Origin of the sequence: Plantactinospora sp. B6F1, assembly GCF_040120695.1 — a bacterium.
Lineage (GTDB): Bacteria > Actinomycetota > Actinomycetes > Mycobacteriales > Micromonosporaceae > Plantactinospora.
Genome location: NZ_JBEEAC010000004.1, coordinates 57,130 through 114,800 on the forward strand (window position 1 = coordinate 57,130; position 57,671 = coordinate 114,800).

Genomic DNA, 57,671 nt, shown 5'->3' on the forward strand with positions numbered 1-57,671 from the left:
GCCGAGCGCGGCGGTGTCGGCCGCGTGCCGGGGTACCCCGGTGTCCCTGCAGACCGCGAGCCCGAGCCGCCACCCGGCCACCTCGACCACGGCCGGCGCGTCGCCCGGGGCGAAGTGCTCCGGCTCCGCTCCGCCCAGCCACATCTTCCGGTACGCCACCCGGGCGCCGCCGCCGTCGACAGCCAGGACGCCGATGTGCGGTCGTCCGCTTCGGCCGGGCACCGGAGCGCCGACCAGCGCCAGCGAGCCGGTGTCGGCGCAGGCCGCCACGATCGGGCCGAGGCGTGGGTCGTCGGCGTCGACCGGGGCGGCGTCGAACTCGTACCCGGTCAGCGACATCTCGGGAAAGGCCACCACCCGGGCCCGGGCCGACCGGACCGCCTCGGCGTGGCCGTGGGCGTTCGCCAGCACGTCGTACGCCAGGCAGCGCGGCTGGGCGACGGCAACGGTCAGCGGCTCTGGCACGCGCCCGATCGTAATCGCGCCGCCCCGCGCCGCCCCGGCTCGTGATGTCACGTCGGGTCTGCGTCGTCCGGGCCGGCCGGGGGTGCAGGGCCGGTCCGGCCCGGACGACGGTGTCGATCAGACCCGGGTGGACCTCGGGGTTTCGGCGCCGACCGGGCTGGCCGGTGCGGGCCGTTCGAGGGCGACCCGGGGCAACCAGCGATCCAACCAGGACGGCAGCCACCAGGCGCGGGCGCCGAACAGCCGCATCACCGCGGGCAGGATCAGGCAGCGGATGACGAAGCCGTCCACGAAGATCGCGACCGCCAGGCCGAGCCCGAACTGCTGCAGCATCCGGCCCGGGTCGAAGAGGAAGGCACTGAAGACCACGATCATGATGGCGGCGGCGGCCGTCACCACCCGCCCGGTGGTGGCCAGGCCCTCCCGGATCGCGCCCGGCGCGTCGCGGTGCCGCTCCCAGTGCTCGTGCATCCGGGAGACCAGGAAGACCTCGTAGTCCATCGAGAGCCCGAAGACGATCGCGAAGATCAGGACGGGTACGAACGCCTCGACGGGACCGGGCTGGACGCCCAGGTTGCCGTACTGGAAGACGTAGGTGATCACGCCGAGCGCGGTGGCCACACTGAGCAGGTTGAGCACCGCCGCCTTGACCGGGATGAGCAGGGAACGGAAGACGAGCACCAGCAGCAGGGTCGACAGGCCCACCACCACGACCACGAAGAGCGGCAGCCGGTCGGAGATCGCGTCGGCGAAGTCGACCGCCGCCGCCGTACCGCCGCCGATCGAGACCGGTGCGCCGGTGTTCCGCTCCACCGGTGGCAACACCTCGGTACGGAGCCGTTCCACCAGGTCCATCGTGGCCGCGTCCTGCGGGGCGGAGGTGGGGAAGAGTAGCAGGGTGTGCAGTTGCCCGTCCGGTGCCGGGAACGGCGGCGTCACCGAGGCGACCCCGTCGGCGCCGGCCAGTGCGCTGCCCACCTCGGTCGCGGCCGGTTGGCCGCCCTCGACGACCACCACCAGTGGACCGTTCTGCCCCGGGCCGAACCCGGTCGAGATCAGGTCGTACGCCTGCCGACTGGTCGAGGTCGGCGCGTCGCTGCCGGCGTCGGCGAAGCCCAGCCGCATGTCCAGGGCCGGCACCGCGAGCAGCACCAGCAGCGCGGTCGGCAGCAGCAGGGCCAGCCAGGGACGCCGCTGCACGAACCCGGACCAGCGTCGCCACCCCGCGCCCTCGGGCCGCTTCGCCCGCTGGGCGCGGCGCCGGATGGCGCGCTCGACGCGGCCGCCGACGATGGCCAGCAGCGCCGGGAGCAGGGTCAGCGAGGCGAGCATCGTGACCAGTACCGTCAGCGCCACCGCCACGGCCACGCCCTGGAGCGAGCCGAGACCGAGGACGACGAGGCCGAGCAGGGCGATCACCACCGTGCAGGCGGCGAAGAAGACCGTACGGCCGGCGCTGTCCAGGGCGATCCGGGTGGCGGTGGCCCGATCGGCGCCGTGCAGCAGTTCCGACCGGAAGCGGGAGAAGACCAGCAGCGCGTAGTCGATGCCGACGCCGAGCCCGACCAGGGCCATCAGCGGGGCGGTGTAGTCGGCGACCGTCGCCACGTGCGAGGCGAGTGCGACCAGGCTGAGCGTGCTGCCCACCGCGAAGATCGCGATCCCGATCGGCAGCGCGGCGGCGAGCAGGGAACCGAAGAGGATCACCAGGATGACCAGGGCGGCCAGCAGGCCGGCGCCCTCCGCCGCGCCACCCTCGCTCTCCTGGGCGGCCCGGACCGGGTCACCGGCCAGTTCCACCCGTAGCCCGTCCCCGGCCGCCGCCCGGGCGGTCTCGATGACGGCCCGTACGTCCTCGGCCGGCACCTCCTCGCCGGGCCGGTCCAGGGTGACCGTCGCGTACCCGATGGTGCCGTCGGTGGAGACGGCGTGCGGGTCGTCGTACGGGCTGGTCAGCTCTGCCACCGAGGCCAGCTGACGCACCTGGCCGAGCATCGGCTCGACCTGTTGCCGAGCCTCGGCGGTGCCGATCCCGCCCGGGTGGTGCAGGACGATCTGGAGGCTGCCGGCGGTCTGCCGGGAGCCGTGCTCGCGCAGCGTGTCGGTGGCGGCCTGCGACTCGGTGCCGGGCAGGGAGTGGTCGTTGTGGTAGTCGGTCCCGACCGCCTGCGCGGCCACGGCGAGGCCCACCAGGACGACGACCCAGGTCAGCAGGGCGACCCAGCACCGCCGGTACGCCCAGCCGGCCAGCCGGGCGAAGAAGCCGCCCCTGGTCGACCCGGCCCGGCCTGTCCGGTCCGGCACCTCACCGTCGGGCCGCTCGGCAGGAGTTGGTTCGGTCGGCATTGTCAGCTCTCCTCGCGTTCTCGGGTCCGGCCGCTGGTCGCCGGGTGCCCCACTTCTCGATAGGTGCTGAATCTACATGTAGGCTACCTACATAAGCGGCGACGGCCCGACCCGAGGCGCCGAAGGGGTGGGAGATGGTGGTACACCCGTAGGGGTCATCCGGTGTGGACGACCAGGGCAGCAGCCGGCTGCGAGCGGGACTCCTCCGCCGGGGTGTTGGGTCAGTGGGAGGTCGTCGCCGCGCGCGCCGTGGCGAGGCAGCGCGCCCCGTTCACCGCCACCAGGAACATCGGCAGCATCAGGACGACGACCGCGATCGGCAACCGGGCCAGTGCCACCGGGCCGGTGACCGGGCTCACGAGCGCGAGCATCAGGCCGATCGTGCTGAAGGCCGCCGCCATGGTGAAGGCGAAGATCCCGGCCAGCCGGATGCGCCGGGGGTTGACGCCGAGTCGGCGTACCCCGGTGCCGAAGGCCCAGACGCCGAGCAGTGCGACGGCCACGGCCAGGGCTCCCAGCCAGCTCACCAGCAGGTCGAGGACGCCGGCCAGCCCGGGCAGCGGGTCCGGTTCGGCCGCCTGCCAGGCGACCAGGTGCCAGATCGGCGGCTGCGCGACGAGGCTGCCGAAGGCCAGCAGCGCCGTCCGCCGACCCTGGGCCAGCGCCAGCTCGGCCTGATACCCGGGGGCGATCTGCGAGACATCACCGAAGTCGTCGATCGCCTGCCGTGCGGCCGTCTCGGGCGGCAGACCGAGATCCGCGTACGCCTCGGTCGCGTCGACCAGGCTGTCCCGGGCCTCCCGGAGCAGACCGCTCTTGACCCGCCGTGGCCCTCGCAGGGCACGGTCGAGGTCGGCGAGGTATCCGTCTATCGCGGCGGCCACGGCTCACTTTCGCTAGGCATCGGTGCCCAGTATGCCGGGCCCGGCCCGTCGGGCGGAACGCACGCGACCCCGAGATTCCCCTGAACCGCGTCCTGAGGCCGGACGCCCGAAGGCCGGTGGACGCCGGACCGTGGAAACGCATGTAGGGATTTTGTGCGCAGTCTACGTAGGCTGCCTGAATCCTCGTCGTTCCCGGAGGTTCTGTTGCGGCAAGCCACCTTGAAAGCAGTGCTGTGCACCGCCCTGGTCGCGTTGCTGAGCCCGTTCCTGCCGGCCCCGTCGGCCAGGGGGGTGTCGGCCGCAGCGGGAGAAAAGTTCGGCATCGTGATGCTTGCCGACAGCCAGAACGCCGTCCGTCAGTTCAAGGGACTCCTCCCGAAGATGACCGGATGGGTGGCCGACAACGCGGTCGCCCGCAACATCCGGTACGTGCTGCACGTCGGCGATGTCGTAGACCGGCATGCCGACATGGGCGAATGGACCGAGGCCCAGACCGCGATGAACCTGCTCGACGGGGAAGTCCCGTATGCGATGGCGGTGGGGAACCACGATGTGGACGGGTTCGGGGTTGACGCGAACAACCGCACGGCGACGAACTTCAACCTGAGGTTCCCGCGTGCGAAGTTCGCCTGCATGCCGTCCTTCGGCGGCTCGCAGTCACCCAGCACCTACGACAACACCTACCATCTGTTCTCGGCCGGCGGCACGGACTGGATGGTCCTAACGCTGAAGTGGGCGCCCGTGGCGGCGGAATTGACATGGGCGGCGCAGCTCGTCGCCGCAAACCCGGGTCGCCAGGTCATCATCGTCACCCACGACTACCTTCTCGGCGACGGGACCCGCTCGGCGGTCGGCCAGCAGGTCTGGAACGCCGTCGCCGGCGTCTACCCGAACGTGGCGATGGTCCTGTCCGGGCACCGCAGCGTCGCCCGCAGATCGTCGGTGGGCCGGAACGGCAACACGGTTCACGAGATCATGGCCGACTACCAGAACCCGTCTCAGCGGAACCCGAACGGCTACCTGCGTGTGTTGGAGTTCGACCCGAGGGCCTCGACCCTCTCGGTGCGGACATACAACCCGGAGACCGGTACCTCATTGACCGACCCGGCGAATCAGTTCACCCTTTCCGGGATCAGCTTCCCGGCGGGCTCGGCGCCCTCAGAGCCGCTGGTGCGCCAGGCGCTGGTACGCGCCTCGGCAACCAGCGCCCACACCGAGAACGGGGCCGCACGCGCCCTCGACGGGGACTGCCGGACGATGTGGCACAACGAGTTCCAGCCGGCGACCCCCCTTCCGCAGTCGGTGACGCTGGACCTGCAACGGGTCCACGACGTACGCGGGCTCGTATACGCACCGCGTAACGATCACACTCAGAACGGGACGGTGACGGCGTACACGGTCGCGACCAGCCTTGACGGTACGTCGTTCCAGCCGGCGGCGACCGGGACGTGGCCGGACGACCGAACCCTCAAGCGCGCTACGTGGCCGGTTACCGAAGCCAGGTACGTGCGACTGACCGCGTCCGCCGGGCATGCCGGGTTCGCGGCCGCGGCTGAACTGCATGTGGTGTACCAACCAGAGTCGCTGGTAGCGCAGGCGCTGATGAAGGCGACGGCGACCAGTGCCAATGCCGAGTACCCCGCGTCGCTGGCAGTCGACGGCAGCCCGGACACGATCTGGCACACCGAGTGGGTACGGCCGGCGCCGCTGCCCCAGTCGATCACGCTGGACCTCGGGTCCAGCCAGCAGGTGCGCGGCCTGGTCTACCAGCCGCGGCTCTGGGCCGCCGACAACCTGAGCCCCAACGGCATCATCACCAGATTCCAGGTGCAGGTCAGCTCGGATGGCGTCACGTTTACGACGGTGGCCACCGGAAGCTGGGCCGATGATCGCACCACGAAAGGCGTCCGGTGGGCCACGTTGCCAGCCAGGTACGTCCGGCTCCAAGCGACGGCAGGCCGCGGCGGCTACGCATCGGCCGCAGAGCTGGACGTGGTGGCTGGCGTCGCCGGGTGAGGATCCTCTGTGCTGGTCAGAGCTTCCTTAGCAAGTGTGCCCCCGGCAGGATTCGAACCTGCGCTCCCGCCTCCGGAGGGCGGTGCTCTATCCCCTGAGCTACGGGGGCTCAGCGACCCAGGAAGAGTAGCAGGCATGGCCGCCCGGGCACGAATCGGTATCCGCCGTGTCGGGCCCGCCTGCCGTGCCAGGGAACGACCCCGCTACCGGCCGCAGCTCGGGAGCGGGTGCAGCACGATCCGGGGCGGGAGCCGGCGGGGCCACTCGGCCCGGGTCCAGGAGCCGTCGACCACGACGTGTACGGCGTCCCCGTCCGCCCCGCTGAGCCGGAGCAGGAAGTCCCGGGAGAGGGCCGGGTCGACGTTCGGGGTGGTGATGAGGAACCGCACCCGGCCGCGTACGGAGACCGCGGAGAGGACGTCGGCGGCGGGTACCACCCCGTGCAGCCGGGTCCGGCCGATCCAGCACAGCTCGGCCCGGTGCTCCTGGGCGGCGCGCACGATCGCCGGGTACTCCCGTTCCACCCACAGTGCCACCGCGTCCACGCAGAGCCCGCAGGCCCGGTCGGTGGGCTGGCGGGGGCCGAGGCCCCAGGCGCGCAGGTAGCCGCCGATCTCGCTGCTGTCGACGGGCAGGCCGTACCGGTCGTGTACGAGGCTGGCGACGCTCTGCCGGGTCCAGAGTTCGTCGTCCAGCCCGAGCTGGTCGGGATAGCACCCGCGCAGCGTCTCGATCAGTTCCAGCTCCTGGTCGCGGCTGAGCGTTCCCGCCTCGCCGGACCGCTGTCCTCGTCGGACGGCCGCGACCGCGCCGTCCCCGCCGATGGTGTGCCGACGGCACCAACTGGTGACCGACCGACGTCCGTCCCGGAGAGCAACCGTCATGTCTAGGACAACGACGGCAGATCCTGACTGGTCACGTTATGTATGGAGAAAACTCGTCAAACCGGGCAAGTGGTCGAAGTCAGGCAATGCGTACTCGAAGAAGAAACGGAACCGGCGGCCGTCCCCGAGGGGACGGCCGCCGGACCAGGCGATATGGGATGGACCGGTCAGGGGGTGCCGATCCTGCCCTGGAGGCTCCGGAGAAGCTCGATCTCCTTCTTCTGCCCGGCGACCATGGCCTCGGCCATCTCGGTCACCTGTTCGTCGTCGGAGAGGTCCAGGATGCCGTCGGCCATGTGGATGCCGCCGAGGTGGTGGTCGTACATCAGTTTCAGGAAGAGGGCGTCGAAGTCGCGGCCGGTGGCGGCCCGCAACTCGGCCCGCTGGGCGTCGGTCGCCATCCCGGGCATCAGCCCGTTCTTCAGCGCGCCCGAGCCCTCCGGCATCCAGGCCATCCGGGGCTGGCGACCGGTCGGGCTCAGCCCCCACTCCTTCAACCAGGTCTGCATTATCCCGATCTGGGCCTGCTGGGTCAGGGCGATGTCCGCGGCCAGGGTCCGGATGTCCGCGTCGCTGGTCTTCTCGTGGGCGAGGATCGCCATCTCGACCGCCTGGGCGTGGTGCGACGACATGTCCCGGGCGAACCCGGCCTCGGGCGAGTTGGTCCCGGGATGGAACAGTCCGGGGGCGAGCAGCCCGCCCGCGAACCCGAGCAGCATTCCCAGCAAGATGGCCAGGGCCAGCGCGGCGGTGCCGGCGTTCCGCCTGCCCGAGGGGCGGACCGTCGTCTCATCCTCCGGGGCGGCGGTCGCCACCGCCCCCGAATCGGTGGTCACGCCGATCAACCGCCCGCCGGAGGCATCGGCTGGTCGCCGGGGACGTTGTCCCGTGGCGTCGTACCGGTGGCGGTGATGCCGCCGGAGCAGGCGGCGCCCGGCTCCATGCTGGCGTTCTGCCGCAGCGCCTCGATGAAGTCGTCGATCCGGCCGTCCGTGGGGCTGTCGAGCTTGAGCTGGTAGCCCCAGGCCTGGAGCGAGATCGGCCGGTCGAGGTTCTCCACCGGGCTCATCATCATGAACTCGTTGCCCCGGACCTTGCTGGCCAGCTGCTCCACCTGGTCGGCGGGCAGGTCTGACTTGTAGGTGATCCAGATCGCGCCGTGCTCCAGGCTGTGCACCGCGTGCTCGTTGGCGATCGGGGCGTCGTAGACGTCGCCCATGCAGTTCTGCCAGGCGTTGTTGTGCGAACTGCCGACCGGCGGGTTGACCTTGTAGGTGAGTGGGCCGGCCACGTGGGACTCCTTGCCGGGCAGCGGGTTCACCGCCGACGGGTCGCTCTCCCGGAAGTTCACGATCCCGTCGATCGCGGCCGCCTTGTCCTCCCACTTCTTGCCGTTCTGGACCACCGCGTACGCGCCGTACCCGATGATGCCGGCCGCGACGACGCCGACCAGGACGAAGAGGCTGATGGACCCCCACGAGCGACCCTGGCTGACCTTGACCGGGGCGACCGGACGGCGCTGCTGCGGCTTCTTCCCGCCTCCGCCGTTGCGGCCGGCCGGCACCCGGGCGCCGGAGCCGGACCTGCCGCCGGACTTGGCGGCGGAGCCGGACTTCACAGCGGAGCCCGACTTGGCGGCCGTCCCCGCGGGCTTGGCCCCGGCCCCCTTCTCGCCCTCGGCGGGCTTACCACCGGCCGGCGCCTTCTTGCCGGTGCTGACCACGGACGGACGGCGCTGTTCGCCGCCCGAGGTGCTGATGCTCATGGTCCCTCGTCAGGTCGGTCGGTCAGGGGATGGCGGGCCACACACGCGCAGGGTCGCCACCGAGTGACCGAGTCTACCCCCGCTAGCATGGTTCGGTGACTCCCGCCAATCTCGCCGAGGCCGTTCTCGCCGCCGCCCATGCCGTCTTCGACCGGCGTGGGCTGGATCACTCGGTGCTGCCCGAGTCCGTGACGCTGGAGCGACCCCGGAATCCCGAGCACGGCGACTACGCATCCACCGTCGCGTTGCAGTTGAGCAAGCGGGTCGGGCTGCCGCCCCGGGAGCTGGCCGCCGCCCTCGCCGAGGAGCTGGTCCGGACCCCGGGAGTGAAGTCGGTCGACATCGCCGGGCCCGGCTTCCTCAATCTCCGGCTCGACCCGGCCGCCGCCGGACAGCTCGCCCGGGAGGTGGTCCAGGCCGGTCAGGCGTACGGGCGCAGCGACCGGCTCACCGGGCAGCGGGTCAATCTCGAGTTCGTCTCGGCCAACCCGACCGGCCCGATCCACCTCGGGCACACCCGGTGGGCGGCCGTCGGAGACTCGCTGCGCCGGATCCTCGCCGCCGCGGGCGCCGAGGTGACCAGCGAGCACTACGTCAACGACGCGGGCGCCCAGATCGACCGGTTCGGCCAGTCGCTGTACGCGGCGGCGACGGGCGGGCCGACCCCCGAGGAGGGCTACGCCGGCGAGTACGTCAACGAGATCGCCGAGCGGATCGTCGCCGAGCGCCCCGATCTGCTCGACCTGCCGGCCGAGCAGGCGGTGCCGGTCTTCCGGGACCGGGGCTACCAGCTCATGCTGGACGAGATGCGGGCCAGCCTGGAGCGGTTCGGCGTGCACTTCGACGTCTGGTTCTCCGAGCGCACGCTGCACGACAGCGGTGCCGTCGAGCACGCCCTGGGCCGGCTGCGCGAGCAGGGCCACGTCTACGACGCCGACGGCGCCATCTGGCTGCGCACCACCGACTTCGGGGATGACAAGGACCGGGTACTGATCCGGAGCAACGGCGAGCTGACCTACTTCGCCGCCGACTCGGCGTACTACATCAACAAGCGGGAGCGCGGCTTCGACAAGTGCGTCTACCTGCTCGGCGCCGACCACCACGGCTACGTCAACCGGCTCCGGGCGATCGCGGCCTGTGCCGGGGACGACCCCGACTTCAACATCGAGATCCTGATCGGCCAGCTGGTCAACCTGGTCCGCAACGGCGTGCCGGTCCGGCTCTCCAAGCGGGCCGGCAACATCATCACGCTGGACGAGGTCGTCGACGCGGTCGGCGTGGACGCGGCCCGCTACTCGCTGGCCCGGTCCTCCACCGACTCGCCGCTGACCCTCGACATCGAGGTGATCACCAAGCATTCGAACGACAACCCGGTGCACTACGTGCGGTACGCGCACGCCCGGATCGCGTCGATGCTGCGCCGCGCCGTCGGTCTCGGCATCAGCCGGGGCGAGGACTTCGACCCGGGCCTGCTCAGCCACGAGAAGGAGAACGACCTCCTCAAGTCGCTGGGCGAGTTCCCCGGGGTGGTGGCCACCGCGGCCGAACTGCGGGAACCGCACCGGATCGCCCGCTACCTTGAGGAGCTGGCCGGCTCGTACCACCGGTTCAACGACGCCTGCCAGGTGTTGCCGCTCGGCCGCCAGCCGGTGTCGGAGCAGCTCACCCAGGCCCGGCTCTGGCTGGTCGAGGCGACCCGGATCGTCCTGGCCAACGGGCTGGCGCTGCTCGGCGTCTCGGCGCCGGAACAGATGTGAGTCAGTCTCGGCTTCCGGCCCGACGGGCCGGCCGGTAACACGCGCGTAGCGGAGGGAAACGGAAATGCGCGCTCACGAAGCGGGGGCACTGCACGGCGACCTCGGGGTCCGGGGGCCGGCCTGGCTGCGTACCCCGGAGGACGTCAACGCGCTGGTGCCGCAACTGTGGCCGCGCAACGTCACGCGCGACGCCGACGGCGCCCTCGTGGTCGCCGGCCTCGGCGTCCGCGAACTGGCGGCGGAGTTCGGCAGCCCGGCCTACGTGCTCGACGAGGACGACCTGCGGTCCCGCTGCCGGGACTTCCGGGCCGCCTTCCCGGACCAGGACATCTATTACGCCGGCAAGGCTTTCATCTGTCGGGCCGTGGTGCGGGTGATCGCCGAGGAGGGCCTGTTCCTGGACATCTGCTCCGGCGGGGAGCTGGCGGTGGCACTGGCCGCCGGCATGCCGCCGGAGCGGATCGGGTTCCACGGCAACAACAAGTCCCCGGCCGAGCTGGCCCGGGCCGTCGACGCCGGGGTGGGCCGGATCGTCGTCGACTCGTTCCACGAGATCGACCGGCTGACCGCGCTGGCCCGGGACCGGGGCGTCCGCCCGGAGGTGCTGGTCCGGGTCACCGTCGGGGTCGAAGCGCACACCCACGAGTTCATCGCCACCTCTCACGAGGACCAGAAGTTCGGCTTCTCGCTGGCCGGTGGTGCGGCGGCGGCCGCCGCGTTCCGGATCCTCGACGACGACGTGCTCGAACTGCGCGGGCTGCACTCGCACATCGGCTCGCAGATCTTCGACACCAGCGGCTTCGAGGTGGCCGCCCGGCGGATCCTCGGCCTCCAGGCGCAGATCCGGGACGCGCGCGGGGTCGAGCTGCCGGAGCTGGACCTCGGCGGCGGGTTCGGCATCGCGTACACCACCCAGGACGACCCGTCGACGCCGCACGATCTGGCGAAGCGGATCAACAAGATCGTCGACGGGGAGTGCGAGGGGCTGCGGCTCGCGGTACCCCGGCTCTCGATCGAGCCCGGTCGGGCGATCATCGGTCCGGCCGTCCTCACCCTCTACGAGGTCGGCACGGTCAAGGACGTGGACGGGATCCGCACGTACGTCAGCGTCGACGGCGGGATGAGTGACAACATCCGTACCGCGCTGTACGGGGCCTCGTACTCGGCGACGGTCGCCTCCCGGCGGTCCACCGCCGAGCCGATTCTGGCCCGGGTGGTGGGAAAGCATTGCGAAGCCGGGGATGTGGTGGTGAAGGATGAATTCCTGCCCGCTGACGTGCAGCCAGGAGATCTTCTCGCCGTACCCGGAACGGGCGCGTACTGCCGGAGCATGGCCAGCAACTACAATCATGTTCCCCGGCCGCCCGTCGTGGCGGTCCGGGACGGTCGCGCGCGGCTGATCGTCCGGCGGGAGACCGAAGACGATCTGTTGGCACTGGATGTGGGTTGACGCGTCCAGCCGCATCCGACAGTTCCGGCCCACAGAGGAGTTCGACGCCATGCCGACAACCGGCGCCACGCCCGATCGCCCAGCCCTCCCGGTGGCGAAAGCCAGGGACATCGCGGGCGGTTCTTGATGACGAAGCCGGTCCGTCTGGCTCTGCTCGGTTGCGGCACCGTCGGCGCGGAGGTGGTGCGCCTCCTGCACGAACAGGCCGCAGATCTGACCGCGCGGGTCGGTGCGCCACTGGAGATCGCCGGGATCGCGGTTCGCCGGCTCGGCCGGGACCGGGGTGAGCTGCCGGTCGACCCGGCGCTGTTCAGCACCGACGCGCTCGGCCTGGTCAAGCGGGACGACATCGACCTGGTGATCGAGGTCGTCGGCGGGATCGAGCCGGCCCGGAGCTGGCTGACCGAGGCGCTGCGGGCCGGCAAGAGCGTGGTCACCGCCAACAAGGCGCTGCTGGCCGAGGACGGCGGGGTGCTGCACGACGCGGCCGCCGAGGGCGGGGCCGACCTCTACTACGAGGCGGCGGTGGCCGGGGCCATCCCGCTGCTCCGCTCGCTGCGCGAGTCGCTGCACGGTGACTCGATCACCCGGGTCACCGGCATCGTCAACGGCACCACCAACTTCATCCTCTCCGCGATGGACGCCACCGGCGCCGGTTTCACCGAGGCGCTGGACGAGGCGACCGAACTCGGCTACGCGGAGGCCGACCCGACCGCCGACGTGGAGGGCTTCGACGCGGCCGCCAAGGCGGCGATCCTGGCCTCGCTGGCCTTCCACACCCGGGTCACCGCCGCACACGTGTACCGGGAGGGCATCACCGAGGTCACCGCCGCCGACGTGGCCAGTGCCAAGGCGATGGGCTGCACCATCAAGCTGCTCTGCATCGCCTCCCGGGGCCCGGACTCGGCCGGCACCGACTCGGTCAGCGTCCGGGTGCACCCGGCGATGATCCCGGTCAGTCACCCGCTGGCCAGCGTCGGCGACGCCTTCAACGCGGTCTTCGTCGAGGCGGACGCCGCCGGTGAGCTGATGTTCTACGGGCGCGGCGCAGGGGGAGCACCGACCGCCAGCGCCGTACTCGGCGACATCGTCGCGGCGGCCCGCAACCACCTGGCCGGGGTACGCGCACCCAGCGAGTCGGCGTACGCGGCGCTGCCGATCCGGCCGATGGGGGAGGCGGTCACCCGCTACCACATCAGTCTCGACGTGGCCGACCGGCCGGGCGTACTGGCCGCGGTCGCCGGTGTCTTCGCCCGGCACGACGTGTCGATCGCCACCGTGCGGCAGGCTCCCGCCCCGGCCGGGTCGCCGGACGGCACGGCCGGACCGGTGGGCCGGGGCGGCGACGCGATCCTGGTGATCGTCACGCATGCCGCACCGGACGCCGCGCTCACCGCCACCGTCGAGGAGTTGCGCCGGCTCGACATCGTCCGGTCCATCGCCAGCGTGCTCCGCGTGGAGGGCGGCGATCGGTAGCCGGCGGCGACCGTCAGCCAGCTGCCACCCGCTACCGGTAGCCGTGGTGGCGGCCCGGTAGCTGGTGGCGACCGGTAATCGCGGTGGCGACCGGCAGTCACGGTGGCGACCGGCAGTCGGCGTACCGCCGGATCGGCCCTGTCCCGCCAGATGGTTAGCCGGTGGTGCGGGTGCGGCGGATCGGCCACCCTGGGTCACCGTGGAGGAGGTGCCCGCCGCCGACGGCCGGGGCGGGGCCGTGACGCGAGGAGAGCGACATGTGGCGGGGCTTGATCGAGGCGTACCGGGACCGGCTGCCGGTCAGCGAGGCCACGCCGGTGATCACCCTCAACGAGGGGAACACTCCGCTGCTGGCCGCTCCGGTGCTCTCCGCCCGGCTCGGCTGTGACGTCTATCTCAAGGTGGAGGGCGCCAACCCGACCGGATCGTTCAAGGACCGGGGCATGACGCTGGCGGTGTCCCGGGCGGTCGAGGCCGGCAACAAGGCGATCATCTGCGCCTCGACCGGCAACACCAGCGCCTCGGCGGCGGCGTACGCGGCCCGGGCCGGGCTCACCTGCGCCGTGCTGGTGCCGCAGGGCAAGATCGCGCTGGGCAAGCTGGCCCAGGCGTTGGTGCACGGCGCCCGGCTGCTCCAGATCAACGGCAACTTCGACGACTGCCTGTCACTCGCCGCCAAGCTGGCCATGGACTACCCGGTGGCCCTGGTCAACTCGGTCAACATCGACCGGCTGCACGGTCAGAAGACCGCCGCGTTCGAGATCGTCTCGGCGCTCGGTGACGCCCCCGACATCCACTGCCTGCCGGTCGGCAACGCCGGCAACATCTCCGCGTACTGGATGGGCTACCTGGAGGAGACCGAGGCCGGCAACGCGACCCGCAGGCCGAAGATGTACGGCTTCCAGGCCTCCGGCGCCGCCCCGATCGTCACCGGTGAGGTGGTCCGCGAACCCTCCACCATCGCCACCGCGATCCGGATCGGCAACCCGGCGAGCTGGACCAAGGCGATCGACGCCCGGGACGCCTCCGGCGGGCTGATCTCGGCGGTGACCGACCGGGAGATCCTGTCGGCGTACCGGCTGCTCGCCCGCGAGGTGGGGGTCTTCGTCGAGCTGGCCAGCGCGGCCAGCGTCGCCGGGCTGCTGCAACAGGCCGCCGAGGGGCGGGTGCCGGCCGGCTCGACCGTGGTCTGCACGGTCACCGGGCACGGGCTCAAGGACCCGGAGTGGGCGATCTCCACCGCCCCGTCGCCGATCACCATCCGCAACGACGTGCCCACCGCGGCCCGCGCCCTCGACCTGGCCTGACCGGCGCTCCCCGAGCGGCGTCTGCAGTCCGCCGTCCGATGCGGTGCCGACCAATCCGCCGCTGCGACGGTCGGATCGAGCCCTCTCGGGACCACCACCGGTGTTCCGCCGGTCCGGCCGGCACGGCGGTTTCGCCGGCCGGCCGGAACTCCGGACCCGTCAGGCGGTCGGATCGATGGTCCGGACCTTGGTGAGCCAGCCGACGCTCGACGGGCCACCGTAGCTGAGACCGTACGCGGTGCCGGTCAACGCGGTGACGACGCTCGTGGTCACCACGGTCCGGCCGTTCTCGTCGATCCGCGTGGAGCGGGTGGGCTCGGTGTTGGGAGTCCAGGTCGCCTGGATGGTGGTCTCGCCGACGTCGTACTCCTCGGTGCACGTCTCCTGCTCCTCGAGGATCCGACAGGTGCGACGGATTTCCTGGTAGGGCAGGCTGGCCGAGACGGTCGCACCGGTCAGCGAGAACGAGAAGCGGCGTACCGGTACGTCGTGCGAGTTCCGGAAGACGTGGTTGCAGACGTACGCGCCGTTCGCCTCCGCGCACTCGTAGTCGGTCCATTCGACGTCGATCGTGGTGCTGCCGTCGCCCCGCTTGGTCACGTCGACAGCCATCGACACCCGGCTCTCGGCGCTCTGGAACAGGGCGTGGGCGTGCTTGGTGATCGTGTCCGCCGAGGCGGGTGCCGGTGGGATCAGGGCCGATGCGCCCACGGCGGCGCCGATGACCAGCAGGGCGCGATGGATACGGGTCACGTTGCTCCTCAGCAGATGGTAGGGAAGGTCACCCTATGCGCCCGGCCCGACATTCTTGTCGGCCGTCGCCCGACTCCGACCGACCGGTGGGGCACGGCCCGCACGGCCGCCCGCTTCGGCTGATCCGCGCGCCCGTAGCGACCCCGACCGGGCCCCGCGTCCCGGTCGGAACGACGGGCTGAGATGGTGCTGAGCAGGGGTTGCGTCCGGGTCGGCCACGCCAGCAGGCTGCGCCGAACGCCCCGACACCGGGGCGCTGCTCCGGGTCAGGCAGACTTTCTCCTGCCGACGACCCCGGAACGGGCGCGATCGTACCTGTCGCGCCAACTCGATCACCAGGAGTGAGCCCGCTGATGTCGTTCCTCGCCAGACTCAGTCTCGCCAACCGAGGACTTGTCGCGCTCATCGCGATCGTGGTCACGGGGTTCGGCGTGTACGCCGTACCGTCGCTGAAGCAGCAGCTCCTGCCCTCGCTGGAGTTCCCGGCGGCCTTCATCGTCGCGCCGTTCCCGGGGGCCGGGCCGGAGGTGGTGGAGCAGCAGGTCGCCGAGCCCATCGAGAACAGCATCCAGGGGATCGCCGGGCTGACCAGGGTCACCTCGACATCTCAGGAGGGCAGCGCGCTCCTCCAGGTGGAGTACGAGTTCGGCACCGACCTGGACGACGCGGTCAACAAGATGCAGACCGCCCTGAACCGGCTCTCGCTCCCGGAGAACGTCGAGCCGCAGGTGATCGCCGGCAGCACCGACGACCTGCCGGCGGTGGTGCTGGCGGCGGCCGGCAACGGTGACGAGCGGGCCCTGGCGGACAAGCTCGCCGAGATCGTCGTACCGGAGCTGGAGTCGATCGACGGTGTCCGTACCGTCGAGGTGACCGGCGCCCGCGACGAGCAGGTGGTGATCACCCCCGACCCGGTCAAGCTCGCCGCGTCCGGCGTCGCGCCGACCGCGATCGGCGAGGCGCTGCGGGCCAACGGTGTGACCATCCCGGCCGGGGCGCTGACCGAGGCCGACCAGACCCGGACGGTCCAGGTCGGCGGCCAGATCGACTCGGTGGAGGAACTCGCCGGCATCTTCCTGCCCGGCCGGTCCGGCGGCCAGCCGGTCCGGCTCGGCGACGTCGCCACCGTGCAGCAGCAGCTCGCCGCGCCGACCTCGTTCACCCGGACCGACGGCACGGACAGCCTCGGGATCATGGTCACCGCCACCCCGGACGGCAACGCGGTGCGGATCTCGCATGACATCCGGGACCGGCTCGCCGAGCTCTCCGGCGCCTCCGGCGCCACCCTCACCGTCGTCTTCGACCAGGCGCCCTTCGTCGAGAAGTCGATCGAGAGCCTGACCACCGAGGGACTGCTCGGCCTGGTCATGGCGGTACTGGTGATCCTGGTCTTCCTGCTCTCGGTCCGGTCGACCCTGGTCACCGCGGTCTCCATCCCGCTGTCGGTGGTGGTGGCGCTGATCGCGCTCTGGATCGGCGACCACTCGCTCAACCTGCTCACCCTCGGCGCGTTGACCATCGCGGTCGGCCGGGTGGTCGACGACTCGATCGTGGTACTGGAGAACATAAAACGCCATCTCGGGTACGGCGAGAACAAGCGCACCGCGATCCTCGGCGGGGTACGCGAGGTGGCCGGCGCGGTCGTCGCGTCCACGCTCACCACGGTCGCCGTCTTCACCCCGATCGTCCTGGTCGGCGGCTTCGTCGGCCAGCTCTTCGCACCGTTCGCGATCACCGTCACGGTGGCACTGCTCGCCTCCCTGCTGGTGTCGCTGACCATCATCCCGGTGCTGGCCTACTGGTTCCTCCGGCCGGCGAACGGTGGCGGGACCGAGGAGGAGGTCCGGCGGGCGGCCGAGGAGAAGGAGCTACGCAACCCGCTGCAACGCGGGTACCTGCCGGTGATCCGGTTCGCGACCCGGCGGCGCTGGCTCACCGTCGGCCTCGGCCTGGTGGTGCTGCTCGGCACCTTCGGCCTGTCCACCCGCCTGGAGACCAACTTCCTGGACGACTCCGGGCAGGACACCCTGAGCATCAGCCAGGAGTTGCCGGTCGGCAGCAGCCTGGCCGCGACCGACACCGCCGCGAAGCAGGTGGAGCGGGTCATCTCCGGCACCGACGGGGTCGAGTCGTACCAGGTGACCGTGGGCGGGGGCGGCGGCAACCCGTTCGCCGGCGGAGGTGGCGCCAACGAGGCGAGCTTCTCGGTGGCGCTGACCGAGGAGGCCGACGCCGGCCAGGTCGAGGACGCGCTCCGGGCCGAGTTCGACAAGCTGACCGGGGTCGGTGAACTCAGCTTCGGCGGAGCCGGTGGGCCGGGCGGCGGCGCGGTCGACGAGGTTCAGGTGATCGTCCGCGCCGCCGACCAGGAGGTGCTGTCCCGGGCGAGCGAGCGGGCGCGGCAGGCGATGTCGGAGGTCGCGGACGTCACCGACGTACGCAGCAGCCTGGCCGACAGCGCCCCCCGGATCGACGTCACGGTGGACCGGGCCGCCGCGGCCCGGCTCGGGCTCTCCGAGGCGGCCGTCGGGCAACTCGTCGCGCAGCAGTTCCGGGGCAGCCCGCTCGGCCAGGTGTCACTGGACGGTCGGCAGCAGGACGTGGTGCTGCGTACCGGGCAGCCGCCCGCCGGGATCGAGGAGCTCCGGGCGCTGCCGGTGGGTCCGCCCGGCCCGGCCCGCGTGGTGACGCTCGACGACGTCGCGGACGTGACCGAGGTGCAGGGGCCGCTCGCGGTGACCCGGATCGACGGCGAGCGCAGCGTGACGGTCAGCGGTAAGGCGACCGGCTCCAACCTGGGCGCCACCACCACCGCGCTGCGGGAGGAGCTGGACGGGATCGAGGTGCCGGGGGCGACCTTCGAGATCGGCGGCGTCAGCGCCGAGCAGCAGAAGGCCTTCGCCGACCTGGGGCTGGCGGTACTCGCCGCGATCGCGATCGTCTTCGTGATCATGGTTGCCACCTTCGGCAGCCTGGTCCAGCCGCTGATCCTGCTCGTCTCCATCCCGTTCGCGGCGACCGGCGCGATCGGGCTGCTGCTGGCCACCGGCACGCCGCTGGGCGTACCGGCGCTGATCGGTGTGCTGATGCTGGTCGGCATCGTGGTGACCAACGCGATCGTGCTGATGGACCTGATCAACCAGTACCGGGCCAGGGGGATGGGCGTGGTCGAGGCGGTGGTCGAGGGCGGCCGGCGCCGGCTGCGACCGATCCTGATGACCGCGATCGCGACCATCTTCGCCCTGCTGCCGATGGCGCTCGGACTCACCGGCGAGGGCGGGTTCATCTCGCGACCGCTGGCGATCGTGGTGATCGGCGGCCTGATCAGCTCGACGCTGCTCACCCTGGTGCTGGTGCCGACCCTCTACACCATGGTGGAGAACACCAAGGAGCGGATCCGGCGCCGCCGGTCCGGCGCGGGGTCGGCCGGGCCCGACGACGCGGCCGGGTCCGGGGTACCGGCCGGTGAGCCGGTCCCGGCCGGTGCCGGTGCCCGCGCCGCCGGGCCGGCCGGCGGATCGCCCGGCCCGGTGCCGGCCGCGCCATCCGGTGCGCTGATCGACGGTACGGACCAGTTCGAGGTGCTCCGGCTGCCGAAGAGCCGGAGGTCCCCACTGCCGCCGGAGAGCTGACCGGTCCGCCGTCGTCCGCGGCTGCGCGGGACGGCCGGTAGGGTTCCGGTACGTGTCGTCTGCAGTTTCAGTCCTTACCCGGAACCGGGACTTCCGCCGCCTCTTCACCGCCGAACTGGTGGTCTTCGGTGCCGACTGGTTCGTGATGGTGCCGCTGCTGGTGCTGCTACCGGAGCTGACCGGCAGCGGGGTGTGGGGTGCGCTGGTACTCGCCGTCGACAACAGCATCCTCGCCCTGCTGCTGCCGTACGCCGGCACCGTCGCGGACCGGCTGGACCGCAAGCGAATCCTGATCGTGGCGAACCTCACCGCGCTGACCGCGATCGTGCTGCTGCTCGGGGTACGCGGTTCCGGCACCGCCTGGCTGGCGCTGGTGGCGGTCGGCGGGGTGGCGGTGGCCAAGGCGTTCTACTCGCCGGCCGCCTCGGCGGCACTGCCGAACGTCGTCGATCCGGAGGACCTGGCCGCGGCGAACGCGATCGCCGGCTCGGCGTGGGGCACGATGAGTATCGTCGGGGCGTCCCTCGGCGGTGTGCTGACCGCCGCCGTCGGCCCGTACACCTGCTTCTGGGTGGCCCTGGTCGGCCTGGCGGTGGCCGCGGGGCTGACCTGGCTGATCCGCCGCCCCATGCAGCAGCCGCGCGACCACGGCCTGGCTGTGCCTCGGCCGTGGGTGGCGCTCGGCGAGGCGACGCGCTACATCGGGCACCGGCCCCGGGTGCTGGCACTGGTCACCGTGAAGAGCGCGGTCGGACTCGGCAACGGCGTGCTGACGGTCTTTCCGCTGCTGGCCACCGTCTACGGGGTCGGCCCGATCGGCACCGGCCTGCTCTTCGCGGTACGCGGCGCCGGCGCGGTGGTGGGACCGCTGCTGATGCGCCGGGTGCTGAAGCACCGGTCCTGGCTCTTCACCGGACTCGCCCTGTCGATGTCGCTGTACGGGCTCGGCTACCTCGGCGTGTCGGTGACCCGGTGGTTCCCGCTGGTGCTGGTACTCGTCTTCGTCGCGCACCTGGCCGGCGGCAGCAACTGGGTGATGTCCAACTACGCCCTGCAGGCCGAGGTGCCGGACCGGTTGCGGGGCCGGGTCTTCGCCACCGACATGATGCTGGCGACCGTGGCCATCGCGCTCAGCCAGTTCGTGGTGGCCGGGGTGGTGGACCACGTCGACCAGCGGGTGGTGCTGGCCGGTTGCGGCCTGACCACCCTGGTCTACGCGCTCGGCTGGTGGGTCGCCACCCGACGCCTCGCCCCCTCCACCGACGAGAGTCCCTCCGCCGACGAGAGTCCCACCCCCACCCGGTCCACCCCCATCCCCGCCGATCCACCCCGCGCCGCCTCCTGAGCCCGCGCCGCCTCCCGGCGCCGTCCTGGTGGCGCCTCTTTCCGGGAAGGAGTGGTCGCTTCCGGGAAGGAGCGGCCGCGCATCCTTTGGGAGCGACGCGACGACGGTGAGTATTTGGGGCCTGCGGGGGTAGGTGGGGGTATCGACACGGTGACGGGCGTTCGGGTGAGCAACCGCCTCGCGCGGTGGCGCGGCGGTCGGCTGCTGCATCCGCGTGGGATCTCGTTCACCGGCGATGTCGAGCTCTCGGGTCCGCTCGCCGACGGTCTGGCCGGCGGCTCCGGGCGGTACCCGGGGACGGTACGGCTCTCCCGGGGCACCCCGACTCCGGAGGGCTGGCCGGACCTGCTGGGGCTCGCCGTCCGGCTGCACCTCGCCGGTGGCCCCTTCGATCTGCTCCTGTCCAGTACCGGTCGGCCGCCGCTGCTGCGGCACCTGCCCGTGCCGCGCCGCGACTTCGCCGGGCCGTACGGGAGTCTGCTGGCGTACCGGTTCGACGGGCGTCGGACGTACCTGTTGGCGTGTGCCGACGGTCCCCTCGGGAGTTCCCTCGACGAGGTGGCCGACCTCGCCGCCCGTGCCGGGGCCCGGCTGAACCTGCTGGCAGCCGGGGTACGCGGCCCGTGGCGGACCTTCGGCCACGTCGTCTTCGGCACCCGGCTGCCCGCGGAGACCGACGCCGCGCTCGCCTTCGACCCGGCCGGCCGGCACGGTTCGGAGCTGCGGCCCAGGGGACTGCTCCAGTGGCTGCGGGTCAACAGCTACGCCTCCTCCCAGCGGGCGCGGGGCGCCGCCGAGGACCAGACCCGGCTCTCCTGACCGCAGCTGAGCTCCCCTGGCCTCACCTGAACCCGCTTGGCCTCACCTGAACCTGCCTGACCTCTACCTGAGCCCGCCGGGCTCGACGCGGAGGCGTTGCCCGGATATCCTCATGATATCACATCGCTAGCAGGGAGATGTCATGGAACGAGCCGCCTTCCGGATCTCGGGGTTCATTCCCACCGCGATCATGCTGGTGCTGGCCGGCATCGGAATCGCGATCGTCATGCCGGCGTTCGGCGAACCGGGCCTGGATTCCCGGATCACCGTGGTCACCGTCGGCTACGCCCTGGTCGGTGCGGTGGTGGCGACCGGATACACCGTGGTCAACCCGAACGAGGCGCAGGTGGTGCAGTTCTTCGGCCGCTACGTGGGGACCATCCGGCAGGCCGGGCTCCAGTGGACCTGGCCGTTGACGGCGCGGCAGAAGGTCACGCTCCGGATACGTAATTTCGAGACCGCCCGGCTCAAGGTCTCCGACGCCGACGGCAATCCGGTGGAGATCGCCGCCGTCGTGGTGTGGCAGGTGGTCGACACCGCCAAGGCCGCCTTCGCGGTCGACGACCACGTCGAGTACGTCGCCGTGCAGTCCGAGGCGGCCGTCCGGCACCTGGCCACCAGCTACCCGTACGAGGCGCACGACTCGGGCCGGGCCAGCCTGCGGGACAGCGCGGTGGTCAGCGACGAGTTGACCTCCGAGCTGCGCGAACGCGTCGAACTGGCCGGCGTGGAGGTGCTGGAGTCCCGGACCACCCACCTGGCGTACGCCCCGGAGATCGCCCAGGCGATGCTCGCCCGGCAGCAGGCGAGTGCGATCGTGGGTGCCCGGTTCAAGATTGTCGAAGGTGCGGTCGGCATGGTCTCGAACGCCCTGGACCGGCTGCGCGAGGAGCACGTGGTCGAGTTGGACGAGGAACGGAAGGCGCAGATGGTGGCGAACCTGCTGGTCGTGCTCTGCGGTGACCGGGCCGCTCAGCCGGTGGTGAACACCGGCTCCCTCTACGGATAGTGTCGCGCCCTCATGGCGGAACGTAAGAAGCTCCTGCTCCGGCTCGACCCGCAGGTCTACGAGGCGATCGCACGATGGGCCGCGGACGACATCCGCAGCGTCAACGCCCAGATCGAGTACGCCCTCCGACTGGCGCTGCGCTCGGCCGGCCGGACGGTCAGGCCGGCCCGGCGCGGTGTTCCGGCCGGACTGGACGGCTCGGGGTCGGACGGCGCGGGGTCGGACCCGGCCGGGCCCGGCCCGACCGGGTCGTACAGCTCGGGACCGGACGGCGAGCCGTTGGCGGGAGCGGACCCGGACGGTGCCGGCCCGGACGACCCCGCGCCGGCCTGACCGGTACTCCCCGGGGCGCCGGGACGGTCGACGCCGTCCCAGCGCCCGGACCGCGCAACCCGATGCCGGCCACCGGCCGCCTAGCATGAGCCGATGCGGCCGACTTTCGTTTCCGAACCGGTCCGGGTCCGGGTGCCGGCGACCAGCGCCAACCTCGGCCCGGGCTTCGACGCCCTGGGTCTGGCGTTGGCGCTCTACGACGATGTCAGCGCCCGTACGGCGCCGAGCGGCTGCCGGGTCGAGGTGACCGGGGAAGGTGCCGGAGAGTTGCCGGTCGGCGAGGATCATCTCGTGGTCCGGGCCATGCGGGCCGGTTTCGACGCCCTCGGCGTACAGCCGCCGGGACTGGTCGTGGAGTGCGTCAACCGGATCCCCCAGGCGCGCGGCCTGGGATCTTCGTCGGCGGCGATCGTCGCCGGGATCCAACTGGCCCGGGCGCTGGTGGCGGACGGGCCGGGCCGACTCGACGACGCGGCGGCGCTGCGCCTGGCGGCCGAGGTGGAAGGACACCCGGACAATGTTGCCCCGTGCCTGCTCGGCGGGTTCACCATCGCCTGGACGGAGGCGGGCGGTCCGGCCCGGGCGGTCCGGTTGCCGGTCGCGCCGCAGGTCCGGGCCACGGTCTTCGTACCCGAGGAGCGCGGGCTGACCGCGTCGGCCCGCGCGGTGCTGCCGGCGACGGTGCCGCACGCCGACGCGGCCCGCAACGCCGGCCGGGCCGCCCTGCTGGTGCACGCCCTGACCACCGATCCGGCGCTGCTCTTCGAGGCGACCGAGGACCGGCTGCACCAGTCCTACCGGGCGGCCGGGATGCCGGGCACCGCCGCCCGGCTGGCCGAGTTGCGTGCGGCTGGTGTGCCCGCTGTGGTCAGTGGGGCCGGCCCGTCGATTCTCGCGTTCACCAGCGAGGACGAGGATTTCGAGGCGGGAATGGGCTGGACCGCGCAAAGGTTGCCGATAGACGTAGCCGGGGCCCGGGTCGATGGGGGTAGACTGGAACACGCCGAGCGGGACCCTGTTGCCGCAGGTCGGAAGAGTTGATTACGCTCTAGACCTAGCACAGCCGCGAAGCAATGCGACTCCTGCGGGTCGGTGCACCCCCGAAGCTTTCGGCGGTCAGCCCGTCTCACCCCTGCCTAGGTCTACGCCGCACCGCAGTTTCCACAGGTCGCCGCAGGCGGCGAGACCTACCCGCCGATGTTGGTGGGTCGGGAAACCAACCGGCTGCTGTGTTACAGACTCCCGTGACGCGTCAAGCGAGACGGGTGTACCGAGGCCGCCCGGCCAGCCAGCACTTCGGGCCAAGGGCAGCCCCGGCCTTATCGAGGGAAGGAATCCATTGAGCGACACCACCGACGTGACGTCGGATGTTTCCAACGTCGCTGGCGAAGCCACCACAGGCGCCACCCGTCGTCGGCGGACCGGCACCGGGCTGTCGGCGATGCTGCTGCCAGAGTTGCAGAGCCTGGCCGCGTCGCTCGGCATCTCCGGTACGGCCCGGATGCGCAAGGGCGAGCTGATCGCCGCCATCTCGGAACGGCAGGCTGGTGCCACCAACACCGCGAGCGGCGGCGCGCCGCGCCCGCGCGCCGAGGTGTCGGCCGCGGCTGCCCCGGCTCGCGAGGAGGTCCGGGCCGAGGTGCGGGACAGCGCCGACCGGCCGGACGGCGAGCGCCGGGCCGCCGAGCCGGTACCCGCCACCGCCGCCGCTGGCGGCGATGGTCGGTCCCGCACGTCGCGTCGGTCCAGCCGGGCCGCCGCCACCGCCGAGGTGGATACCGAGGCGGTGCCGACGGAGCGGACCGAGCGCCCGGAGCAGGCCGAGCGTGGCGACCGGCCGGAGCGCGGTGACCGAGCCGAGCGCGGCGAGCGGGCCGAGCGTGGCGAGCGGGCCGAGCGTGGCGACCGAGGTGACCGGGCCGAGCGCGGCGACCGAGGTGACCGGGCCGAGCGCGGCGAGCGTGGCGACCGGGCCGAGGGTGCCGAGCGGACCGACGGTGGCGAGCGCGGAGACCGCGCGGACCGGGGCGAGTCGCGCAGGGATCGCAACGAGCGCGGTGACCGGGGCGAGCGCGGCGAGTCGCGCAACGACCGTGGCCAGCGTTCGGCGGACCGGGACAACGACGGCGACGACGACGGCGAGGGCGGCGGCCGGCGCAGCCGGCGGAGTCGCTTCCGGGACCGCCGTCGGGGCCGCGGCGACCGGGCGGAGAGCGGCGAGGGCGGTGGCGGCCGGGAGCCGCAGGTCAACGAGGACGACGTGCTCGTCCCGGTGGCCGGCATCATCGACGTACTGGACAACTACGCCTTCGTCCGGACCACCGGCTACCTCTCCGGCCCGAACGACGTCTACGTGTCGATGTCCCAGGTCAAGAAATACGGCCTGCGTCGCGGTGACGCGGTCACCGGCGCGGTGCGCGCGGCCCGGGAGGGCGAGCAGCGGCGGGACAAGTACAACCCGCTGGTCCGGCTCGACACCATCAACGGGATGGACCCGGACGAGGCGAAGCGGCGTCCCGAGTTCTACAAGCTGACCCCGCTCTATCCGCAGGAGCGGCTCCGGTTGGAGACCGAGCCGCACATCCTGACCACCCGGGTCATCGACCTGGTGACGCCGATCGGCAAGGGTCAGCGGGCGCTCATCATGTCGCCGCCGAAGGCCGGTAAGACCATGGTGTTGCAGGCGATCGCGAACGCGATCACCCACAACAACCCGGAGTGCCACCTGATGGTCGTGCTCGTCGACGAGCGGCCCGAAGAGGTCACCGACATGCAGCGCTCGGTCAAGGGCGAGGTTGTCGCGGCCACCTTCGACCGCCCGCCGCAGGACCACACCACGGTCGCCGAGCTGGCGATCGAGCGGGCCAAGCGCCTGGTCGAGCTGGGCCACGACGTGGTCGTACTGCTCGACTCGGTGACCCGGCTCGGCCGGTCGTACAACCTGGCGGCACCGGCCAGCGGCCGGATCATGTCCGGCGGTATCGACTCCACCGCGCTCTACCCGCCGAAGCGGTTCCTGGGCGCGGCGCGGAACATCGAGAACGGTGGCTCGCTGACCATCCTCGCCACCGCGCTGGTGGAGACCGGTTCCGTGATGGACACGGTCATCTTCGAGGAGTTCAAGGGCACCGGTAACGCCGAGCTGAAGCTGGACCGGAAGATCGCCGACAAGCGGGTCTTCCCGGCCATCGACATCCACACCTCCGGCACCCGTAAGGAGGAGATCCTGCTGGCCCCGGAGGAGCTGGCGATCACGCACAAGTTGCGCAAGGTGCTGCACTCGCTCGACTCGCAGGCCGCGCTGGATCTGCTGCTGGACCGGCTCAAGCAGTCCCGGACCAACATCGAGTTCCTGATGCAGATCGCGAAGTCGACGCCGGGGGAGTGACACCTCCGGCACCCTGAGCAGTTGGTGGGGCCCGGCCGAACTCGGCCGGGCCCCACCGTGCGTCTCCGGGCCGGTTTCAGCGGAGCAGGACGTCGATCACTCCCGTGTCGCTCTCCGCGCCGTGCCCGTCGGCGAGCCACGGACCGACGCCGGTTGGTGGAATTTTCCTTCGGTTCAACCCGCAACTATTGAAACTTCTATACGTCGTCCGGTTGACTACCCGGCATGGTGATCCGCCGCCGATCCGCCCGCCTCGCCGGGCTACTGCTCCTGGTGCCGTCCCTCACCCTCGCCAGCCCGGTCCCGGCGTACGCCGAACCGGTGCGCACGGTGTCCCGGCCCGTTCCGGCCGCCGCCACCGCGCCGGAGGAGGCCCCGGCCGCCTCGTCGTACCCGGCACCGTCGTCCGCGCCGGTCCCGGCCGACGCCGCCGACGGGATCGTGACCGACACCCGGACCCGGCCGGTCGCGCCCGGCCTCGACCTGACCTCCTTCGACCGGTACGACGCCAACGGCTGGCTCCGGGCCGACGCGCTCACCGCCGACCTGTCCGGCGGACTCACCGTCGACTACGTCAACTCCGGCGAGGTGGCCCGGGCCGAACCGCTGCGCCGGGCGGTCGACCGGGCCGGTGCGGTGGCCGCGGTGAACGGGGACTTCTTCGACATCAACAACTCCGGCGCGGCCCAGGGGATCGGCATCCAGAGCGGTGAACTGATCCAGTCGCCGGTGGCCGGGCACCACGAGGCGGTCGGGGTGACCGCCGAGGGCGTGGGCCGGGTGGTCCAGGTGCACTTCGACGGCACCGCCACCCTGCCGGGCGGACCGCTGACGCTCACCCAGTTCAACAACATGGTCGCGGCCGGCGGCGTCGGCGTCTTCACCCCGCTCTGGGGGTCGTACCCCCGGACCAGGGCGGTCGAGGGCGCCACCCGGGTCACCGAGGTCACCCTGATCGGCGGCCGGGTCGGCACGGTCACCCCGGCCGCCGGCAGCGGCCCGATCCCGGCCGGTACGACGGTACTGCTCGGCCGGGAGGCCGGCGCCGACGCGCTCGCCGCACTGCGCCCCGGCGACCCGGTCGACCTCCGGTACGCGCCGAAGCCCTCCGACGGCAGCACCCTGCACGCCGCGGTCGGCGGCAACCGGGTACTGGTCCGCGACGGGGTACCGCAGGAGATCGGCGACGTGAACCCCGAACCCCGGACCGCGGTCGGGTTCTCCGCCGACGGCCGGAAGATGATTCTGATCACAGTGGACGGACGGCAGGCGGACAGCCGGGGTGTGACCCTGACCGAACTGGGCCGGATGATGGCCGAACTCGGCGCGCACGACGCACTCAACCTCGACGGTGGCGGCTCCTCGACGCTGCTCGCCCGGGAACCGGGCCAGCCGGCGGTACGGGTCGAGAACAGCCCGTCGGACGGCTCCGAGCGACCGGTGCCGAACGGGCTCGCGCTCTACGCGCCGCAGGGCAGCGGACGGCTGCGGGCGTACTGGGTGAAGACCCTGCTCGACCCGGCGGCCGCGCCGGGCGTCGGGCCGGTGCGCGGCGGGCGCCCGGACCGGGTCTTTCCCGGGCTGACCCGGCGGCTCTCGGCGGCCGGCTACGACGAGACCTACGGCCCGGCGGCCGGCACGCCGCACTGGCGGGCCGAACCGGCGTCCCGGGGCAGCGTCGACCGGACCGGAGTCTTCCGGGCCCGGCGGTCCGGCGAGGTGACCGTCACCGCGTTCCGGGGCCGGGCAAAGGGCGAACTGCCGCTGACCGTGCTCGGCCCGCTGACCCGGATCGACGGCACCGTGGACAAGGTCGGGCTGGCCGGCGCCGGCGGCACCGGCTCGTTCGGAGTGGTCGGCTACGACGCCGAGGGGAACATCGCGCCGATCGAGGCGGCCGACCTGCGCCTGGAGTACGACCGGGACCTGCTGGAGGTCACCCCGGCCGCCGACGGCAGCCTCGCCGTGCGGGCCAAGGTGGACAGTGGGGCCGCCCTGGTCACGGTACGCGTCGGCGCGGCCAGCACCGTGCTGCCGGTGACGGTCGGACTCACCGACGTACCGGTGGCGATGTTCGACGACGCGGCGAGCTGGCGGTTCAGCGCCGCCCGGGCCACCGGCTCGGCGACCCCGGCGCCGGGCCGCACCGGCACCGGCCTGAAGCTGTCGTACGACTTCGGCCAGTCCACCGGCACCCGGGCCGCGTACGCCGACCCGCCCGCGTACATTCCGGTGGCCGGGCAGCCGCAGTCGTTCGGGATGTGGATCCACGCCAGCGGGAACGGCGAGTGGCCCAGCCTGCACCTGCACGACGCGCTCGACCAGCAGCACGTGTTGCGCGGCCCGTACCTGGACTGGACCGGCTGGCGCTACGTCGAGCTGGCCGTACCGGCCGGCGTGGTGTACCCGGTGCGGATCCGGCGGTTCTACGTGGCCGAGACCGACGCGGCGGCGGCGTACACCGGGGAGGTGGTGATCGACGACATCGTCGCCCGGGTACCGGCCGAAGTGGACGTGCCCGCCGAGCCGCTCCGCACCGACCGGGTGGTGCTGACCGACGGCACCGTCGACCGGGCACCCTGGCGCTTCGCGGTGCTCTCCGACGCACAGTTCGTCGCCGCGAACCCGGACAGTGACCTGGTCGCCCAGGCCCGCCGTACGCTGCGCGAGGTGAAGGCGGCCCGGCCGGACTTCCTGGTGATCAACGGGGACTTCGTGGACACCGGCTATCCGGAGGACTTCGCCCTGGCCAAACAGATCCTGGACGAGGAGTTGGGCGGCACGCTGCCGTACCACTACGTGCCGGGCAACCACGAGATCATGGGCGCCCCGATCACGAACTTCCGGTCGGTCTTCGGGCAGACCTACCGGGTCTTCGACCACGCCCCCCGCCGGGGCGGCACCCGGACCCGGTTCGTCACCCTGGACACCTCCACCGGCAGCCTGCGCGGCGGCGGCTTCGGGCAGGTACGCGCGCTGCGTACCGCCCTGGACGGTGCCGCCCGGGACCCGGCGGTCGGCTCGGTGGTGGTGTTGCAGCACCACGCGCCCCGGGACCCGACGCCGGCCCGGGCCAGCCAGCTCGGCGACCGCAAGGAGGCGGCGCTGCTGGAGCGATGGCTCGCCGAGTTCCAGAGCGGGACCGGCAAGGGGGCGCTCTTCGTCGGTGCGCACGTCGGCAGCTTCTCCGCCGACCGGGTCGACGGGGTGCCGTACCTGATCAACGGCAACGCCGGCAAGAACCCCTCCACCGCGCCGCACCTCGGCGGGTTCAGCGGCTGGACGATGTTCGGGGTCGACCCGGTGAGTCCGGCCGAGGCGGCGGCGGCCCGGCGCGACCCGCTGGCCGAGGGGCCGGAGTGGGTGAGCGCGCAGACCCGGGCGCACGTGGACCAGCTCGCCCTGGCCGTCCCGGAGACGCTGCCGGCGGGTTCGGCGGTCGCGGTCACCGCCACGGTGACCCAGCCGGGTGGCCGGCAGGTGCCGGTCGCCGCCCCGCTCTCGGCCGACTGGTCGGGATCGGCGAACCTGCACGTCGGACCGGTACGCGGCGTGCGGCCCTGGCACGCCGCCTGGTTCGACCCGGCGACCGGGCGGCTGACCGCGCTGCGCCCCGGCGCCACGGTCCAACTCGCCGTCACCGTCAACGGGGTGACCACCCGGGCGACCATCCCACTCACCCGCCGCTAGCGCGGCGCACCGGGCGAGCGGCGGACGCGGGTGGCGCTCCCCCCACGCTCACCCCTCCGCATGCTCAGCACGCGGGTGGACCTGGACGCCAGAGGCGCAATTCGGCAGCGATAGCGCATCTGGCGTCCAGGTCAGGGGCGGGTGACCGTCAGCAACGGGCGACCGTCAGCAACGGGCGACCGTCAGCAACGGGCGACCGTCAGCAACGGGTGACCGTCAGCGGCGGGTGGACGTGGGGGCGACGGGCTAGAAGTCGCCCTCGGCGACCTGGAAGACGGTCAGGCCGAGGGCCCGCCACATCTTGACCACCTGCATCCGGTCGTCGAAGACCCCGACGACCCGGTAGCGGTCGCGGATCTCCCGGTCGAAGATCTCCCGCTTGACCACCGAGTCGCGTCGCTGGTCGCCGACGGCCCGCATGTGCAGGGCCAGGTATGGCACCCCGACGTGCTCGGCCAGCCACTGCTCGGTCGGCTCCCGGCAGGACGCGTCCCGCCCGGTGCAGAAGACCACCCCGTAGCCGGCGGCGTGCATGGCCCGGACCGCCGAGATGACGGCGGTGTTGGGCTGGTCCTCGCCGACCCGGGTCATGTCGTACGGGCTGCGCCCCGAGAGCAGCGCCACCGTGCCGTCGATGTCCACCAGGACGATCTCCGGTGCCTCCTCCGACGGCGGGCTGTAGACGGCCGCCGGCCCGCCCGGCTCGGCGGTCGGTACCGGCAGCGGCAGTGCCCGCCCGGCCAGGTAGCGCTCGTGCAGCCGCCGGATCGCCTCCTCGCCGACCCGGTCCTGCTCGGGCCGCTCGGCGTCGCGTCGGACGCACTCGTCCACCGGTACGTCGGTGAAGTCGTGCACCTCGAATGCGGCGCCGAACCGGGCGGCGAGCTGTGCCCAGTCCCGCACCGTCCGGGAGCGCAGGTTGGTGTCGTCGACGCAGACGTCCGCCCCGGCCCGTAGCAGCGCCTCGACCTGGGCCCGCTGCACGGCGGTGACCTGACCCTCGGCCCGCTGGGTGAAGAGCCGCTCGCCGTGCAGCATCCGGCGCAGGTCGTCCCGGTTCACCCGGACCACCCCGGGTTGCAGCTTCCGGGCGAAGGTGGTCTTCCCGGAGGCGGGCAGCCCGCGGGTGACGATCAGTCGGGTCATGTCTCTCCTTGCTCCGCTCGTCGCCATCATGATCCCTGTCGAGCGAGCTTCCGCACGGACCTCGGGACCGGTTCACCCCCGGTGCTGAGGCGTCCAGTCCGCCGAAGGCCGGGCCTGCTGCCAGAGCCGCGGGCGGTAGTCGCGGCCGTCGAGGCGCAGGAAGAGGAGGGCGCGCTCCGGGTGCCGGCCGACCCGCTCGGCGAAGTCGCGCCGGGTCCATCCGGCCGGCAGCCCGGCCACGAGCTCACCGTACGCCTGCTCGATCTTCGCGGCCCGGGCCTCGACGGTCGCGGTCAGCTCGGCCCCGACGGAGGAGACCCAACGGTGGAACTCGTCCGGCAGCGGCGCTACCCGGGCCGAGAGGTCCTGCCCGGTGACCAGGTACTCCCAGACGACCCGGGCGTTGAGCCCGAAGGTCAGCCGGTGCAGCAGGAGGTACTCCGGATATTTGATCTTGACCCGCTCGTCGGTGTCCGGCCAGTGCACCACCAGCCCTTCCCGGCCGTCCCGGACCGGTGCGGCCAACGCCTCGGCCAGGGTGCGGTAGGGCAGCCGCTCGACCACCGGACCGGGCCAGCCCGGCACCGTCTCCGGGCCGGAACTGCGCCCGGTGGCGATCTCCACGGTGCCGAGCAGCACCAGGTCGTCCAAGTTGTCGTAGTCGAGCACGATCCGGTTCGCCGGATAGACGATCTCGACGAGCACGGTGGACGTCACCACGGGGTGTGCCTTCCGGGATGGGAATGCGGGAGGGAGGAGTGACGTTATCCGTCACGGAATCAGGTGTGCAGCCCGATTTCGTTGGCGGTCCGCCGCCATGGCACACTGGTCAGTCGGCCACCGGTTCCGGTTCACGCCCGAGTCTGTCACCGCCCCGCGACGCGCGTGTCGCGGCCGACGGACGCCGACGGCGACCCGGCGACCATCCACGAAAGGACCGAGGCGACATGAAGCCCAACATCCACCCCGAGTACGTGAGCACCGAGGTCACCTGCTCGTGCGGCAACACCTTCACGACCCGCAGCACGGCGAAGGGCGGCTCGATCCACGTCGAGACCTGCAGCGCCTGCCACCCGTTCTACACCGGTAAGCAGCGCGTGCTCGACACCGCCGGCCGGGTCGCCAAGTTCCAGCAGAAGTACGCCAAGGTTCAGGCCAAGAAGGCCAAGTAGCCGCGTCGACGGCGCCCGCCTCCGGTTCGTCGCCGGGGGCGGGCGCCGTCGTGCCGTTTCCCGGCCCTTTCCACCACCCGTGTTCGAAAGCAGAGGGAGTACGCGCATGAGCGGCGATCGGCTGGCCGGCCTTCTCGACGAGTACGCGGAGCTGGAGCGGCGGCTCGCCGACCCGACGATCCACGGTGACCAGGCCACCGCCCGCCGGGTGGGTCGCCGGTTCGCCGAGCTGACCCCGCTGTACAAGGCCGCCGGCGAGCTGGAGCAGGCCCGTGCCGACCTCGCCGCCGCCCGCGAACTGGCCGCCGAGGAGCCGTCGTTCACGGCCGAGGCGGAGTCGCTGGCCGCGGCGCTGCCCGCCCTGGAGGCCCGGCTCGCCGAACTGCTCATCCCGCGCGACCCGCATGACGGCAAGGACGTCATCCTGGAGATCAAGGCCGGCGAGGGCGGCGAGGAGTCGGCGCTCTTCGCCGGTGACCTGCTCCGGATGTACCTGCGGTACGCCGAACGGCACGGCTGGACGACCGAGGTGCTCGACGCGCAGGACTCCGACCTGGGCGGAGTGAAGGACGTCTCGCTCGCGGTCAAGGCGAAGGGCGTGCCGGAGGGCGGCAACGGGGTCTGGTCCCGGCTCAAGTGGGAGGGCGGCGTGCACCGGGTGCAGCGGGTGCCGGTGACCGAGTCCCAGGGGCGGATCCACACCAGCGCGGCCGGCGTGCTGGTGCTGCCGGAGGCCGAGGACGTCGACGTCACCATCGACCCGAACGAGCTGCGGATCGACGTGTTCCGGTCGTCCGGGCCGGGCGGGCAGTCGGTGAACACCACCGACTCGGCGGTGCGGATCACCCACCTGCCGACCGGGATCGTGGTCTCCTGCCAGAACGAGAAGTCCCAGTTGCAGAACCGGGAGCAGGCGATGCGGATCCTCCGGGCCCGGCTGCTCGCCAACGCGCAGGAGCAGGCCGACGCCGCCGCCTCGGACGCCCGCCGCTCCCAGGTGCGTACCGTCGACCGGTCCGAGCGGATCCGGACGTACAACTTCCCGCAGAACCGGATCACCGATCACCGGATCGGCTACACGGCGTACAACCTCGACCTGGCCCTCGCCGGAGAGCTGGACGGTGTGCTGGACGCGCTGGCCGAGGCGGACCGCTCGGCCAGGCTGGCTGGCGAGACGGAGCTGGCCCGCCGCTGAGCCCCGCCCGGCCAGGCTGGCTGGCGAGACGGAGCTGGCCCGCCGCTGAGCCCCGCCCGGCTCGCCGGGCGGGCCGCACTCACGGCGTCGTCGCTGTCCTGGCCGGCGGCATCTTCCGGCCGGCGAGCTCGAAGGCGCGGCGCAGCGCGTCCCGCAGCCCGGCGCCCGAGCCGTGCACCTCGGCGAAGCCGACGCTCACCCCGACCGGGGCGTCCGGGACGATCGACTCCCACTCCTCGGCGGCGACCGCCGCACTGATCCGCCGGCCCACCTCGCCCGCCTCGGTCATCCCGGCGCCGGGCAGCACCACCACGAACTCGTCGCCGCCGTACCGGGCCACGAAGTCGCCGCGTCGCATCACCCGGTTGATCACCCCGGCGATCCGTTGCAGGACCAGGTCACCCGAGTGCCGGCCGTGCGAGGCGTTCACCGCCCGGAAGCCGTCGAGGTCGACCACGCCGACCGCCGCCCGCTCGCCCCGGGCGACCATGGCGGCGACGTACCGTTCGAGCCGGCGGCGGTTCGGCAGCCCGGTGAGCGGATCGGTCAGCGCCTCGCCCTCGTGCCGGGCCGCCTCCCGACGCATCTCCTCGTGCTCGATCCGGGCCGCTATGCCGTCCACGTAGACGTCCCGGAGCCGGTCGTTGCGCTGGGTCGCCAGCCGGAACGCGTACCGGTCGGCCCGGTGCGCCGCCGCGTGGTCGCCGAGCCCGGCGTAGGCCAGGCTGGAGAGTCGGGCGTGCTCGGCCGCGCCCAACGTCTCGGCCGAGACGTGCACGGTCTCCAGCCGGGACAGCGCCTCGGCGGGGCGACCGGCCGCGATCGCCAGGCACGCCCCGCCGAGCTGCCGCATGTCCCGGGCCCGCGCACTGTCCCCGCCGTTGCCGAGCAGCCAGTCGGGGTCGAGCTCCGGCACGGCCGGCCGGCCGGCCGTGCCGCCGAGGGCGGCCTGCCGGGCGAGGGCGTACCCGTACGCCGCCCGGCTGCTCGGCCGGACCCGGCCCGCGGTGCCGGCCTCGACGAACCGTTCCAGGTCCGCGCCGACGTCCCGGAGCACCCGCAGGCAGCCGTCGCTGTCCCCGTGGTGGTCCAGCGCCACCGCGTTGCGCAACCGGATGCCGGGCGCCGCGAAGGTCTCCTGGGGTATGCCGACGGCCAGCCCGAGCCGGCGGGCCCGCTCTATCGCGCCCAGCGCGTAGCCGTGGAAGCTGAGGTAGGAGTAGGCCATCGCCAGGTCGTGCCAGCCCCAGGCGGTCTCCCGGTCGGGCTCCTCCACCGAGCCGAGCGCCCGGGCGCCCCGGACCAGGTGGGTGACGCAGCGGTCCAGCGCGCCCTGGTTCTGCGCGGCGAGCGCGGCCAGGGCGTGCAGGTGGCCGTGCAGGTACGGCTCGGGCAGGTCCCGGGCGGCGTCGAAGGCCAACTCCACCGATCGGGTGTACTCGGCGGTCCGGCCCAGGTTGAGGATCGCGGAGAGCCGCTGGAGCAACGCGTCGGCCCGGGAGTACGGGTCGTCGGTGGTGCCGATCACCCGCTCGAAGATCAGACAGGCCTCGGCGGATCGACTGCTCTCCATCAGGGAACGGGCGTGTCTCAACTCCTCGGCCCGGTCACCGACCCGGTCGAGCCAACTCACGCACAACCTCCATCGCTTCGCCAGCCAGCCCCCGTCGGAGTGAAGGAGTCGGCAGGTCGCCCGGAGGCACGGTGCCCTCCGGGGACGCCCGGCCGGTCCGAGCACCCAGTCGTTCCGGGGTGGAAACGCGCCCGCGACGCGATGATTCCCGGCCGACGTCCCATGATTATGTCGTGACGCGTATTCCCCGGCACCCCCCTGCGGCGACAGAGCCGACCCGACCCTCGGTCGCGCTCGCGGCGGCGACGTCCGCGCTGGCCCGGGCCGGTGTCGGCCCGGCCCGCGCCGAGGCGGAACTTCTGCTGGCGTACGTCCTCGGCGTGTCGCGCGGTGCGCTGGCCGTGGCCGGCCCGCTCGGTCCGGAGCAGCGGGACCGGCTGGCGGAGCTGGTCGAGCGACGTACTCGGCACGAGCCGCTGCAGCACCTGCTCGGCTCGGCCGCGTTCCGGTACCTGGAGCTGGCGGTCGGGCCGGGGGTCTTCGTCCCGAGGCCGGAGACCGAGTTGCTTGCCGGCTGGGGAGTCGAGCAGGCCCGGCGGGCCGGTGTCGACCCGGCCGGCGGCGGGCCGGTGGTGGTCGACCTGTGCAGCGGCAGCGGTGCGATCGCGCTCTCGGTCGCCGCCGAGGTGCCCGGGGCCCGGGTGGTCGCGGTCGAGCGGTCCGCCGCGGCACTGGAGTGGCTGCGCCGCAACGCCGCCGAGCGGGCCGGTGCCGGTGACCCGCCGATCGAGGTGGTGGCCGGGGACGTGGCCGACCCGGAACTGCTGGCCGGGTACGTCGGGCGGGTGGACGTGCTGCTCTGCAACCCGCCGTACGTGCCGGACGGCACCCCCGTACCGCCGGACGTGGCCGGACACGACCCGGCGGACGCGGTCTTCGGCGGCCCGGACGGGCTCGCCGTGATCCGGCTGGTGCGGGACCGTGCCGCCCGGCTGCTGCGCCCGGGCGGGGCGTTCGGGGTCGAGCACGACGACACGCACGGTACGGCCGTTCCCGAGCTGCTGCGTGCCGACGGCCGGTTCGTCGGGATCGAGGAGCATCCGGACCTGGTCGGGCGGCCCAGGTTCGCCACCGCCCGCCGCGCCGACGCCCGTTCGTGACCGGCTGGAAGTCCCCGTGCCACGGTGGGCGCTCCGGCGTGGCAGACTGGCTCCCCGTGATGCTCTACGACTGCCGGTCGGTGGCGGACCGGGACCGAGGCATCGCCGCGGCCGTCGAGGCGGTCAAGAACGGCGAGCTGGTCGTGATCCCGACCGACACGGTCTACGGGATCGGCGCGGACGCCTTCACCCCGTACGCGGTCAAGGCGCTGCTCAACGCGAAGGGCCGGGACCGGCAGCATCCGCCGCCGGTGCTGGTCGGCTCCCGGCGGACGCTGGACGGGCTGGTCTTCATGCTGCCGAGCAGCGCCCGGGACCTGGCCGACGCGTTCTGGCCCGGTGCGCTGACCATCGTGGTCGAGCACTCGCCCAGCCTGCAGTGGGACATCGGGGACACCGGCGGCACCGTGGCGGTACGCATGCCGCTGCACCCGGTCGCCCTGGAGGTGCTCCGGGAGACCGGCCCGATGGCCGTCTCGTCGGCGAACAAGACCGGCCAGCCGGCGGCGGTGACCGCCGAGGAGGCGCGCGAGCAGCTCGGCTACGCGGTCCGGGCCTACCTGGAGGCCGGGCCGTGTCCGGAGCCGGTGCCGAGCACCATCGTCGACGCCACCGGTGAGGTGTGCCGGGTGCTGCGCCAGGGCGCGATCCCGCTGGAAAAGCTCCGGGACGTCGTGCCCGACATCCAGGGGGCACCGGACATCCAGGGGCGGGTGTCCTGAGTGCCGCCCTTCACGGTCCTGCACGTCTGCCTGGGCAACATCTGCCGGTCGCCGATGGCGGAGCGGCTGCTCGCGCTGGCCGTACGCGAACGGCTGGCCCGGCGGGGAGCGGCGGACCCGGACGACGTCGACCGCCTGGTGCACAGCCACAGCGCCGGCACCGGCGGCTGGCACGCGGGTGAGGAGATGAACCCGCCGGCCGCCCGGCAGGTGCGGTCCCGGGGCGGTGACGCCGCCGACTTCGGCGCCCGCAAGCTCCGCTCGGAGCACATCGACGCGGCCGACCTGGTGCTGACCGCAACCGCCGACCAGCAGGAGTACGTCGTGGCGCTGCGGCCCGACGCCGCCGACCGCACCTTCGTGCTCGGCGAGTTCGGCCGGCTGCTGCCCACGGTGGACGCGGCGGCCCTGCCACCGGCCGACGTCGCCGATCCGGACGCGGTGCACGCCCGGGGTACCGCCCTGGTGGCCGCGGTGGCGGCGGCCCGGAGCGGCTCGTCCCCGCTGCCCGGCGACGACCTCGACGACCCGTGGGGCCGGGGCGACCAGTGCTTCAGCCGGGTCGCCGACGAGATCGAGGAGACGGTCGGGCCGCTCGCCGCCGTGCTGCTGCCCTGACCGCACGCCGCCGCCGGAGTCGGTGGCGGGGCCCGCGGATCTCCGCTCGACCGCACCGCCGCGGTCACTCCGACCGTCGTCACTCCGACTTGTGAATCTGAGCCGGTTTGTCGGGAAACGGGTGCGCCGCCCGGAATCAGCCGTCAGGCTGACGTGGTCCCCGAGCCCGGTCGAATCGTCCGGGTCGCGTCGATCGCTGTCCCGCCCGGGAGGTACGCATGCTCCGGCTGCGGCTGAGCCAGCTCTGGACCCTGACCCTGGCCGGCATCCTGGCCGGGACGATCCTGGCCGCGGCCGCGCTGCCGGCCACCGTACTCGCGGCGGTGGGGCTGAAGTCGATCGGCGCCCGCTACGAGGACCTGCCGCAGGACCTGCGTACCCCGCCGACCGCTCAGCGCTCCTATCTGTTCGCCAGCGACGGCCGTACCCCGATCACCTCGTTCTACGACGAGAACCGGACTAACGTGCCGCTGTCCCAGGTGGCCGAGGTGATGCGGCAGGCGACGGTGGCGGCGGAAGACGCCCGGTTCTACTCACACGGCGGCGTCGACCTCAGGGGCGTACTCCGGGCCGTGGTGGCGAACCAGGTGGGTGGCGAGGTACGTCAGGGTGCCTCGACGCTGACCATGCAGTACGTCCGCAACGTACTCAAGAGCGACCCGGGGTTGACCGCCGAGCAGCGCGCCGAGGCGACCGAGACCAGCCCCGGACGCAAGATCCAGGAGATGCGGTACGCGCTCGCGCTGGAGCGCCGGCTCAGCAAGGACGAGATCCTCGGCCGCTACCTCAACATCGCCTACTTCGGTGCCGGGGCGTACGGCGTCGCCGCCGCCAGCCAGCGGTACTTCTCCAAGCCGGCCAGCCAGCTGACGCTGGCCGAGGCCGCCCTGCTGGCCGGGCTGCTCCGCTCGCCGGAGACGGACAGCCCGATCGGCGGGAACGCCGACGCCGCCCTGGCACGCCGGGGCTACGTGCTGGGCCAGATGGCCGAGACCGGGGTGGTCCCCGTCGAGACCGCCACCCGGGCCCAGGCGGAGCCGATCAGGCTGCGCCCCGGTGCCGAGCCGAACGACTGTGCCGGCATCCCGGACGGGCGTTCCGACTGGGGCTTCTTCTGCGACTACTTCCGGCAGTGGTGGAACGCGAACCCGGCGTTCGGGCTCACCGTCGACGAGCGGCAGCGGACGCTGCGCCGGGGCGGCTACCGGATCACCACCTCACTCGACCCGGCGATCCAGGCCACCGCGCTGCGGCAGATCCTGACCGTCTACGACTACTCCGACCGCCGGGCCGCGCCGATGGCCGTGGTGCAGCCGGGCACCGGCCGGGTACTGGCGCTCGCGGTCAACCGGCACTACTCGCTCGACCCCAACCCGCCGGGGCAGCGCAACCATCCGAACACCGTCAACCAGTTGATCGCCGGTGGCGGCGGTATCGACGGCTACCAGGCGGGTTCGACGTTCAAGATTTTCACCCTGCTCGCGGCGCTGGAGCAGGGGATGCCGCTCAGCGCCGGCTACGTGGCGCCGTCCCAGCTGGTGACCAGCTATCCGATCGACGGGCCGCGGGCCTGCGGCGGCTACTGGTGCCCGGCCAACGCCAACCCGGCGTGGATGAACGGCTACCGCACCATGTGGACCGCCTTCGGCCGGTCGGTCAACACCTACTTCGTGGCGCTGCAACAGCGGATCGGTGCGGACCGGGCGGTACGGATGGCCGAGCGGCTCGGCATCGTGTTCCGGGCCGACAGCGACGCCCGGCTGGCCACGTACGGGGCGAAGGGCTGGGGGGCGTTCACCCTCGGCGTCTCCGCCACCACCCCGCTGGACCTGGCGAACGCGTACGCGACGCTGGCGGCCGAGGGAAGGTACTGCAAGCCCTTGCCGGTGCTCTCGATCGTCGACCCCGCCGGTCGGGCGCTGCCCGGCGCCGCGCCGAGCTGCGGGAAGATGCTCCAGGTGGAGGTGGCCCGGGCGGCGACCGACGCGGCCCGTTGCCCGGTCGGCGGTCAGTCGGCGTACGCCCGGTGTGACGGCGGCAGCGCTCCGGAGGTGGCGAGGATCCTCGGTGACCAGCCGGTGGCCGGCAAGACCGGCAGCGCCGAGGGGTACGCCACGGAGACCTTCGTCGGGTTCACCCCGCAGCTCGCCGCGGCGGCCATCGCCGCCAACCCGGACGACCCGAGCGACGCGGTCGGCCAGGCGGTGCAGCGGAAGGTCATCGCCGCGGTCGCCACCACCCTGGCCAGCGCGCTGGCGGGCAAGCCCCGGCGGGACTTCACCCCGCCCGGTCGGGAGATCGCCCTCGGCGACGGCCCGGGTGATCTCGGTCCCGCCCCGGCCGGCCCGGGCCCGGACCCGTTCGCCCCGGCGCCCACTCCGGTCCCGCCGGTGCCCGTTCCGACGCCGCCGGCCCCGGCGCCCACCGCCGTGGTACCCCGACCGACGCTCCCGGCGCCGCCCCGGCCCACGGCCCCCGGGCCACGTCCGGTACGCCCGGTGCCGACCGCACCCGGCCCGGCGGTGGTCGTGCCACCGACCCCGCCCGCACCCCGCTGACCGGCCCTGACTCGCAGGAGCGCGCCGGCAGGTCGTCGGGCGGCATCCCGGGCACCCCCATAGACTCGGACCTGGCCCAATGCCGAGCGTGACGAGAAGGTGCCGGGGTGAGCGAGCTGACCGAACGGGTGGGGCGGCCCGGTGCCGGCGAGCCGGCCTTCTGGGGGCCGGACTTCGACGAGCTGACCGGGACCGACCCGGAGATCGCCGAGGTGCTGCTGGACGAACTCGACCGGCAGCGCGGCGGGTTGCAGTTGATCGCCAGCGAGAACCTGACCTCCCCGGCGGTACTGGCGGCGCTCGGCTCCACCCTGAGCAACAAGTACGCCGAGGGCTATCCCGGCCGGCGCTACTACGGCGGCTGCGCCGAGGTGGACCGGGCCGAGCGGATCGGCATCGACCGGGCCAAGGCGCTGTTCGGGGCCGAGCACGCCAACCTCCAGCCGCACTCCGGGGCGAGCGCCAACCTGGCCGCGTACGCCGCGCTGGTGCAGCCCGGCGACACGGTGCTGGCGATGGACCTGCCGCACGGCGGCCACCTGACCCACGGCAGCCGGGTCAACTTCTCCGGCAAGTGGTTCGCTCCGGTCGGCTACCAGGTGCGCCGGGACACCGAGCTGATCGACTACGACGAGGTGCGGGAGCTGGCCCTGGCGCACCGACCCAAGATGATCATCTGTGGTGCCACCGCCTACCCCCGGCTGATCGACTTCGCCCGGTTCCGCGAGATCGCCGACGAGGTCGGCGCCTACCTGATGGTGGACGCGGCGCACTTCATCGGGCTGGTCGCCGGGCGGGCGATCCCGTCCCCGGTGCCGTACGCCGATGTGGTCTGCGCCACCACGCACAAGGTGCTGCGCGGGCCCCGGGGCGGGATGGTGCTGTGCCGGGCGTCACTCGCCGAGCGGATCGACAAGGCGGTCTTCCCGTTCACCCAGGGCGGGCCGTTGATGCACGCCGTGGCGGCGAAGGCGGTCGCGCTCCGCGAGGCGGCGTCTCCGGCCTTCCAGGCGTACGCTGCCCAGGTGGTTACCAACGCGCAGGTGCTCGCGGCCGCACTCGAAGCGGAGGGGATGCGACCGGTCTCCGGCGGCACCGACACCCATCTCGCCCTGATCGACCTCCGGGAGGTCGGGGTGACCGGCCGCGACGCCGAGGCGCGCTGCGACGCCGCCGCGATCACCCTGAACAAGAACGCCATCCCCTTCGACCCGCAGCGACCGATGACCGCCTCCGGCATCCGGGTCGGCACCCCGAGCGTCACCACCCAGGGCATGGGTGCGGAGGAGATGCGCCGGATCGCCGGGTTCATCGGACGCGCCGTGCGTACCGACCCGGCCGCACCCGGCGGAGCGGAGGCGCTCGCCGGAGTCGCCGCCGAGGTCGCCGATCTGGTGGCCGCCTTTCCCGCCTACCCGACCGCGGGACGGCGGCGGTGACCGCGCGGTCGCCGGGTCAGTGGCACGCGGTCCAGTCCCGGTTGCCGCATCTGCGGGCCACCCTGCTCGCCTCGGCGGCGCTGCTGGTCGTCGCCACGCCGGTCGGTTTCGGCGTGGCCGGCGTCGACGGCGGGGCCGGTGTGGCGGCCGGCGTGACGCTGGCCGTCGTCAGTTACCTGATCTCCGCCTACTCCGTGGCCTGGGCGGACTCGGTCCACCCTCGAATGATCATGTCGGTGGGGCTGGTCACCTATGCGGTGAAGATGGTCCTGCTGGGCATGGTGATGGCGGCGATCGCGACCACCGGCTGGTCCGGCCTGCTGCCGATGGGGGCGGGCATCATCGCCGGGGTGGTCGTCTGGACCGCGACCCAGCTGGTCTGGGCACTGCGATCGCCACTACCGTACGCCGGGCCGAGTGGTCGGTAGCGGCATTTTCGGAAGACCTCACCGTGTCGGTGGAACGACAGGTTCCATCCTGGCGGATCGGGAGTAACGTGAGCCGGGGTTGACGCGTCCCGGTCCTTCCCGCACCCGGTCGACGGTGTGCGGGGGTTGACGCGCACCCGCGATTTGCCGGCTGATAGTGTTCCGCACGTCATGGCCGATGACCTCCACCCCCGCAAGCCCGACGAGCCGTCGTCGGAGGGGGTCGCTGGTGCAGTCGTGGGTTACCTGCTCGCCGGGATCGTCGTGTGGGGCTTCCTCGGCTGGCTGGCGGAACGGTGGTTCGGGCTGCCGGAGGGCATTGGGATCGCGACGGGCATGATGGTCGGCGCGGCAGGAGCGATCTACCTGATCATGAAAAGGCTCGGCACCTAGCGCCAACCGGTGCCGGTCTTATCGAGTGCGGAGGATGACACGGTGAGCGGACAAGTGCTCGTCGCTGCGGGACTTCCCTGGCCCCCTGCCGTCGGGGACTTCTTCCCGCCCAACGTGGCGGGCCCCTGGGTCACCAAGTTCACCATCATGGTGTGGCTCGCCGTCGCACTGCTGATCGTCTTCTTCGCGGTCTCCTACCGTAGCCCGAAGCTCGTGCCCAGCAGGATGCAGTGGGTCGCCGATTCCATCTACGGCCTCATGCGGGACAGCGTCGCCCGAGAGCAGATGGGCGAGGTCGGCGTCCGGTTCGCTCCATACCTGACGGTGCTGTTCAGCTTCATCGTGCTGACCAACCTCTTCGGCATCGTGCCCCTGCTGCAGATCTCGCCGAACTCGCACATCGCGTACCCGATCGTGCTCGCCGCCGTCACCTACGTGCTGTACCTCTCCATCGGAGTCCGCAAGCACGGGTTCTTCAAGTACATGAAGATGAGCCTGATCCTGCCGGGCATCCCATGGCCGATGCACATCCTCGTGGTGCCGATCGAGTTCCTCCAGAACTTCATCAACCGACCGGTGACCCTCGCGGTCCGGTTGTTCGCCAACATGTTCGCCGGGCACCTGATCCTGCTGGTCTTCACCGTCGGCGGTTTCGTGCTGCTCGCCTCGGACAACATCTTCATCCAGGCGACGTCGTTCTTCTCCTTCGTGATGGCGATCCTGATGGCCTTCTTCGAGGTGCTGGTCGCACTTCTCCAGGCCTATGTGTTCGTCGTCCTGACGGCCAACTACATGGGGACCGCCCTGGCCGACGAGCACTGACCGGGCGGCGCCGGGCGGCGCCGCACCCAGCTTTCGACAGCGATTGTTCGTACGCGTGAGAGCCACGCGCCTACTAGGAGGAATCCTCGCAATGAGCGTCCTTGCCGAGATCAGTGGCAACATCAACAGCATCGGCTACGGCCTCGCCGCCATCGGCCCGGGTATCGGTGTCGCCATCGTCTTCGCCTCGTACATCCAGTCGAGCGCCCGCCAGCCCGAGTCCGCCGGATTCAACCGGACCTGGCTGGTCCTCGGCTTCGCCCTGGTCGAGGCGCTGGCGCTGTTCGGTCTGGTGCTCGCCTTCGCCCTGCCGTCGGGTAGCTGACCGTCCACCGGCCACCGGGAGGGGTCCAGATGTTGTTCTATGCGGCGGAAGGGCACAGCAGCCCGATCCTGCCCATCTGGCAGGAGCTCGTCGTCGGCACGATCTCCTTCGCGATCCTCTGCTTCGTGCTGCTCAAGTACGTCATGCCGCGCATGGAGGCGATGTACCAGGCGCGGATCGACGCGATCGAGGGTGGCATCAAGCGGGCCGATGCCGCTCAGGCGGAGGCGAAGGCACTGCTGGAGCAGTACCGGGCACAGCTCGCCGAGGCACGGTCCGACGCGGCCCGGATCCGGGACGACGCCCGCGCCGACGCCGAGGGAATCCGCGCCGACGTGCTCGCCAAGGCCCGTGAGGAGTCGGATCGCATCATCGCGGCAGGGCGGGAGTCGCTCGCGGTCGAGCGGCAGGCCATCGTGCAGGAACTGCGGACCGAGGTCGGCACCCTCGCGGTCGACCTGGCCAGCAAGATTGTCGGTGAGTCCCTCGCCGACGAGGCGCGCCGCCGGGGCACGGTGGAGCGCTTCCTGGCCAGCATCGAGGAGACCTCCGTCGGCGGCTCCACGGTCGGGGCGCGCTGATGCAGGCCGCCAGCCGGGAGTCGTACGCCGCCGCACGGCAGCGTCTCGACACGTACGCCGGGGACGCCGAGCCGGCCGGGCTCTCCGCGGTCGGCGACGAGTTGGGCTCGGTCGCCGACCTGCTGCGTCGCGAGCCACGGCTGCGGCGGGCGCTCTCCGACCCGGGTCGGTCCGGCGAGGACCGGGCCGACCTGCTGGGCAACCTGCTCGGCGACAAGGTCGGCACGGACGCCAGGGATCTGCTCGCCGTGCTGGTGACGGGGCGCTGGTCGGCGCCGTCCGAGCTGCTGGAGGCCACCGAACGGCTCGGGGTGGAGGCCCTGCTCGCCAGCGCGGGTCGCGCGGGGGCGCTGGGCGAGGTGGAGGACGAGCTGTTCCGTTTCGGGCAGGTGGTCGCCGCCAACCCGGACCTGAGCAACCTGCTCTCCGACCCGATCGCCCCGGTGGCGCAGCGGGCCGAGTTGACCAGGGCGCTGCTCTCCGGCAAGGCCGGGTCGGTGACCATCCGGTTGGTCCAGGTGGCGCTCGCCGGGTTCGGTGGGCGTTCGTTCTCGGGCGCACTGACCCGGCTGGTCGAGCTGGCCGCCGACCGGCGGGACCGACAGGTGGCGTACGTCACCGTGGCGGCCCCGCTGGCCGAGGAGGACGAGCGCCGGTTGGGGCGCAGGCTCGCCGAACTATACGGTCGAGAGGTCACCGTCAAGCAGACGGTGGATCCGGCCGTGCTGGGCGGGCTGCGCGTCCAGATCGGGTCCGATCTCTACGACGGCACGATCCTGCGCCGCCTCACCGACACCAGAAACGCGCTTGCGCGGCGCTGAAGCAACACCGACCTTTCGCGCAGCGCCGAGAAGACATCCACGCCGTTCCGGTTAACCGGGCCCTGAATAGAGGAAGAAGAGGATGGCCGAGCTGACCATCTCGTCGGAGGAGATCCGCGGTGCTCTGGAGCGCTACGTCTCCTCCTATTCGCCCGACGTCTCCCGTGAGGAGGTCGGCACCGTCGCCGACGCCGGTGACGGCATCGCCCACGTCGAGGGCCTGCCCTCGACCATGACCAACGAGCTGCTGGAGTTCGAGGACGGCACCCTCGGGCTGGCACTCAACCTCGACGTCCGGGAGATCGGCGTCGTGGTGCTCGGCGACTACGGCGGCATCGAGGAGGGTCAGCGGGTCAAGCGGACCGGCCGGGTGCTCTCGGTGCCGGTCGGCGACGCGTTCCTCGGCCGGGTGGTCAACGCGATCGCCCAGCCGATCGACGGCCTCGGCGAGATCACCAACGAGGGCTACCGCGAGCTGGAACTGCAGGCGCCGAACGTGATGGCCCGGCAGAGCGTCAACGAGGCGCTGCAGACCGGCATCAAGGCGATCGACGCGATGACCGCGATCGGCCGGGGCCAGCGGCAGCTGATCATCGGCGACCGGCGGACCGGCAAGACCACCGTCGCGCTGGACGCCATCCTCAACCAACGGGACAACTGGCGCTCCGGCGACCCGAAGCGGCAGGTCCGCTGCATCTACGTGGCGATCGGCCAGAAGGCTTCCACCATCGCCTCGGTGAAGGGCCTGCTGGAGGAGCAGGGCGCGATGGAGTACACCACCATCGTCGCCGCGCCCGCCTCCGAACCGGCCGGCTTCAAGTACATCGCCCCGTACGCCGGCTCGGCCATCGGCCAGCACTGGATGTACGCCGGCAAGCACGTTCTGATCGTCTTCGACGACCTGACCAAGCAGGCCGAGGCGTACCGCGCGGTCTCGCTGCTGCTGCGCCGCCCGCCGGGCCGTGAGGCGTACCCGGGTGACGTCTTCTACCTGCACTCCCGGCTGTTGGAGCGCTGCGCGAAGCTCTCCGACGAGATGGGCGGGGGCTCGATGACCGGTCTGCCGATCATCGAGACCAAGGGCAACGACATCTCCGCGTTCATCCCGACCAACGTCATCTCGATCACCGACGGCCAGATCTTCCTGGAAACCGACCTGTTCAACCAGGGTGTCCGGCCGGCGATCAACGTCGGTACCTCGGTTTCCCGGGTCGGCGGTGCCGCCCAGGTGAAGCCGATGCGGAAGGTCGCCGGCCGGCTCCGGCTGGACCTTGCCCAGTACCGGGAGCTGGAGGCGTTCGCCGCGCTCGCCTCGGACCTGGACAAGGCGTCCCAGGACCAGCTCAGCCGGGGTGCCCGGCTGGTCGAGCTGCTGAAGCAGACCAACTACCAGCCGCTGCCGGTGCACGAGCAGGTGGTCTCGGTCTGGATCGGCACCGAGGGCAAGCTCGACGACATCCCGATCGGCGAGGTCCGGCGCTTCGAGTCCGAGTTCCTGGAGTTCCTCCGCCACCAGTACAAGCCGACGATGCAGTCGATCGCGGACAACAACTGGGACGACGACATCATCAACGCCCTGAACGAGGCCGTCACCCGGTTTAAGCAGATGTTCCTCGGCAAGGAGGACGAGGTGCGAATCAACGAGGCACCCGCCGAGGCGATGGAGGGCGAGCAGGAGCGCGAGACCGTGACCCGGTACCGCGACAGCGCGCCGGCCCAGACCGAGAAGCAGTAGGGCTGACCGGTGGCTGCACAGGTACGCGTTCTTCGTCAACGAATCCGCTCGGCGAAGTCGATGAAGAAGATCACCAAGGCGATGGAGCTCGTCGCGACGAGCCGGCTCGCCAAGGCCCAGGGCCGGGTCGCGGCCTCGCTGCCGTACGCCCAGGCGATCACCGGCGTGCTCACCGCACTGGCATCCAACGCGGCCATCGACCACCCGCTGCTCACCGCCCGGCCGAAGATCCGCCGGGCCGGGGTGCTCGTGGTCACCAGCGACCGCGGCCTGGCCGGCGGTTACACCTCCAACGCGATCAAGGCGGCGGAGTCGCTGATCGCCCGGCTGAAGGACGACGGCAAGCAGCCGGTGCTCTACGTCATCGGCCGCAAGGGCGTCGGCTACTACCGGTTCCGGCAGCGCAAGGTGGAGGCGAGCTGGACGGGCTTCTCCGAGCAGCCGGGTTTCGCCGACGCCAAGCAGGTGGGCGAGACGCTGATCAAGGCGTTCGTCTCCGGCGCGGACGATCTGGAGGGCGGCGACCCGGGGATCGACGGCGTGCTCGGGGTCGACGAGCTGCACATCGTCTTCACCGAGTTCAAATCGTTGATGTCGCAGACTCCGGTGGTCCGGATCCTCGGCCCGATGGAGGTCGAGGAGCGTCCCCGCAGCGAGGCCGCGCCGGGGCTGCTGCCGGAGTACGACTTCGAGCCGGATGCGGACGCACTGCTGGACGCGCTGCTACCGAAGTACATCAACACGCGGATCTACGCGGCGTTGCTCGAGTCGGCGGCCAGCGAGTCGGCGGCCCGTCGTCGGGCGATGAAGAGCGCGACGGACAACGCCGAGGAAATGATCGAAAGTTACACCCGCGAGATGAACTCGGCCCGCCAGGCCGGGATCACCCAGGAGATCAGTGAGATCGTCGGTGGCGCCAACGCGCTGGCCGCGTCGGGAAGTGAAGTGTGATGACTGCTCCTTCAGAGACCAAGACCGCGACGGGCCGCGTGGTCCGGGTCATCGGCCCGGTCGTCGACGCCGAGTTCCCGCGCGATGCCATGCCGGAAATCTTCAACGCCATGCACGTCGACGTGACCCTCTCCGGGGGCACCAAGACTCTGACCCTGGAGGTCGCCCAGCACCTGGGCGACAACATGGTCCGGGCGATCTCGATGCAGCCGACCGACGGCCTGGTCCGGGGCACCGAGGTCCGGGACACCGGCTCGCCGATCACGGTGCCGGTCGGTGACGCGGTCAAGGGCCGGGTTTTCAACACGATCGGCGAGGTGCTCAACCTCAAGGAGGGCGAGACCTTCGAGGCGGCCGACCGGTGGCAGATCCACCGCAAGGCGCCGGCCTTCGCCGACCTGGAGCCGAAGACCGAGATGCTGGAGACCGGCATCAAGGTCATCGACCTGCTCGCCCCGTACGTCAAGGGTGGCAAGATCGGCCTGTTCGGCGGTGCCGGCGTGGGCAAGACGGTGCTGATCCAGGAGATGATCACCCGGGTCGCGAACAACTTCGGTGGTACCTCGGTCTTCGCCGGTGTGGGTGAGCGGACCCGTGAGGGTAACGACCTCATCCACGAGATGACCGAGTCCGGCGTCATCGACAAGACCGCGCTGGTCTACGGCCAGATGGACGAGCCACCGGGCACCCGGCTCCGGGTGGCGCTCTCCGCGCTGACCATGGCGGAGTACTTCCGGGACGTGAACAAGCAGGAAGTGCTGCTCTTCATCGACAACATCTTCCGGTTCACCCAGGCCGGTTCGGAGGTCTCCACCCTGCTCGGTCGGATGCCGAGCGCGGTGGGCTACCAGCCGACGCTGGCGGACGAGATGGGCGAGCTCCAGGAGCGGATCACCTCGGTCCGGGGCCAGGCGATCACCTCGATGCAGGCGATCTACGTGCCGGCGGACGACTACACCGACCCGGCGCCGGCCACCACGTTCGCCCACCTGGACGCCACCACCAACCTGGAGCGGTCGATCTCCGACAAGGGCATCTACCCGGCGGTGGACCCGCTGGCGTCCTCGTCCCGGATTCTCGCGCCGGAGTTCGTCGGTGCCGAGCACTTCGCGGTCGCCTCCGAGGTGAAGCGGATCCTGCAGCGTTACAAGGACCTGCAGGACATCATCGCCATCCTCGGCATCGAGGAGCTGTCGGAGGAGGACAAGCTCACCGTCGGCCGGGCCCGCCGGATCGAGCGGTTCCTCTCCCAGAACACGTACGCGGCCGAGGTCTTCACCGGCATCAAGGGCTCGTACGTGCCGGTCAAGGACACCGTCGAGGCGTTCCGGAAGATCAGCGAGGGTGAGTACGACCACTTCCCCGAGCAGGCCTTCTTCATGTGCGGCGGGCTGGACGACCTGGAGCGCAACGCCCGTGAGCTGATGAAGGAGTAGCTCCGGCGAGTACCCGCACGACAGCCGCACCGGCAGAACGCCGGTGCGGCTGCGTCGTTTTCACCCGCTGTTCTCCTTTTTTGGCGGATTTGGTCGCTCTTCGTCCGGTTCCGACGCTTTGGTTACCCGGCCTCGCCGGGTACCGTCGGGTGCGGCCCGCAACCCTCCGCTGACCGGCGACGTTCTGTCCAGTGGGCGATCCGGTGGCGGGTGCTACGAACGGAGTGTCTGGTGGGTGCAGGCGGCAGGGGCGACGGTCGGTCGGGTGACGGGACCCACCGGCGGCACCGGAGCAGGTCGCGGACGCCGCGCTGGGCCCGGGTCTGCACGATGCTCGGTGCCCTGCTGGTGTTCGTCAGCGGTGCCGGGCTGGTCGGCTTCGAGGCGGTGCTCGCCCGCTACGAGGGTGCGGTGCGGGAGGCGGACCTCTTCGGCGACGAGGCGGCCGGCGTGCTGCCGGAGAAGAAGTCGGACATCAAGGGTCCGCTGAACATCCTGCTGGTCGGGATCGACCCGCGAACCCCGGAGTGGGCGCCGCTGGCCGACTCGATCATGGTGCTGCACGTGACCGAGACGCTGGACTCGGCGTACCTCTTCTCGCTGCCCCGGGACCTGCTGGTGGAGATCCCGGCCTTCGCCAAGGCCGATTACGACGGCGGGACGGAGAAGCTGAACGCGGCGATGGCGCACGGCAGCAGGGTGCCCGGCGAGAAGCTGCCGAGCGCGTCCCAGGGCTTCGAACTGCTCTCCAGGACCGTCTCCGAGGTGACCGGAATCCCGCGCTTCGACGCCGGTGCCATCATCAACTTCAACGGCTTCCAGAAGATCGTCGACGCGATGGGCGGCGTCGACATGTACATCGACACGAACGTCAAGTCCGAGCACCGGCAGCCGAACGGCAAGATGCGGAAGCTGAAGCCGGGCGGGGGTGGTTACACCGGACCGCAGGCGGAGTACCGGAAGGGCAACGCGCACCTGTCGGGCTGGCAGGCGCTCGACTACGTACGGCAGCGGTACGGCCTGCCGAACGGTGACTACGACCGGCAGCGGCACCAGCAGCAGTTCGTCCGGGCAATGGCCGACCAGGCGTTGAGCAGGGACGTGGTGACCAACCCGATGAAGCTGGACAGGGTGATCCGGGCGGCCGGCGAGTCGCTGATCTTCAATGGTCGCGGTCACGACCTGGTCGACTTCGCCTTCGCGCTGCGGGGGCTCCGGTCGGACTCGATTCAGATGATCAAGCTGCCCGGTGGCGGGGTCACCCAGGGCGGCTCCTACCGGGGTGAGCGGTTCCAGCCGATCGCGGACGAGTTCTTCGCCGCGATCCGGGCCGGTACCGTCGACAGCTTCGTGATCGGCAACCCGGAGCTGCTGAACAGGGCCAGGTGACCGCCAACGCCGGCGCCGGCCCGGGGGCGGGTACGGCGGCCCGGCCGGTACCGGCGCCACCCGCACTCCGGATCCGGGACTAGTCTCTGCAACAGTTCCGCCTCTTCGGCCCGTCCTTATTGACGGGCGCGAGATTCGCAGGCTTGTCGCGGGCGCGAGATTCGCGGGCTTGTCGCGGGCGCGAGATTCGCAGGGCGCAACGGATGGAGACGCAGTGAGCGAGGGTGGCAAGGGCGCTGACCGGTCCACCGGACGCAGGGGTCGGCCGGACGGCGGCGTGGGGCTGGGCGACGACGGCCCGGTGGGCGACCTGTCGGGCGGCGGCGGACGGCGGATCCGGGAGGGGCGGCGCAGGAAGTCCGCCGTACCGACCTGGGCCCGACTCTGCACGATCCTCGGCGCCGTACTGGTGATGCTCAGTGGCGGCGTGCTGGTCGGCCTGGAGGCCGTGCTGGCCCGGTTCGACAGTGCGGTGAACGAGGACGACCTCTTCGGTGACGAGGCCGCGGGGGGAGCGGCGGAGAAGAAGTCGGACATCAAGGGTCCACTGAACATCCTGCTGGTCGGGATCGATCCGCGGAACCCGGAGACGCCGCCGCTGGCCGACTCGATCATGGTGCTGCACGTGACCGAGACGCTGGACTCGGCGTACCTCTTCTCGCTGCCCCGGGACCTGCTGGTCGACATCCCCCGGTTCCCCAAGGCCGACTTCTCGGGGGACCGGACCAAGCTGAACGCCGCGATGGCGTACGGCAGCCGGGTGCCCGGAAAGAAGCTGCCGAACGCGTCACAGGGCTTCGAACTACTCTCCCTGACGGTCTCCAAGGTGACCGGGATCAAGCGGTTCGACGCGGGCGCGATCATCAACTTCGGCGGCTTCCAGAAGATCGTCGACGCGATGGGTGGCGTCACGATGTACATCGACCAGAACGTCAGGTCGGAACACCGCCGCCCGGACGGTACGCACCGGACGTTGAAGCCCGGCGGTGGCGGCTACCTCGGCCCGCAGGCGCAGTACAAGAAGGGCACCCGGCACCTGTTGGGCTGGCAGGCGCTGGACTACGTCCGGCAGCGGTACCAGAAGAACGGGGTCAGCGACGGCGACTACGGCCGGCAGCGGCACCAGCAGCAGTTCGTCCGGGCAATGGCCGACCAGGCGTTGAGCAAGGACGTGGTGACCAACCCGCTCAAGCTGGACAGGGTGATCCAGGCGGCCGGCGATTCGCTGGTCTTCAGCGGCCGTGGACACAAGCTGATCGACTTCGGCTTCGCGTTGCGCAACCTGCGGTCGGACTCGATCCAGATGATCAGGCTTCCGGGCGGCAATATCGGTACCGGCAGCAACTACCGGGGTGAGCGGTTCGAGCCGATCGCGGCGGAGTTCTTCGCCGCCATCCGGGCCGGCACGGTCGACAGCTTCGTGATCAACAACCCGGAGTTGTTGAACAAGCTCAAGTGAGCGGCGCCGGGCCGGAGCCACCCGGCTGGGAGCGGCGGCGGGAGCCGGACTAGACTTCCCACAATCCCGCCGCCGCAGCAAGGAGACAGCGTGGCACAGCTTCAGGTCGAACTCGTCGCCGTCGAGGAAAAGATCTGGACGGGCGAGGCCGAGATGGTCGTCGCACGGACGACCGAGGGCGAACTCGGAGTGCTGCCGGGGCACGCGCCGCTGCTGGGGCAGCTCGCCGAGCCCGGCAAGGTGCGGATCAAGCTGGCCGGCGGCGAGCAGTTGACCTACGAGGTGAACGGCGGCTTCCTGTCGGTGACCGCCTCCGGCGTGACGGTCCTGGCCGAGAGCGCCAGCCCGGTGGCCGAATCCCCGAGCCGCTGACCCGAGACGTCGATGCTGGTCTTGCGTTGGATCGGAATCGGCGTCCTGGTGCTGCTCCTCGTGGTTGCGGCACTCTTCGCCAGACGGGCCCTGATGACCCGTTCCGGCGGGATCATCCGGCTCAGCGTGCGGGTCTCCACGATCCTCGACGGCCGCGGCTGGTCGCCGGGCTTCGCGCGGTTCGCCGAGAACGAACTCCGCTGGTACCGGATGTTCAGCTTCGCGCTCCGGCCGAAGCGGGTGCTCTCCCGGCGTGGCCTCGCGGTGGAGCGCCGGCGGCTGCCCGAGGGTCAGGAACGGCTCATCATGCCCGCCGACTGGGTGATCCTGCGATGTGTGAGCCACCAGGCGCCCGTGGAGATCGCAATGGCGAAGTCCACGGTCACCGGTTTTCTCTCCTGGCTCGAGTCCGCCCCTCCGGGGGCGGTTTCTCATTTGGTCCTGCGCGACTGAGGCGGAGCGGGTTCCGAATGGGCCCGCCCGGAGGACTGGCCGGGTCCGCCGCGATCCTGGATTGCCGGTTGCCGGCCGGGTCCGCCGCGATCCCGGCTGCCGGCCGGGTCCGCCGGACTACTGGACGGCCGGTTGCCGGACCGGTCGCCGGCAGTGGTAGACCACCGCGGGCGGTAGGTTCGCCCAGACGGTCCCGCCGACCACGACCTCCTCGAACAGTTCCCGGAGATTGCGGTGCAGCCGACGGGCCGGTGGCGACCAGCGGGCGTGCTGGTACGCGAAGGTGGTGAAGACCCCGCCGTCGGCGAGCGCGGCGACGACGGCGGTGAGGATCTCCCGTTGCCGCCGCGCGTCGAAGGCCGCCCAGGGCAGGCCGCTGACGATCACCTCGGCCGGCGGCAGGTTCCGTTCGGAGAGCAGTCCGGCCAGCGCTCGGGCGTCGGCCCGGAGCACGACGACCGTCGGATGCGCCCGTGCCAACCGGTCCGCGAAGGTCGGATTGATCTCCACCGCGAGGTGTCGGCCCTGACCGGCCAGCCGGCGCTGGATCACCCGGGTGAAGGCCCCGGTGCCCGGACCCAGCTCGACCACCAGCGGTTGTCCGCACCGGGGGATCGTCGCGGTGATCCGCTCGGCGAGCGGTGTTCCGCTGGGTGCGATGGCGCCGACCGCCCAGGGGTCGCGGGCCAACTGGGCCAGGAACGAGATCATCTCGGTGGGCACGGACCGAAGCTAGGCGAAATGATCAGTCGTCGATGTCATCCGGCCGGTCGGTGTACCGGCCATTCGGAGGATGCGCCGTGACCGGTGGCAGGAGTCGCAGCCAAAGATCCGGCTCCGTATCGTTGCCGGCGTGCGAGCGCGGCGGAGATGGTGGCCAGACGTGCTGATGGCCCTGGTCGGAGCTGCCCTCGGGCTGGCCACCCTGGGCTGGCCCGTGGTGCCGAGTGAGCCGCTGCCGCTGCTGGTGACGGTGGCCGCCGGGCTGACCCTGGTGGCGGTCCGCCGGTGGCCCTGGCCGGTGCTGCTGGTCGAGTGCCTGCTGCTCGGCCTGGCCAACTGGACCGCCCCGCTCGGCGGCAACGTCGCCCAGTTCGCCGCGCTGACCGCGCTCGGGATCATCGCCTACACCGCGAACCGGCCGGCCACCGCGGTGGCGCTGGGGCTGTCGTACCTGGCGTCGCTGGTCCACCTGCTCGGCCCGGACGGCGAAGGGCTGCTTCCCGGGCAGCAGGGGTTCGTCCAGCTGGCCGGCTTCCTCGGGATCTCCGTCGCCCCGGTCGCCCTGGCCCGCTACCTCGGCCGGGTGCGCCGGGTGGCCCAGTCGGCCGAGGAGCGCGCCCGGGAGGTGGAGGCACAGCAGGAGATGCAGACCCGGGCGGCCCGGCTGGCCGAGCGGGCGGCGATCGCCCGGGACCTGCACGACATCGTCGCGCACCACGTGGGAGCGATCGCGTTGCAGGCCGGTGCGGCACAGTACGCGGCCCGGCGTACCGGCCGGGTGGACGACGCCGTGCAGGCCCTCGGGGAGCTGCGGGTCACCGCCGGCCAGGTGCTCGACGAGCTGCGGGCGCTGCTGGAGGTGCTGCGTGACCCGGACGCGATCGTGGCGGGCGGGCCGCCGATCGAGCCCGAGCAGTTGATCATGGATGCGGAGCAGCGGGTCCGGGCGGCCGGGGTCGCGGTCCGGATGAACCTCGCCAGCGACGTCGGCGGGGCACCGCTGGTGGTGCGCACCACCGCCGCCCGGGTGGTGCAGGAGGGGCTGACGAACACGCTCAAGCACGCCGGACCGGGGGCGACCGCCTCGGTGGACATCCGGCCGAACGGCAGCGGCCTGCTGGTCGAGGTGCTCGACACCGGCCCGGAGCAGCCGCGACCCGCGCTGCTGCCGCCCTCCGGGCACGGGCTGGCCGGGATGCGGGAACGGGTCCGGCTGCTCGGCGGCACCCTGCTCGCCGGACCCACCGGCAGCGGTGGCTGGCGGCTCGCCGCGCACCTGCCGATCCGGGAGAAGACGCCGGCGATCTGCGCGAGCACGCCGACCAGGGCGGCCGACGCGGAGCCGACCGGGCGGCCCCGGTGACCGTACGAGTCCTCGTCGTCGACGATCAGGCCCTGGTCCGGGCCGGCGTGACCCTGCTGCTGCGTACCGCCGGCGGCTTCGACATCGTCGGCGAGGCCGGCGACGGACGGGAGGCGGTCCGGCTGGCCGGGCGGCTCCGCCCCGACGTGGTGCTGATGGACCTGCGGATGCCCCGGCTGGACGGCATCGAGGCCACCCGCCGGATCCTCGACCAGCATCCGGCGACCCGGGTGCTGGTGCTGACCACCTTCGCCGACGACGCGAACATCTACGGGGCGCTCGGCGCCGGGGCGATCGGTTACCTGGTCAAGGACGGCGCCCCGGAGGACCTGGTGGACGCGGTCGGCCGGGCCGCCCGGGGGGAGCCGCTGCTCGCGCCGGCCGTGTTGGCCCGGATCGTGCACCGGGCGTTGCAGGCGCACACCGAGGACCTCGAACGCGGCGCGGACAGCCTACGGCCGTCGAGGCACCGGCTGCTCAGCGGCCGGGAACGGGAGGTGCTGGCCCTGGTCGGCGCGGGCCTGTCCAACGCCGAGATCGCCTCCCGAATGCACCTGGGCGTCACCACCGTCAAGACGCACGTCTCGGCGGCGATGGAGAAGCTCGGGCTGCGCAACCGGGTCCAGGCCGCCGTGGTCGCGCACCGGCTCGGGCTGGTCGACGACGACTTCCGGCCGATCGGCCTGGCCGGGCCGGGCCGGGCAGCCGCCGGAGCCGGGGACTGAGCGGGCCGGTCACCGGGCGCGTCACCGCGCGGGCGTGGCGCAGAGTTCCACCTCGAACCCGGACCTGTCGGCCAGGTAGCCGGCGTAGTTCTCCGGCCCGCCGGCGTACGGGTGGCGGTCGGCGAAGAGCAGCGACCAGCCGTACCCGGGGGCCTGCGCGACCAGCCGGTCCACGGCGGCGGGCGGGCCGGCGTGAAAGGCCAGGTGGTTGAGGCCCGGCGCGAGCCGGTCGTGGCGCCGGGACGACAGCGCAGGGGACTCCTCCAGCACCAGGTAGGTCGGGCCGTGCCGCCAGGAGCGGCCGGCCGGCCAGCTCTGGTACGGCACCCAGCCCAGCTCGCCGAGCAGCCAACCCCAACCGGTGGTGGCCCGGTCGAGGTCCGGCACCCAGATCTCGACGTGGTGCAGGCCGCCAGGCGGGACGGGGGGCCGGTCGGGGGTCAGTCTGTCGGCGGCGTCGCCGGGCCCGGTCGGGTCAGCGCTGGCCACCCGGCACCCATAGCACATCTCCGGCCGGATTTGCGGTTCTCGCCAGGATGAACAGCAGATCCGAGAGACGGTTGAGATACTTTGCCGGGAGAGGGCTGGTTCGATCTGGTTCTGTGCTGACCAGGGCCCATGCCGAGCGCTCGGCCCGCCGGGCGATCGTGCGTGCCACGTGCAGCAGGGCCGCCCCCGGGGTGCCACCGGGCAGGACGAAGGAGTCGAGTTTGGCCAGTCGGGCGTTGTACCGGTCGCACCAGTCCTCAAGGCGCTGTACGTACTCCTCGGTGACCCGCAGCGGCGGGTACGCCGGCTCCGGCTCGACCGGGTTGGCGAGGTCGGCGCCGACGTCGAAGAGGTCGTTCTGGACCGTGCCGAGCACGGCGCGGAGGTCCTCGTCGAGCTGGCCGAGGGCGAGCGCCACGCCGATCGCCGCGTTGCACTCGTCCACGTCGGCGTACGCGCGGATCCGCGGGTCGGTCTTGGCGACCTCTTCGTTGTTGCTCAGCCTGGTCGTGCCGGCGTCGCCGGTCCTGGTGTAGATGCGGGTGAGGTGGACGGCCATGACGAACAGCGTACGGGCGTCGACGGCGGCCACGCCGGCCCGGCCGGAGCCGGCGGCGGTGCAGGGCTGGCCGGACGGCGCCGGGCCGGGTGGCGCCGACGACACTACGATTTGCGACGTGGACGTGATCAGGGTCAGCGGCGGCACCCGGCTGGAGGGCCAGGTGCACGTCGTGGGTGCGAAGAACTCCGCGTTGAAGCTGATGGCGGCGGCGCTGCTCGCCCCGGGGCGGAGTGTGATCACGAACGTACCCCGGATCACCGATATCGCGATCATGGCCGAGGTGCTGCGCCGGCTCGGCTGTGCGGTCACCTTCGGCGACGACGAGGGGGAGGGCACGGCGGACCGGGACGGCGGGCCGCCCCGGTCGTGTTCGGTGACGATCGACGTGCCGACGGATCCGGGCACCGAGGCGGACTACGACCTGGTACGCCGGCTCCGCGCCTCGATCTGCGTGCTCGGCCCGCTGCTGGCCCGGCGCGGGTACGTCCGGGTGGCGCACCCGGGCGGTGACGCCATCGGCTCGCGCGGACTGGACATGCACGTGGCCGGGCTGGCCCGGATGGGCGCGGAGATCTCCGGTGAGCACGGCTTCGTCATCGCCTCGGCGCCCCGGGGGCTGCACGGCGCGACGATCTGGCTGGACTTCCCCAGCGTGGGCGCCACCGAGAACCTGGTGATGGCGGCGGTACTGGCCAGGGGCGTCACTGAGATCGACAACGCCGCCCGGGAACCGGAGATCGTGGACATCTGCACCATGCTCAGCCAGATGGGTGCCAAGATCGACGGCGCCGGCACCTCCATGCTGCGCATCGAGGGTGTCGCCGAACTGCGGCCGGTCCGGCATGCCACGGTCGGCGACCGGATCGTCGCCGGCACCTGGGCGTACGCGGCGGCGATGACCCGGGGCGACGTCACGGTGACCGGCGTCAGCCCGGACTTCCTGGAGATCGCGCTCGACAAGCTGGTCTCGGCGGGGTGCCTGGTGGAGACCCGGTCCGACGCGTTCCGGGTGCGGTTGGACCGGCGCCCGACGGCGGTGGACGTGGTGACCCTGCCGTTTCCGGGCTTCGCCACCGACCTGCTGCCGATGGCGATCGGGCTGGCCTCGGTGAGCGAGGGGGCCTCGCTGGTCACCGAGAACATCTTCGACGGCCGGTTCATGTTCGTGAACGAGATGGCCCGGCTGGGTGCCGACATCAAGACCGACGGGCACCACGCGGTGGTCCGGGGCCGGGAGCGGCTCTCCAGCGCCCCGGTGCGGGCCACCGACATCCGGGCCGGCGCGGGCCTGGTGATCGCCGGGCTCTGCGCCGACGGGGTGACCGAGGTCTCCCACGTGCACCACGTCGACCGGGGTTATCCGGACTTCATCGCCGACCTGCGGAGCCTGGGGGTCGAGGTGGAACGGGCGACCGCTCCCGAAGAGCCGGCGTTCACGTTGTGACCGGGCGGCGGCCGGCCCGGTCAGCGGGCGGGCCCGGGCGGCGGCCGGCCCGGTCAGGGGTTGGGCCCGGGCTTCCGGGTCGGCTCTTCCGCACCGGGTCCGGTCGTCGCGAGCCGGCGCAGCGCGTCCGCCAGCCGCGCGAGGTCCAGCCCGTCGAGGTGGTCGACGATGTGCCGCCGGACGCTGGCCAGGTGGGTCGGATAGGCCGCTTCGAGCCGGGCCAGTCCGGCGCCGGTGAGCACCGCGTTCCAGCCTCGGGCGTCCTCGGCGCAACGGATCCGCTGGACGAAGCCCTGCT

50 protein-coding genes and 1 tRNA gene (2 of these 51 only partly in view) are annotated in these 57,671 nt (G+C 72.0%); 36 read left to right on the forward strand and 15 right to left on the reverse strand.

The annotated features are described in order from the left end of the window. The 3 genes from ABNF97_RS07710 to ABNF97_RS07720 form a co-directional block, all read right to left on the reverse strand. A protein-coding gene (locus ABNF97_RS07710; RefSeq protein ID WP_349338089.1) for a carbon-nitrogen hydrolase family protein crosses the window boundary here: on the reverse strand, positions 1-465 show its 5' portion. It extends 240 nt beyond the left edge of the window; the window shows 465 of its 705 coding nt (coding positions 1-465); its start codon is at positions 463-465; the stop codon falls past the left edge of the window. 117 nt (positions 466-582) lie between these two features. Continuing rightward, a complete protein-coding gene (locus ABNF97_RS07715; RefSeq protein WP_349338090.1) occupies positions 583-2,811 on the reverse strand; it encodes an MMPL family transporter in 2,229 nt (742 codons plus the stop codon). A gap of 221 nt (positions 2,812-3,032) precedes the next feature. Beyond that, positions 3,033-3,695, reverse strand: a complete 663-nt coding sequence (locus tag ABNF97_RS07720; protein WP_349338091.1) for a permease prefix domain 1-containing protein — start codon at positions 3,693-3,695, stop codon at positions 3,033-3,035. A 381-nt stretch (positions 3,696-4,076) separates the two neighbouring features. Between ABNF97_RS07720 and ABNF97_RS07725 the strand changes: the two genes are divergently transcribed. Then, a complete protein-coding gene (locus tag ABNF97_RS07725) occupies positions 4,077-5,711 on the forward strand; it encodes a discoidin domain-containing protein (protein WP_349338239.1) in 1,635 nt (544 codons plus the stop codon). A gap of 37 nt (positions 5,712-5,748) precedes the next feature. On the opposite strand, the gene ABNF97_RS07730 is transcribed toward ABNF97_RS07725, so the two are convergent. The 4 genes from ABNF97_RS07730 to ABNF97_RS07745 all read right to left on the reverse strand — a co-directional run bounded on the left by ABNF97_RS07730 (position 5,749) and on the right by ABNF97_RS07745 (position 8,360). Next, a tRNA-Arg gene (locus ABNF97_RS07730) sits at positions 5,749-5,820 on the reverse strand. A gap of 94 nt (positions 5,821-5,914) precedes the next feature. Continuing rightward, entirely contained in the window at positions 5,915-6,595 is a 681-nt protein-coding gene (locus tag ABNF97_RS07735; protein WP_130462172.1) for a winged helix-turn-helix domain-containing protein, read from the reverse strand. A 167-nt stretch (positions 6,596-6,762) separates the two neighbouring features. Then, positions 6,763-7,431, reverse strand: coding sequence for a DUF305 domain-containing protein (locus ABNF97_RS07740; protein WP_349338092.1), 669 nt, complete (start codon positions 7,429-7,431; stop codon positions 6,763-6,765). Positions 7,432-7,436: 5 nt separating this feature from the next. Next, positions 7,437-8,360: a DUF3105 domain-containing protein gene (locus ABNF97_RS07745; protein ID WP_130462173.1), complete on the reverse strand. Its 924-nt coding sequence runs from the start codon at positions 8,358-8,360 to the stop codon at positions 7,437-7,439. A 95-nt stretch (positions 8,361-8,455) separates the two neighbouring features. Here ABNF97_RS07745 and argS point away from each other — a divergent pair, with 95 nt between their 5' ends. The 4 genes from argS (at position 8,456) to thrC (ending at position 14,350) form a co-directional block, all read left to right on the forward strand. Further along, positions 8,456-10,117, forward strand: coding sequence for an arginine--tRNA ligase (gene argS / locus ABNF97_RS07750; protein ID WP_130462174.1), 1,662 nt, complete (start codon positions 8,456-8,458; stop codon positions 10,115-10,117). Positions 10,118-10,181: 64 nt separating this feature from the next. Next, on the forward strand, positions 10,182-11,567 hold the full coding sequence (lysA, locus tag ABNF97_RS07755) for a diaminopimelate decarboxylase (protein ID WP_349338093.1): 1,386 nt from the start codon (positions 10,182-10,184) through the stop codon (positions 11,565-11,567). A 126-nt stretch (positions 11,568-11,693) separates the two neighbouring features. After that, a complete protein-coding gene (locus tag ABNF97_RS07760; protein ID WP_130462176.1) occupies positions 11,694-13,043 on the forward strand; it encodes a homoserine dehydrogenase in 1,350 nt (449 codons plus the stop codon). A 257-nt stretch (positions 13,044-13,300) separates the two neighbouring features. After that, a complete protein-coding gene (gene thrC / locus ABNF97_RS07765) occupies positions 13,301-14,350 on the forward strand; it encodes a threonine synthase (protein WP_130462177.1) in 1,050 nt (349 codons plus the stop codon). A 159-nt stretch (positions 14,351-14,509) separates the two neighbouring features. Here the strand turns inward: thrC and ABNF97_RS07770 are convergent, their stop codons facing one another. Further along, positions 14,510-15,103, reverse strand: a complete 594-nt coding sequence (locus tag ABNF97_RS07770; protein WP_130462178.1) for a hypothetical protein — start codon at positions 15,101-15,103, stop codon at positions 14,510-14,512. Between the two features lie 353 nt (positions 15,104-15,456). Here ABNF97_RS07770 and ABNF97_RS07775 point away from each other — a divergent pair, with 353 nt between their 5' ends. The 8 genes from ABNF97_RS07775 to ABNF97_RS07810 all read left to right on the forward strand — a co-directional run bounded on the left by ABNF97_RS07775 (position 15,457) and on the right by ABNF97_RS07810 (position 29,319). Beyond that, positions 15,457-18,735, forward strand: coding sequence for an efflux RND transporter permease subunit (locus ABNF97_RS07775; RefSeq protein ID WP_349338094.1), 3,279 nt, complete (start codon positions 15,457-15,459; stop codon positions 18,733-18,735). Between the two features lie 52 nt (positions 18,736-18,787). After that, positions 18,788-20,080, forward strand: a complete 1,293-nt coding sequence (locus ABNF97_RS07780) for an MFS transporter (protein ID WP_349338095.1) — start codon at positions 18,788-18,790, stop codon at positions 20,078-20,080. Between the two features lie 165 nt (positions 20,081-20,245). Then, entirely contained in the window at positions 20,246-20,899 is a 654-nt protein-coding gene (locus ABNF97_RS07785) for a phosphodiesterase (protein ID WP_130462181.1), read from the forward strand. A gap of 142 nt (positions 20,900-21,041) precedes the next feature. Then, positions 21,042-21,908, forward strand: coding sequence for an SPFH domain-containing protein (locus ABNF97_RS07790; RefSeq protein WP_349338096.1), 867 nt, complete (start codon positions 21,042-21,044; stop codon positions 21,906-21,908). Between the two features lie 12 nt (positions 21,909-21,920). Further along, positions 21,921-22,241: a type II toxin-antitoxin system antitoxin gene (locus ABNF97_RS07795; protein ID WP_349338097.1), complete on the forward strand. Its 321-nt coding sequence runs from the start codon at positions 21,921-21,923 to the stop codon at positions 22,239-22,241. 93 nt (positions 22,242-22,334) lie between these two features. Then, positions 22,335-23,282: a homoserine kinase gene (gene thrB / locus ABNF97_RS07800; RefSeq protein ID WP_349338098.1), complete on the forward strand. Its 948-nt coding sequence runs from the start codon at positions 22,335-22,337 to the stop codon at positions 23,280-23,282. 298 nt (positions 23,283-23,580) lie between these two features. Then, a complete protein-coding gene (gene rho / locus ABNF97_RS07805) occupies positions 23,581-25,629 on the forward strand; it encodes a transcription termination factor Rho (RefSeq protein WP_349338099.1) in 2,049 nt (682 codons plus the stop codon). Between the two features lie 225 nt (positions 25,630-25,854). Beyond that, complete coding sequence (locus ABNF97_RS07810) at positions 25,855-29,319, forward strand: phosphodiester glycosidase family protein (protein ID WP_130462186.1); 3,465 nt, start codon at positions 25,855-25,857, stop codon at positions 29,317-29,319. Between the two features lie 246 nt (positions 29,320-29,565). On the opposite strand, the gene ABNF97_RS07815 is transcribed toward ABNF97_RS07810, so the two are convergent. Beyond that, on the reverse strand, positions 29,566-30,465 hold the full coding sequence (locus ABNF97_RS07815; RefSeq protein WP_130462187.1) for a phosphatase domain-containing protein: 900 nt from the start codon (positions 30,463-30,465) through the stop codon (positions 29,566-29,568). A 72-nt stretch (positions 30,466-30,537) separates the two neighbouring features. Next, positions 30,538-31,185, reverse strand: a complete 648-nt coding sequence (locus tag ABNF97_RS07820) for a hypothetical protein (protein WP_349338100.1) — start codon at positions 31,183-31,185, stop codon at positions 30,538-30,540. A 227-nt stretch (positions 31,186-31,412) separates the two neighbouring features. Here ABNF97_RS07820 and rpmE point away from each other — a divergent pair, with 227 nt between their 5' ends. Beyond that, on the forward strand, positions 31,413-31,637 hold the full coding sequence (gene rpmE / locus ABNF97_RS07825; RefSeq protein WP_130462188.1) for a 50S ribosomal protein L31: 225 nt from the start codon (positions 31,413-31,415) through the stop codon (positions 31,635-31,637). 106 nt (positions 31,638-31,743) lie between these two features. Then, positions 31,744-32,832, forward strand: coding sequence for a peptide chain release factor 1 (prfA, locus tag ABNF97_RS07830; protein WP_130462189.1), 1,089 nt, complete (start codon positions 31,744-31,746; stop codon positions 32,830-32,832). A 79-nt stretch (positions 32,833-32,911) separates the two neighbouring features. On the opposite strand, the gene ABNF97_RS07835 is transcribed toward prfA, so the two are convergent. Then, on the reverse strand, positions 32,912-34,465 hold the full coding sequence (locus ABNF97_RS07835; RefSeq protein WP_130462190.1) for a diguanylate cyclase domain-containing protein: 1,554 nt from the start codon (positions 34,463-34,465) through the stop codon (positions 32,912-32,914). A 173-nt stretch (positions 34,466-34,638) separates the two neighbouring features. Between ABNF97_RS07835 and prmC the strand changes: the two genes are divergently transcribed. From prmC to ABNF97_RS07925, 18 genes are all read left to right on the forward strand, one after another. Further along, complete coding sequence (gene prmC, locus ABNF97_RS07840) at positions 34,639-35,565, forward strand: peptide chain release factor N(5)-glutamine methyltransferase (protein WP_130462191.1); 927 nt, start codon at positions 34,639-34,641, stop codon at positions 35,563-35,565. Between the two features lie 59 nt (positions 35,566-35,624). After that, complete coding sequence (locus ABNF97_RS07845; protein ID WP_130465854.1) at positions 35,625-36,287, forward strand: L-threonylcarbamoyladenylate synthase; 663 nt, start codon at positions 35,625-35,627, stop codon at positions 36,285-36,287. Beyond that, positions 36,288-36,905 (forward strand): arsenate reductase/protein-tyrosine-phosphatase family protein, encoded by a 618-nt coding sequence (locus tag ABNF97_RS07850; RefSeq protein WP_130462192.1) that lies wholly within the window; start codon positions 36,288-36,290, stop codon positions 36,903-36,905. 218 nt (positions 36,906-37,123) lie between these two features. Further along, entirely contained in the window at positions 37,124-39,463 is a 2,340-nt protein-coding gene (locus ABNF97_RS07855) for a transglycosylase domain-containing protein (RefSeq protein WP_349338101.1), read from the forward strand. A gap of 107 nt (positions 39,464-39,570) precedes the next feature. Next, positions 39,571-40,902 (forward strand): serine hydroxymethyltransferase, encoded by a 1,332-nt coding sequence (glyA, locus tag ABNF97_RS07860; protein ID WP_349338102.1) that lies wholly within the window; start codon positions 39,571-39,573, stop codon positions 40,900-40,902. Then, a complete protein-coding gene (locus ABNF97_RS07865) occupies positions 40,899-41,330 on the forward strand; it encodes a Cg1360 family ATP-synthase-associated protein (RefSeq protein WP_130462193.1) in 432 nt (143 codons plus the stop codon). Before glyA ends, ABNF97_RS07865 begins: the two co-directional genes overlap by 4 nt. 171 nt (positions 41,331-41,501) lie before the next feature. Next, positions 41,502-41,723, forward strand: a complete 222-nt coding sequence (locus tag ABNF97_RS07870) for a hypothetical protein (RefSeq protein WP_130462194.1) — start codon at positions 41,502-41,504, stop codon at positions 41,721-41,723. A gap of 42 nt (positions 41,724-41,765) precedes the next feature. Then, positions 41,766-42,545 carry a F0F1 ATP synthase subunit A gene (gene atpB, locus ABNF97_RS07875; protein WP_130462195.1) on the forward strand — a complete coding sequence of 260 codons (780 nt, stop codon included), beginning with the start codon at positions 41,766-41,768 and terminating at the stop codon, positions 42,543-42,545. 91 nt (positions 42,546-42,636) lie between these two features. Further along, positions 42,637-42,870, forward strand: coding sequence for an ATP synthase F0 subunit C (gene atpE, locus ABNF97_RS07880; RefSeq protein WP_130462196.1), 234 nt, complete (start codon positions 42,637-42,639; stop codon positions 42,868-42,870). 29 nt (positions 42,871-42,899) lie between these two features. Next, positions 42,900-43,451, forward strand: coding sequence for a F0F1 ATP synthase subunit B (locus ABNF97_RS07885; RefSeq protein WP_130462197.1), 552 nt, complete (start codon positions 42,900-42,902; stop codon positions 43,449-43,451). Continuing rightward, a complete protein-coding gene (locus tag ABNF97_RS07890; protein ID WP_130462198.1) occupies positions 43,451-44,272 on the forward strand; it encodes a F0F1 ATP synthase subunit delta in 822 nt (273 codons plus the stop codon). Before ABNF97_RS07885 ends, ABNF97_RS07890 begins: the two co-directional genes overlap by 1 nt. Positions 44,273-44,354: 82 nt before the next feature. Beyond that, complete coding sequence (atpA, locus tag ABNF97_RS07895; protein WP_130462199.1) at positions 44,355-46,007, forward strand: F0F1 ATP synthase subunit alpha; 1,653 nt, start codon at positions 44,355-44,357, stop codon at positions 46,005-46,007. Between the two features lie 9 nt (positions 46,008-46,016). Beyond that, positions 46,017-46,958, forward strand: coding sequence for a F0F1 ATP synthase subunit gamma (locus ABNF97_RS07900; RefSeq protein WP_130462200.1), 942 nt, complete (start codon positions 46,017-46,019; stop codon positions 46,956-46,958). Beyond that, positions 46,958-48,394, forward strand: coding sequence for a F0F1 ATP synthase subunit beta (gene atpD, locus ABNF97_RS07905; protein ID WP_130462201.1), 1,437 nt, complete (start codon positions 46,958-46,960; stop codon positions 48,392-48,394). Before ABNF97_RS07900 ends, atpD begins: the two co-directional genes overlap by 1 nt. Positions 48,395-48,625: 231 nt before the next feature. Next, positions 48,626-49,783: an LCP family protein gene (locus tag ABNF97_RS07910; protein WP_349338103.1), complete on the forward strand. Its 1,158-nt coding sequence runs from the start codon at positions 48,626-48,628 to the stop codon at positions 49,781-49,783. A gap of 310 nt (positions 49,784-50,093) precedes the next feature. Next, positions 50,094-51,242, forward strand: coding sequence for an LCP family protein (locus tag ABNF97_RS07915; protein ID WP_349338240.1), 1,149 nt, complete (start codon positions 50,094-50,096; stop codon positions 51,240-51,242). Positions 51,243-51,332: 90 nt separating this feature from the next. After that, positions 51,333-51,614, forward strand: a complete 282-nt coding sequence (locus ABNF97_RS07920; protein ID WP_130462202.1) for a F0F1 ATP synthase subunit epsilon — start codon at positions 51,333-51,335, stop codon at positions 51,612-51,614. A gap of 12 nt (positions 51,615-51,626) precedes the next feature. After that, positions 51,627-52,067 (forward strand): DUF2550 family protein, encoded by a 441-nt coding sequence (locus ABNF97_RS07925; RefSeq protein ID WP_130462203.1) that lies wholly within the window; start codon positions 51,627-51,629, stop codon positions 52,065-52,067. A 117-nt stretch (positions 52,068-52,184) separates the two neighbouring features. Here ABNF97_RS07925 and ABNF97_RS07930 read toward each other — a convergent pair whose 3' ends face one another. Further along, the gene (locus tag ABNF97_RS07930) at positions 52,185-52,790 is read right to left on the reverse strand and encodes a class I SAM-dependent methyltransferase (protein WP_207230467.1); all 606 of its coding nucleotides are present in this window, start codon (positions 52,788-52,790) and stop codon (positions 52,185-52,187) included. A gap of 130 nt (positions 52,791-52,920) precedes the next feature. Here ABNF97_RS07930 and ABNF97_RS07935 point away from each other — a divergent pair, with 130 nt between their 5' ends. Next, positions 52,921-54,153: a sensor histidine kinase gene (locus ABNF97_RS07935; RefSeq protein ID WP_349338104.1), complete on the forward strand. Its 1,233-nt coding sequence runs from the start codon at positions 52,921-52,923 to the stop codon at positions 54,151-54,153. Next, positions 54,150-54,878, forward strand: coding sequence for a response regulator (locus tag ABNF97_RS07940; RefSeq protein WP_130462205.1), 729 nt, complete (start codon positions 54,150-54,152; stop codon positions 54,876-54,878). Before ABNF97_RS07935 ends, ABNF97_RS07940 begins: the two co-directional genes overlap by 4 nt. Positions 54,879-54,899: 21 nt before the next feature. On the opposite strand, the gene ABNF97_RS07945 is transcribed toward ABNF97_RS07940, so the two are convergent. Beyond that, positions 54,900-55,322: a VOC family protein gene (locus tag ABNF97_RS07945; RefSeq protein WP_349338241.1), complete on the reverse strand. Its 423-nt coding sequence runs from the start codon at positions 55,320-55,322 to the stop codon at positions 54,900-54,902. Between the two features lie 31 nt (positions 55,323-55,353). Continuing rightward, positions 55,354-55,926: a cob(I)yrinic acid a,c-diamide adenosyltransferase gene (locus ABNF97_RS07950; protein ID WP_130462206.1), complete on the reverse strand. Its 573-nt coding sequence runs from the start codon at positions 55,924-55,926 to the stop codon at positions 55,354-55,356. Here ABNF97_RS07950 and murA point away from each other — a divergent pair. Continuing rightward, positions 55,925-57,373: a UDP-N-acetylglucosamine 1-carboxyvinyltransferase gene (gene murA, locus ABNF97_RS07955; protein ID WP_130462207.1), complete on the forward strand. Its 1,449-nt coding sequence runs from the start codon at positions 55,925-55,927 to the stop codon at positions 57,371-57,373. The two genes, ABNF97_RS07950 and murA, sit on opposite strands and share 2 nt — an antisense overlap. A 53-nt stretch (positions 57,374-57,426) precedes the next feature. Here the strand turns inward: murA and ABNF97_RS07960 are convergent, their stop codons facing one another. Beyond that, positions 57,427-57,671: the 3' portion of a MarR family transcriptional regulator gene (locus tag ABNF97_RS07960; protein WP_130462208.1), read on the reverse strand. 250 nt of this gene lie beyond the right edge of the window; the window shows 245 of its 495 coding nt (coding positions 251-495); its start codon lies beyond the right edge, outside the window; its stop codon occupies positions 57,427-57,429.

Excerpts from the sequence above, each read along its gene's own strand:
- prfA (WP_130462189.1), top strand. The coding sequence starts at position 31,744 with ATGAGCGGCGATCGGCTGGCCGGCCTTCTCGACGAGTACGCGGAGCTG.
- ABNF97_RS07870 (WP_130462194.1), top strand. The coding sequence starts at position 41,502 with ATGGCCGATGACCTCCACCCCCGCAAGCCCGACGAGCCGTCGTCGGAG.
- thrC (WP_130462177.1), top strand. The coding sequence starts at position 13,301 with ATGTGGCGGGGCTTGATCGAGGCGTACCGGGACCGGCTGCCGGTCAGC.
- ABNF97_RS07775 (WP_349338094.1), top strand. The coding sequence starts at position 15,457 with ATGTCGTTCCTCGCCAGACTCAGTCTCGCCAACCGAGGACTTGTCGCG.
- ABNF97_RS07950 (WP_130462206.1), bottom strand. The coding sequence starts at position 55,926 with ATGGCCGTCCACCTCACCCGCATCTACACCAGGACCGGCGACGCCGGC.
- ABNF97_RS07855 (WP_349338101.1), top strand. The coding sequence starts at position 37,124 with ATGCTCCGGCTGCGGCTGAGCCAGCTCTGGACCCTGACCCTGGCCGGC.
- ABNF97_RS07735 (WP_130462172.1), bottom strand. The coding sequence starts at position 6,595 with ATGACGGTTGCTCTCCGGGACGGACGTCGGTCGGTCACCAGTTGGTGC.
- ABNF97_RS07890 (WP_130462198.1), top strand. The coding sequence starts at position 43,451 with ATGCAGGCCGCCAGCCGGGAGTCGTACGCCGCCGCACGGCAGCGTCTC.
- ABNF97_RS07715 (WP_349338090.1), bottom strand. The coding sequence starts at position 2,811 with ATGCCGACCGAACCAACTCCTGCCGAGCGGCCCGACGGTGAGGTGCCG.
- lysA (WP_349338093.1), top strand. The coding sequence starts at position 10,182 with ATGCGCGCTCACGAAGCGGGGGCACTGCACGGCGACCTCGGGGTCCGG.
- ABNF97_RS07790 (WP_349338096.1), top strand. The coding sequence starts at position 21,042 with ATGGAACGAGCCGCCTTCCGGATCTCGGGGTTCATTCCCACCGCGATC.
- rpmE (WP_130462188.1), top strand. The coding sequence starts at position 31,413 with ATGAAGCCCAACATCCACCCCGAGTACGTGAGCACCGAGGTCACCTGC.
- ABNF97_RS07760 (WP_130462176.1), top strand. The coding sequence starts at position 11,694 with ATGACGAAGCCGGTCCGTCTGGCTCTGCTCGGTTGCGGCACCGTCGGC.
- atpE (WP_130462196.1), top strand. The coding sequence starts at position 42,637 with ATGAGCGTCCTTGCCGAGATCAGTGGCAACATCAACAGCATCGGCTAC.
- ABNF97_RS07725 (WP_349338239.1), top strand. The coding sequence starts at position 4,077 with ATGACCGGATGGGTGGCCGACAACGCGGTCGCCCGCAACATCCGGTAC.
- ABNF97_RS07810 (WP_130462186.1), top strand. The coding sequence starts at position 25,855 with ATGGTGATCCGCCGCCGATCCGCCCGCCTCGCCGGGCTACTGCTCCTG.
- ABNF97_RS07885 (WP_130462197.1), top strand. The coding sequence starts at position 42,900 with ATGTTGTTCTATGCGGCGGAAGGGCACAGCAGCCCGATCCTGCCCATC.
- ABNF97_RS07815 (WP_130462187.1), bottom strand. The coding sequence starts at position 30,465 with ATGACCCGACTGATCGTCACCCGCGGGCTGCCCGCCTCCGGGAAGACC.
- atpA (WP_130462199.1), top strand. The coding sequence starts at position 44,355 with ATGGCCGAGCTGACCATCTCGTCGGAGGAGATCCGCGGTGCTCTGGAG.
- murA (WP_130462207.1), top strand. The coding sequence starts at position 55,925 with ATGACGAACAGCGTACGGGCGTCGACGGCGGCCACGCCGGCCCGGCCG.
- ABNF97_RS07795 (WP_349338097.1), top strand. The coding sequence starts at position 21,921 with ATGGCGGAACGTAAGAAGCTCCTGCTCCGGCTCGACCCGCAGGTCTAC.
- thrB (WP_349338098.1), top strand. The coding sequence starts at position 22,335 with ATGCGGCCGACTTTCGTTTCCGAACCGGTCCGGGTCCGGGTGCCGGCG.
- ABNF97_RS07745 (WP_130462173.1), bottom strand. The coding sequence starts at position 8,360 with ATGAGCATCAGCACCTCGGGCGGCGAACAGCGCCGTCCGTCCGTGGTC.
- atpD (WP_130462201.1), top strand. The coding sequence starts at position 46,958 with ATGACTGCTCCTTCAGAGACCAAGACCGCGACGGGCCGCGTGGTCCGG.
- ABNF97_RS07845 (WP_130465854.1), top strand. The coding sequence starts at position 35,625 with ATGCTCTACGACTGCCGGTCGGTGGCGGACCGGGACCGAGGCATCGCC.
- ABNF97_RS07925 (WP_130462203.1), top strand. The coding sequence starts at position 51,627 with ATGCTGGTCTTGCGTTGGATCGGAATCGGCGTCCTGGTGCTGCTCCTC.